This window comes from Chlamydiota bacterium, from assembly GCA_012729785.1.
GTDB lineage: Bacteria > Auribacterota > Tritonobacteria > UBA1439 > UBA1439 > UBA1439.
The window spans coordinates 1-57,671 of sequence record JAAYCL010000025.1 but is presented as its reverse complement, the minus strand read 5'-3'; the positions used below and the strand labels follow the sequence as shown (position 1 = coordinate 57,671).

The following is a 57,671-nucleotide window of genomic DNA, read 5'->3' as shown; positions in this document are numbered from 1 at the left end:
GCGGCGCTTCCACGCGGACCCGAGGGTCAGGGCGACCGAGTCGCTCCTGTACGAGCGCATCCCGGTCGCGCCCCCGCTCTACCAGGTGCCGATGCGCGAGCGGGCGGCCTCCCGCGCGATGCCCGCCGGGATCGCGCCGTCGGTCGGCAGGTTCGAGACGCCGCACACCGCCACCCCCAAGACACAGATCTTCGGCAACGGCCGCTACTCCCTGATGGTGACCGGCGCCGGCGGGGGCTACAGCCGCTGGCGTGAGTTCGATCTCACCCGCTGGCGGGCCGATCCCACCTGCGACGAATGGGGCTCCTTCTGCTACCTCCGCGATGCGCGGAGCGGGCGAATCTGGTGCAACACCTACCATCCGGTCCGCGTCGAACCGGAGTCGTACGCGGCGATCTTCGCCGTGGATCGCGCCGAGTTCCGCCGTTCAGACAACGATATCGACACCGAAACCGAGATCGCGGTGTCGCCCGAGGACGACGCGGAGATCCGCCGCATCACCCTGATCAATCGCTCCGCGCAGAGGAAGACGATCGAGCTGACCAGCTACATCGAGCTCGCCCTCGCCCCGCATGGCGCGGACCGCCAGCACCCCGCCTTCAGCTCGATCTTCGTCTGCACCGAGTCGATCGAGAAGCACGATGCGCTGCTCGCGTTCCGGCGCCCGCGGGGCCCGCAGGATCCACCGGTCTACGCGGCGCACCGCATCACGGTCGAGGGGAAGACGGCCGGCGCGCCGCAGTTCGAAACGGACCGGGAGCGTTTCGTCGGGCGTTGCCGCACCGTCCGCCTCCCGGCGGCCCTGGCCGGCGCGCTGTCGGGGACCGCCGGGCATGTCCTCGACCCGATATTCAGCCTGCGCCGCACGGTGGTGCTGGAGCCCGGGCGGCGGGTCCGTGTTTCCCTCGTCCTCTGCGCCGCGGAGACGCGCAAGGATGCCCTGGCCATGGTCGAGAAGTACGGCGATCCCAAAGCGATCGCCCGCCAGTTCGATCTCGCATGGACGTACGCCCAGGTCGAGCTCCGCCGCCTGCGCATCGAGCCGGACGAGGCCCGCCGCTTTCAGCAGCTGGCCGGCGCCATCCTGTACCCCGGCCCCGCGCTCCGCCCGGCCGGGGACCGCCTTCGGCAGAACCGGCTGGGCCAGGCGCGCCTGTGGCCGCACGGGATCTCGGGCGACCTCCCGATCGCCGCGGTCAGCATCGGGGAGCCGGAGGATATCAGCCTCGTGCGCCAGATGCTCCAGGCGCACGCCTACTGGCGCCTCCAGGGTCTGAAGGCGGACCTGGTCATACTCAACGAGGAGTCCGGCGGCTACGAGCGGCCGCTGCAGGAGCAGCTGAAGCGGCTCGTGGACGCGCATTCGATGCACACCGGCGTCGACGAGCCGGGCGGGATCTTCCTCCGCAGCGCCGAGCAGCTCGCCCCCGAGGACCTGACGCTGATCCTCTCCGTCGCGCGCGTGGCCCTGGTGGCCGCCCGCGGCCCCCTCGCCCGGCAGCTCGGCGCCCCGGTGAAGGCGGGGGAGCTCCCCGATCCGCTGCCCACGCATTCCATCCCCGAGGAGCCGTCCGCCCCGCTGCCGTTCCTGGAGCTCCCGTACTTCAACGGCCTGGGCGGGTTCACCCGCGACGGGCGGGAGTACGCGATCTACCTCGGCCCCGGCGCCTGCACGCCGGCGCCGTGGGTAAACGTGATCGCCAACCCCCGCTTCGGCGTTCTGGTCAGCGAGTCGGGCTCGGCCTTCTCCTGGTACGGCAACAGCCAGCAGAACCGGCTGACCGGCTGGTCCAACGACCCGGTCTCCGACACGCCGTCCGACGCGATCTACATCCGCGACGAGGAGACGGGGAGGTACTGGACTCCCACCCCCCTTCCGATCCGGGAGGGGGACGCCTACCGCGCGCGGCACGGGACGGGCTACACCGTTTTCGAACACAACAGCCACGCCATCCAGCAGGAGCTTCTCGTCTTCGTGCCGATGGACGACGCCGGCGGAGAGCCGATCCGCGTGCAGCGGCTCCGGCTGCGCAACGACTCGTCGCGCCCGCGCCGGCTGTCGATCACCCTGTACGTCGAATGGACCCTCGGCGAGCACAGGGAGGACAGCCAGGTGCACGTCGTCAGCCGGTGGGACGGCGAGACGCGGACGATGCTGGCCTGCAACCGGTACCATCCTGTCTACGGGGAACGGATCGCCTTCGCCACGACCGGCCCCGAGCCGCAGAGCCACACCGCCGACCGCACAGGTTTCCTCGGGCGCAACGGGACGATGGCCGCGCCCGCCGCGATGAAGCGAGTCCGCCTGGCGGGCCGGGTCTGGCCGGGGCTGGACCCGTGCGCGGTCGTGCAGACGACGGTGCATCTGCAGCCGGGGGACGGCGCGGAGGTGATCTGCCTCCTCGGGCAGGCGGAGTCGATCGAGGAGGTCGACCGGCTGGTCATGAAGTACCGCGATCCGGCCGAGGTGGAGGAAGCCCTCCGGCGCACGATCGGCTGGTGGGACCGGCTGGTGGGGGCGGTCCAGGTGCGCACCCCGGAAGGGGCGGCGGACATCCTGTTGAACCGCTGGCTGCCGTACCAGGTGCTGAGCTCGAGGATCTGGGGGCGGACGGGATTCTACCAGTCGAGCGGGGCGTTCGGCTTCCGCGACCAGCTCCAGGACGCACTGGCGCTGCTTCACGCGGACCCCTCGCTCGCCAGGCGGCACCTGCTCGTCGCGGCGGGGCGCCAGTTCGTCGAGGGGGATGTGCAGCACTGGTGGCAGCCGGCGTCCGGCGCCGGCATGCGGACACGCTGCTCCGACGACCTGCTCTGGCTCCCGTACGCGACCGCCCGTTACGTGCGCGTCACGGGGGACGCGGGAATCCTGAACGAGCGCGTCCCGTTCATCGAGGACCGGCCGCTTGCCCCGAACGAGCAGGAGATCTTCACGACCCCGCGCGAGTCGTTGGACAGCGCCACGCTCTACGAGCATTGCCGCCGCGCGATTGACCGCGCGACGACGGCGGGGCCCCACCGGCTGCCCCTGATCGGCGGCGGCGACTGGAACGACGGGATGAACCTGGTGGGGGCCGGCGGGAGCGGGGAGAGCGTCTGGCTGGCATGGTTTCTCGCGACGGTGCTGGACCGGTTCGCCGAAACGGCCGCGCTGCACGGCAGGCCGGAGGACGCCTCCGCGTACCGCGGGAGGGTCAGGGCGCTCGCGGAGGCGGTCGAGCGGCACGGCTGGGACGGCGCCTGGTACCTGAGGGCCTTCTACGACGACGGCGCGCCGCTCGGGTCGGCGGCGGACGAGGAGGCCCGCATCGACTCCTTGTCCCAGTCGTGGGCGGTGCTGAGCGGCGCGGCCGACCCGGCGCGGGCGGCGCGGGCGCTCGAGTCGGCGCTGGCGCGCCTGGTGCTCGAGAAGGAGAAGATGGTGCTGCTGCTCGCCCCGCCGTTCGACAGGACGGAGAGGAACCCGGGCTACATCAAAGGGTATCCGCCCGGCGTCCGTGAGAACGGGGGTCAGTACACGCACGCCGCCTTGTGGTTGGCGATGGCGCTCTGCCGCCGGGGGGAGGGGGGGCGCGCGGTGTCGCTGCTCAGGATGCTCAACCCGATCGAGCGGGCGCGCGATCCGGAGACGGCCGCGCGGTACAGGGTCGAGCCGTACGTGGTCGCCGCCGACGTCTCCCGCCTGCAGGGACGGGTGGGGCAGGGCGGCTGGACATGGTACACCGGCTCCGCCGCGTGGATGTATCGAATCTGGATCGAGGAGGTGCTCGGGCTGAAGGTCGCCGGCGCGTCGCTTGCCGTCGATCCGGTCATCCCCTCCGAATGGAGCGGGTTCACCGTCCAGTACCGCCGCGGCGAGGCGCTCTACGAGATCGTTGTCGAGAACCCGGACGGAACGGGGCGCGGCGTGGCGTGGGCGGAGCTGGACGGGCGGCGCCTCGACAAGCCCATCATCCCGCTGGAGGAAACTTCGGCGAAGCACAGGGTCGTGGTGCGGATGGGCGCCAGCGGAGGCGCGCAGCCCCGATGATCTGCGTCGAACACGTCCATCTGGAGCTCGGCGGGCGGCCCATCCTGCGGGGGATCGACCTCACCGTCAGGGAGGGGGAGTGCCTCGCGGTCGTGGGCCCCAACGGCTGCGGCAAGTCCACGCTGCTGAAGGTGATCGCGGGCCTCGAGCGGCCTGACGCGGGCGAGATCCGAATGCCGAAGGGGACGACGGTCGGCTACCTTCCCCAGGAGACGGAGATCGACCCCGTCTGGACGCTCCGGGAGGAGCTGCTCTCGGCGTTCACCGAGGTGCAGGCGGCGTTGAAGGAGATGGCGGCGCTCGCGGAGGAGATGGGGAAAACGGCCCCCGACTCCCCCGCGCACGATCGGGTGATGCGCCGCTACGCCGAGTGCGCCCACCTGGTCGAACACGCGGACGGCTACGCCCTCGAGTCGAAGGCGGCGCGCGTCGCCGCGGGGCTCGGCTTCCTCCCCGGGGACCTCGAACGCCCCTGCCGCGACTTCTCCGGCGGGTGGCGGATGCGCATCCTTCTCGCCAAGCTCCTCCTGCGCAGGCCCGACGTCATCCTCCTCGACGAGCCCACGAACCACCTCGATCTCGAGTCCACCCTCTGGCTCGAGGGGTGGATCGAGCGGTGCGGGAGGACGGTGGTTGTGGTCTCGCACGAGCCCGCCACGATGGACCGGCTCGCCGACCGGATCGTCTGCCTCGAAAACGGCAGGGCGGAGGTCTACGTGGGGAACTACGCGCAGTACCTCGTCCGCAGCAGGGAGCGGCGCGAGGCGCGGTGGGAGGCGTACACACGCCAGCGCCGCGAGATCGAGACGATGGAGGCGTTCATCTCGAGGTTCCGAACGAACGCCGCCCGCGCGGCGCTCGTCCAGAGCCGCGTCAAGCGGCTCGCCAAGATCACGCGCCTTGAGCCGCCGTTCCACCCGACCGCGATCCGTTTCGATTTTCCCCCCGCGCCGGACAGTCACCGCGAGATGCTCGTCCTGAGGAACGTCGGCCACGCCTACGGAACGCATCAGGTCTTCAAGGGGATCGACCTCGAGATCAGGCGCGGGGAGAAGATCGGCCTCGTCGGCGTGAACGGGGCCGGGAAGACCACCCTGCTGCGCATCCTCGCGGGCAGGGAGACGCCGCGCGAGGGGGAGTGCGTCGTCGGGAGGCGGGTCCAAAGGGTCTACTTCGCCCAGTACGACACCGACACGATCTCCTCCGAGACGACGCTCCTCGACGCGATCGGCGAGGCCGCGCCGACGGGCCAGGCGCAGCGCGCCCGCGATCTCCTCGGCGCCTTCCTGTTCGGCGGCGACGACGTCTCCAAGCCGCTGCGCGTCCTCTCCGGCGGAGAGAGGACGCGGTTCCGCATCGCCAGGATCCTCTTCAGCCCCGCCAACCTCCTCCTGCTCGACGAGCCGACGAACCACCTCGACATCACCTCGCGCGCGACCGTCGAGAGGGCGCTGGCCGCCTACACCGGGACAGTCGTGATCGTGTCGCACGACCGCGCGTTCATGGACCGCGTGACGAACAGGATCGTCGAGCTGGACCGCGGGACGTTGCGGACGTACCCCGGGAGCTACAGCGAGTACCTGGAACACGCCCGGCGTTTGATTGCGGAGAACGGCGCGGAAGAACCGGCCGCGGTCGAGAGGGGCGCGGCGGAGGGCGCGGCGGCGAAAGGGGATCCCCCGCGAGGCGCGCGCCGCATCCGTGCGCTGAAGAAAAGGATCCTCGCCGTGGAAAAGAAGATCGAGCGGCAGGAGACGCTCCTCGCGGAGGCGGATCTGCGGATGGCCGATCCCGCGATCGCCGCGTCGTACGAGGAGCTCGCCCCGATCGCGGAGGAGCGCAGCGCTCTCGCGAGCGAGCACCAGCGCCTTCTCCAGGAGTGGGAATCGCTCGGCCAGGAACTCGAGGCGTCGGGGGACCCGGCGTGAAGGCCCCCCGCGCCCCGCGCGATTCCCGCCCCCCCGGATAGTGACCGGCGTGCGGAGGCTGCTCTCCCGCGTGCCGTGAAGACCGGAGGCGCCGTGACCGCGCCCTCCCCGTGCCGGATCTGCGGCCGTGTCGCGCGCCTGCGCGGCGGCGGCGACCCGTTCCTCGTCCGCGAGTTCGCGCACTCCATCCTCGTCGTCGACGAGCACCAGTTCCACCGGGGATACCGCGTCCACATCCTGAAGCGGCACGCCCGCGAGCCGTACGAGCCGCCGGAGCGGGTCCGGACCAGGCTGTTCAGGGAGCTCGTCAAGACGGCGCGGGCGGGAGAGGCGGCGTCCCATCCGTGGAAGATGAACTGCGCCTGTCTCGGGAACGTCGCACCGCACCTCCGCCGGCACCTCATCCCGCGGTACGAAAACGACCCGGACCGGCTGCGGCACCCGTGGCTCCGCGAAGGCCGGTGTGCGGCTCGCCGAACGTCCCCGGCGGAGGCGAAGGCGGTCGCGAGGCGCGTGAGGCGGCACCTCAAGGGGGCGGCCCGTGCGCGGGTGCGGCAAAGCGGGGGGAGTCCCCGCGGATGCGGGGAGAAAGGGGGGGATGAGGAGGAGCATTCCGGCGCGTGCAGTCGCGGTGTGCGCGCTCGCCGTCGCCGCGGGCTGCGGCTCGCGCCCCGGCGCGCGACGGCAGCGGAAACCGGAGAGGCGGGATTCGACCGCCGGGTGACGTGGATATGGACGACGAGGACCGCATCAGGAAGTACATGGCGTCGGTCCGGGGGAAGTTCGCCAGGACGATGCCGGAGTGTCCGCACACGCACACGTTCCATTCGTGGGAGCCGGCATTGTGCCCGGAGTTCCTCTGGTTCGTTCGGTATCTCAGAGACCGCGGTGCGGTCGAGCCCCGGAGGAACTGTCGGCACGCCCGCTACACGCCGCGTGTGGGAAAGGAGGTGGTCCCTGATCGGTCCCTGGATCTCAGAAACCACTTCCATGCAATGGCATATTCTGCTAAGTTCAACATCAAGAGCCACAGCGCTAGTAGTGCTTCTCCTCGCACTCCCTATTCAGTATGTTCAAACGTACGTTGGATGAAGAGTGCAGTGCCAACCCGACCACACACCACACAAGGGGTTTGTGAGCACGTTCTCCGCCTGACTGATTTTCGCCTTCTATCCACGGCAGACGGATACCGATATGAGGGGTGGCACCTCCAGTGGGGGCAGGGCAGGATACGGGGGATGAGAGGGAAGGGGCTCGTCGAGAAGCTCCGGCGCGATGCGCCCGGCCGCAGGGCTGTCCAGATCTCCTGCTTCCCGCGGGAGGGGTTCCGGCGGCGCGTTGGTCGCTCCCGGCCCTCGGCTGGGGCCGTTGCGGTTACGCCTCCCCGCGGGGCGGCGCGATGCGTGGATCGTCCCGGCGGGGGAAGGTGGGAACGGTGAGAGACAGCATCGGCGTTGCGGCGGGAGCGGGGGCCGCACTGGCGGGCGCGACCGCGGGTGCCTTCGTCTGCCTCGCGACCGGAGGGGGGCGTCTGCTTCCGTGGGCCATTGCGCCCGCGGCGGGGGCCGCGGCTGCGATGGGCGCCTGGCGCCTGCTTGCACGTCGGGCGGGGAAGGGCCGCCGCCTCGCCGCCCTCCTGCCGTTCCTCGCCCTGCTGATCCCCGCGCTTTTCTTCCCCGACTACTGCATCGGCGTCGGCCCGCCCGCCGCAGTATCCGCGGCGATCGGGGGGATTGCGGCCCTCGCCTTCGCCGCCACGGCGTTCCTCACCGTATCGCCCGATGCCCCGGCGTGGGAGGAGCGGATGAATCGGCGCGCGCGCACGATCGTGGTCGTCGCCGTCATCCTCTTCGCCGGTATCACGTTCGCTCGCGCCGTCGCCGTGTACCGCGTATTCGGGTTTGCCGGGCACGACCTGTGCGTGTTCGCGCAGTCGTTCTGGACCTCCCTCCACGGCAGGCTGTTCTGGAACACGGAGGAATGCTACCCCGGCTGCTCACGCTTCGGGAAGCAACTGTGCCCGATCATGTTCCTCCTGGTGCCGTTCTTCAAATGCGCCCCGCATTGCGCAACGATCTTCGCGCTGGATGCGCTCGCGCTCGCCCTGGGGGCGGGCATGCTCTACCGTATCGCGCGGTCCGCCCTCGGCGAGTACGCGGCCGCCTGCTTTGCGCTCGCCTACCTTCTGCACCCGGGAATCAGCTACCAGGCGCTGTTCCCGTTCTACTTCATCCACTACGCACCGCTCTTTCTCCTGCTCGCGCTGTATTTCTTCGCCCGGGAGAGACTCGGTGCGTTCATGGCCGCGCTGCTCCTCTGCTGGAGTCTTCGCGAGGACATCGCGCTCACCACCTTCGTCTTCGGGGTCTATGCGCTCCTCCTGCGCCGGCGCGTCGCCTGGGTGGTGATCCCAGCGCTTGGGAGCGCGCTCTGGTTCGCCGCCGCCGTGTGGCTGGTCATTCCCGCGCTCGGCCCCGGGACGGCGCGCTATTTCTTCGAGGGGGCGGACGATGGCGTAGTGGGCATCGCGCGGTGGTTCGCGGCGGACCCCGGCGCGGCGCTGATGCGGCTCCTGTCCCCGCGGATGCTGAAGCTCGCCTATCTCGTGCTGATGCCGTTTGGCGTCGTCCTCCCCCTCTTGAGCGCCGAGATCCTTTTCGCTGCCCCCACGTTCCTTCTCCTGGGCCTCTCCTCGTCGGCTTGGATGAAGTCGATCGCCGCCTACTACTACCTGCCGGCGGTGCCGTTCCTGTTCGCGGGGGCGATCGCGGTGGTCGCACGCTGCTCCCGGAGCTCCCGCCTCCCGTTCGCGACCGGGCGCCGGGTAGGGAATGCGATCGCCACGCTCCTGCTCTTCCTCTCCTGCGCGACGTTTATCCGGGGGCCGCTCATCATGGCGGCGCAGATTGGCATCCGGCCGTTCAGGTGCCAGCCCGATGCCGCCCACATCGAGGCATTGAGGGAGGCGCTGCGGCTGATCCCCCGCGACGCGAGCGTGTATGCGCCGCGCTACCTCGCGCCGCACCTCGCGATGAGACCGGTGGTGATGTTCAAGATCCCGCGCAACGCCGACTATCTCATCATCGACGGGCGCGCGGGGGATCCGGCGACGCGCGACATCCAGAAGGGCGCGCCGATCCGTTCCCCCGCCTACCACGCTGTCTTCGAAAAGGAGGGAGTGGCCGTCTACCGGAGAGAGGGGAGATGAGACGCCCCGAGCCCATTCAGGCGTCTGGCGGCACCGAGAGCCGCCCCCCCTGGTCCCAGGTCGACCTCCTGTGCATCGCGGCTCTCGTGGCGCTCTGCTGCCTGTTCTTCCACCGGGTGCTCCTCTCCCCGGGGTCGATGTTCTACCACCCCCTCTCCGACTTCTGGCGCTTCCTCGCTCCCCAGGTGACCTTCATCGTCGACTCCTTCCATCGCGACGGGGAGCTCCCGCTCTGGGAGCCGTTCGCGTACGCGGGGAAGCCTCCGTACGGCGTCCCGCAGCTGGGCGTCTTCTACCCGTTCTTCATCGTCGTCCTGCTCACCCGGTCGCTGGGCGCGTACGGGGTGCTCTTCCTGCTCCATGCCGCGATCGCCGCCCTCGGGATGTACCTCTTCGTGCGGGAGATCGCGGGGGACCGGCGGCAGGCGTTCCTCTCGGCGGCGGTCTTCGCCTTCAGCGGCTACCTCGTCTCCCGGCTCTTCATCGGGCAGTACTGGCACTACTGTTCCATCGCGTGGATCCCGTTTGTCTTCTTCTGCGCCGAGAGGATCTTGCGGCGCCCGGGTTCCGCCGCCTCCGCGCTGCTGGGGGCGGCCTGCGCCCTGCAGTTCCTCGCCGGGCACACGCAGTATTTCTTCTACACGATGCTCGTCCTCCTCGCGTACCTCCCGTGGATCGCGCTGGACGAGACCCACGGCCTCGGGCTCCGTGCGGCCGCGAAGATCACGGCGTCGCTCGTCCTGTCGGGGGTGATCTTCGTGCTCCTGTGCGGGATCCAGCTCCTTCCCGCCCTGGAGTTCTCCGGCCTCGTCTACCGGGCCAACATGCGCAGCTACGCGGTCGCCTCGGGGCTGTCGCTCCCCCCCACGAACCTGATGACGCTGCTCTTCCCCTCCCTGAAGGGCTCGGCGGTCGACTCCTCGTATTGGGGGCCGGGCAACTTCTGGGAGCTCTGCGCGTACGCGGGACTCGTCCCGCTCGCGCTCGCCGCCGCCTCGGCCGTCCTCTGCCGGGACCGGCGCAACGCGTTCTTCCTGGTCCTCATCGGCTTTTCGCTGCTCTTCGCGATGGGGCCCGCGACGCCGCTCTTCCCCCTCCTGTACCGTTTTGTCCCGGGGATATCCCTTTTCCGCTGCCCCTCGCGGATGCTCGCGCTCCACGCCTTCGCGGTCGCGATCGCTGCCGGCTACGGCTTCTCGGCCCTCCGCCGGGGCGGGGCCGGAGCGCGGCGGGCGGCGGCGGCCGCCGCCGCGGCGTTCCTTCTGCTGCTCGGGGCGGTTGCGGTCTTCGTGGCGTTCCCCGCGCCGGCGGTGGCGGCCGGACAGGCCCTCGTGCGATTCGTCTTCGATCGCGACCCGTCGGGGCCCCACACCCGCACCCTTGCCGAGTGGCAGGCGCTCGTGCCCGGGTGCTACGAGAGGATGAGAGGGGCCCTCGCCGCTCCCCGGCAGCTCGCGAACCTCGCGGCCGCCGCGTGCGTCTTCGCCCTGTTTCGCACGCAGCGTGTCGTCCCGAGGGCGGCGTATGCCGTGCTCCTGGCGGTCGTGCTGGCCGATCTCTGGTCCCTCGGCCTGCCGATGCTCGCGGTGCGACACCCACGCGAGGTGATGGTGCGCGGCCCCGTAGCGGAGTTCCTCGCCCGGCAGCCCGGCCTCTTCCGGATACACGAGGCGGGCGGCGGCGTGCCCCTCGAGGAGTCCGAGCCGGCGGGGATCGCGAAGATCAAGGGGTTCGAATCCGTCTTCCTGGAGTACTACATCGACTATCTCGCCTGCCTCGAATTCGAGGGGACGCGGAGCCTCGGTGCGAGCGACTTCGACTACGAACTGAGGCTCTACCTGAAGGTCGCGGGGGGCGACCCGGATGCGCCCGCGCGGAGCGCCGACAACCTCAACCTCCTCAACCTCCTCAACGTGCGGTACGTGCTTTCGGGCGCGCCGCTGGCGCACCCGGCGATGGAGCTTGTGCACGAGTGGAGGCCGCCGGCGGGGTACCGCGACCCGCTGGGCAGGGTCTGGGGGCCCGTGTTCGTGTACGCCAACCGAACCTGCCTGCCGCGGGCGTTCGTGGTGCGGCGCGCCGTGGTTGCACGCGACGGTCGCGAGAGTCTGATGCTGATCAAGGCGAACGATCCGCGCACGACCGTGGTGCTCGACGCGCCGGCGGGGCGGATGGAGAACCCCGGTGGCTTCCAGGAGGCGGAGGTGACGGCCTACGCGCCCAACAGGGTGGAGGTGTCCGTTCGTCTCGACGACCCTGGGTTCCTCGTCCTGAGCGATGTCTGGTACCCCGGGTGGACGGCAACGGGCGAGCGCGGTGCCGACCTTCCGGTCCTTCGGGTGAACCGCTGCCTGCGTGGCGTGTACCTCGAGCCGGGGGAGCGGACGGTTGTCTTCCGCTACGCGCCGCGCAGCATCGCGCTCGGGCGGGGGATGTCGCTCGCGGGGATTGCGGCGGTGTGCCTCGCCTGGGCGACCCCGCTGTTCCGCGGTCGGGGGATGCGGCGCCGGGGGCCGCACGACGTCTGACGGAGGCAGCCACGGGGATGATGAACGGGAAAAGGGTGGTGATCGTCGGCGCCGGAATCGCCGGGCTGTCGGCGGGACTGCGGCTCGCGGAGGCGGGAATCCGCGTAACGGTCGTCGAGAAGGAGGGCACGGTCGGCGGGCTCGCGCGGAGCTTCACGTACGGGGACTATGTCTTCGACGTGGGGCCGCACCGGTTCCATACGGACGACCCGGAGGTGCTGGCGTTCATCAAGGAGGCGCTGGACGGCGACTTCGTGCTGATGCCGCGGAGCAGCGGCGTCTGGCTGTTCGGCCGATACCACGACTGGCCGCTCAGCATCGCCTCGCTGTTCAAGCTGCCCCCGCGGATCATCCTCCGCGTCTCCCGGGACCTCGTGGCGCGGCGGCGCGTCCCCGGCCCGAGTTTCAGGGACTACATCGTCGAGCGGTACGGCAGGACCCTCTACGAGTGCTTCTTCAGGGAGTACACGCGCAAGTTCCTCAAGCGCGACCCCGGGGAGATTCACTCCGACTGGGCGCGCACCGGCATCGACAGGGCGATCATCGACAAGAGGCTCCAGATGAACACGCTCTTCGAGGTGGCGTCGCGGGCCCTCATCCCGCGGCGCGTGAAGACGGAGTTCGTCTACCCGGGCACCGGCGGCATCGACGCGTTCAGCCGCGCGCTGGCGCGGAGGATCGAGGCGAGGGGAGGGGAGGTGCGGCGCGGCGCGCCGGTTGAGCACATCGAGATCGCGGAGGGGCGTATCCGCTCCGTCACAACGGCCGGCGGCGCGACGGTGCCCGCGGACCTCGTGGTGTGGACCGCCCCCCTCGACTTCCTCTGCCGCCTCGCGGGACTGGAGCGGCCGCGCCTCTCCTACCTCTCTGCGGTGCTCTACAACGTGATGGTGCGCGGCACCCTCCGGCTCCGCTACCAGTGGTGCTACTACGGCCAAGAGGATCTGCTTTTCAACCGGTGGAGCATCCCGCGGCACTTTCGGGAGTCCACGTGTCCCCCCGGGGGGACGGGCATCGGCGTCGAGGTCACCTGCATGAGGGGCGACGCGACCTGGAATGATCCGGAGCGCCTCGCCGGCCGGGTGGCGTCTGAGATGCGCGCCGTCGGCGCCCTGGGGCCGGACAACGCGATCGAGGGGATCCGCATCGAGCGGATCGAGAACGTGTACCCGGTCTACGGGCTCGACTACCTGGGGGAGTTGGAGGAGACCGAGCGGAGACTCGCGGACCTGCGCAACCTCGTCCTCCTGGGCAGGACGGGCACGTTCTGGTACAACAATATGGATCACTCCATACAGGCGGGGCTTGAATGCGCCCGGGACATCGTCGCGCACGGCGGGGATGGGCTCCGCCACGTCTACGCGAGGCAGGACTATGCCACCCGTCTCTGAGCGGTGTACCCTCTCGGTCATCGTCCCCGCCCGCGACAGCGAGGCGACGGTGGGCGCGTGCCTCGCGGCGGTCTTCGCCTCGGGCTATCGGGACTTCGAACTGGTCGTCGTGGACGACGGTTCCGTGGACGGCACGCTGGGGATCGTCGCGGGCTTCCCCTGCCGCCTGGTGCGGAGCGGGGAGGCGAGGGGGGCGGCGGCTGCGCGGAACGCCGGCGCGAGGGTGTCCGCGGGGAGGATCCTCGTGTTCGTCGACTCCGACATTGTCATCCCCGCGGACGCCCTCGGCCGGGTGGCGGGGGCGCTGGAGGGCGGGGAATGCGATGCCGTGGTGGGCATGCTGGGCAAGGACTCGGCGCACGGCAACTTGGCGAGCTTCTACAAGAACGCCTATATGCATTACACCTACCGAATGCTGCCGCCGGAGATCGGCGTCTTCTACTCCAGCATCGCGGCGATCACAAGGGCCGCGTTCCTCGGCGCCGGGGGGTTCAACGAGGGCTACCGGAACGCCTGCATAGAGGACACCGAATTCGGCGGGCGGATACGGGCGCGCGGATACCGAATGCTCCTGGACAAGGAGCTCGTGGTGAGGCACCTCAGGCACTATAGCCTCCGGGAACTGCTGGCGACGGGGTTCCGCCGTACCAGTGGGATCGTGAAGATCACGCTCAGGCGGCTCGCCGGGCGAAGCGATTCGCCCGCGCACCTCACGTCGCCCCGAAGTTTCACGGCGGGCATCGCGCTCTCGATGCTCGCCTGCGCCGCGGCACTGTTGTCGCTTATGGCGGGGAAGGCGTACCTCGCCGCGGCGCTCGCGCTGGCCTTGGCCTCGCTGTCCCTCAACGCCGGCTTCCTCGCATTCATCGCGCGGGAGGGCGGCCCGGCCAGGTGCGCGCTCGCGATCCCCCTGTTGCTCGCCGACCAGGTCGCCCATGGCCTCGGCGGGATCCACGGCCTCATCAGCTATGCAAGGGGGGAAAGGTACTGAGGATGCGGATCTTCGACTACATCCGCCCCGCCGCGCGCGTCCTCCGCACGGAGGGGCTCCCCCTCTACCTGGTCTTCTTTGTGACCGATAGGTGCAATGCCCGGTGCGGGCACTGCCTCTTCGGCGACGGCACCGTGTTCCCCGACGTCGCGCGGGAGCTCTCCCTCGAGGAGATCGAGAGGGCGGCGGCGACGATGGGCCGCCTCCTCTTTCTTCTTCCCACGGGCGGCGAGCCTTTCCTCCGGGAGGACCTCGCGGAGATCATCGGCATATTCTATCGCGCGACGGGCGTCCGGAATGTCGCGATACCGACGAACGGGAGCCTGACCGCGCGCGTGGTGTCCGCCGTGGAGCGCGTCCTCGCGGCGTGCCCGAAACTCACGCTCGGCGTGGACGTGTCGCTCGACGCCGTCGGGGACGCGCACGACGCGTTGCGCGGCGTTCCCGGCCTCTTCTCGAAGGCGGTCGCCACCCTGCGGGAACTCCAGCGCATCGAGCGGCGCGTCCCCCGCTTCAACGTGAACATCGAGACCACCGTCACCTCGTTCAACGACCGGCTGCTCGACGGGAACCTCGACTACTTCACGCGCGTCTTGAAACCATCCGCCGTATTCACCCTTCTCGCGCGGGGAAGGCCCCGGGATCCGGCCGCGCTCGACGTCGACATCGAGCGGTATCTCGCCTACGCCGTCCGCCTCGAAAGGGCGCTGCTCGACGGCGTTCTCCGGGGGTACCGGCATTTCCCGGGCGCCGATCTCGTCAACGCCAAGCGCATCGTCAGGCACCGGCTCATCGCGCGGATAGCGCGGGAGCGGCGGTGCCTGCTCCCGTGTTCCGCCGCGGGCAGCCTCGGGGCGGCGCTCTTCGCCAACGGCGAGGTCTATCCGTGCGAGATGCGCACCGACCTGCCGCTGGGCAATCTGAGGGATTTCGGGTACGACTTCCGGGAGATATGGCGCGGGGAAAAGGCCGCGCGGGCGCGGGGGGCGATACGCCGGGAGAGATGCTTCTGCACCTACGAGTGCTTTCTCACGCTGAATATACTGTTCAATCCCCGCTTCTGGCCCGCGGTGCTCCTTGCGTGGCTCCGGATCAAGGCCGCGCGGGCTGAAAAGGCCGCGGTCGATCTCTTCGCCCCCCGCGGCGGGTGACGCGGATATGCTCAATTAGAATGGCCGGCCCGGCTATGGTATATTCATATCAGTGAAGTTACTACTCGCCATGCTCATCGGTCTCATCGCCTTCGGCGGCGTGGCGCGTTCCGCGTGCGCCGATGTCAGGCAGCTTTTCATCTGCTTTTTTGACGCGGGGGAGCACGAGCACAACAACAGGGTATTCAGGATACCGCTGGAGGGCCCCGACGCCTACACGCTGATCGAATTCGCCGGGCCCGGCGACGGGCTCTCGGTCCCCGCGGCGATGGCCGTCCACCCGGTGAACGGGAGGCTGTACGTGGGGAACATAGATTCGTCGCAGCTTCTCGAGTTCGAGATCAACTCCGACGGGACGAAGGGGGCGTCGAGGGTGTACGGGACCCTCGTCTACTACCAGAACGGCGCCCCGCAGTATCCCAATTTCTTCAGTATGGCGGTGCGCCCCTCCACCGGCCGCATCTACGTCGGCTGCTTCTACCATTCGCAGAGGGGCATATTCGAGATGCGGGAGGGCTCCGCCGGGGCGGTGAAGGTGATCGCCGACAGGCCGTACCCGGAGCCGTCGTATTTTTACGACGAGTGCTGGATATGCTTTGACCCGGAGGATGACCGGATCGTCTACGCGGGCACCGGCTTTGAAAATCACATCCGGAAGTTTGACGTCGAAGACGGGAGCGATCTCGGCTACCTGCAGGGTTACAGCGACGTCGCCTACACGCGCGGCCCGCCGGAAGTGTCCGGGCACTTCCTCCCGCATCAGTTTTTCGTCCCGCGGGCGGGGGGAGGGCACGACCTTCTCGCCTGCACCTACATCGCCCCCGGTTCGGGCCCCCGGCGCCTCGTCAAACTGGACCCGTATGCAGACACATTCCTCGGGGAACTCCCCGCGGGGGGGCCGAGCCTGACGCTGCCGATGACCATCTTCGATTTCGTGCGCGATCGTGTGACGGGAACCCTCTACGCCGGCGGATACTATGCCTCGCTCTGGGAGATCGCCGGAGACTATCAGGCCATCGAGAAGCTCTCCGCGCGCTACGACATCCCCTCCGTCGGCCAGTCGAGGGTCGCCCTGTCGTACGGGCACAGCGCGGGCGCGGACACCGACCGGGACGGGCTGACCGATGACGAGGAGGCTGCGCACGGGACCGATCCGTACGAAGTTGACAGCGACGATGACGGCCTCCCCGACCGCGACGAGGTTCATCACGACGGGAGCGCGGCGTATGACCCGTACGACCCCATAACCAACTCCGGAGGGACGGACACGGATGCGCTGAGGTCCGACACCGACGGGGATGGATTCAGCGACGCCATCGAGGTCGCCGCGGGAAGCGATCCCCTCGCGAGCGGCTGGACGACGGTCTCCTTCAGCGCCAGGGTCAACTTCGCCGCCCCCGCCGCTTCGCGGGAGCCCGGTTTCGCGGTGGATCGGGGAAGACCCTATGCCGATGGCCGCGCCTACGGCTGGCGCTGACCTCGTGGGGACGCCCTCGGCGACACACACCCGCGCGAAACGATCGATGCGGCTAACACGTTCTTCTCGACTGCGAGGGCAGGTCTGATCCCCATTACCCCCGAAGTGCACGAGATACGAACTGCACGAGATATTGAAGCACCGGCCCAAAGATGGCATATTTGTGTTTCGCCAAGAGGGCAGTCCCTGCGATGATGTGAAGACAGGCTTCCTGAACCATGTGAGGAGATCACGGATAGGCTACTGCCGGTTTCGCGACTTGAGGCACACGTTCGTCACGCGACTGGTACTCGCCAACGTGAGTATGCCGGTGGTGAAGGTAATCCTAGGGGATGCGCCTATGGAGACGGCGATGGGATACGTGCATCCGACAGAGAGCAAGATCCGGGCGGTGGAGATGCTCAAGTGGACAGAAACATATTCTACGTGACACCAGCAGGACCCCAGCGCATTTCGCGCAATCCGAGGCAATTCTTATCTAATGGCACGTGAAGTAGTTGGGCCCATAGCTCAACGGTGGAGCAGCGGACTCATAATCCGTTGGTTGTAGGTTCGAATCCTACTGGGCCCACCATGTACGCGCTGTGCCGTCCTTTATAACGGCTTTTGTGAGGGGCCCCGGGACGCACCCTGCGCCCGGCCGCAGCGTCGAACCAGGATGCGGTTTCCGGCGTCCGTGTCACGCGCCTGGAGCACGCCCCCCGGCACCCGTTGTGTGCGGAAGTTTCCGCATCATTTCGCCCGCCGGAACCCGCCCCTCGACATCGAGACGGAAAATCGGGCTCAGCGCCCCCCGCGCGCAATCCAAAGACGGAACAGCCATCCATCCAAAGGGGATTCTCCCAAATACCCCCCCAATCGAAAAGAGCGCGCAGCAGCGACGATGAAAAGAACAATTTACGCAAGGATAGTAGATAATAGGGCAAAAAAAGTGCAAAAGAATGTACTATCATACATAAAACATTCGATCGGGACACAAACGGCATCTGGAGCTTTGACAAACGCGGCCGCGTGGCAGCGATACTGAAACAACGGTATTCCGCCGCATGCGCCGTGGCCTCTGGAGTTGCCGAGTATCCAAATCGCTATCGGGATCCGGATCGAAGACGAGAACGCGATCGGGAAGGGGATCGATCCGCTTCCCGTCTCCCCGCTGTGGGTGGCGTGCTGTTTCACTTTTCGATATTCGAATGCGTTACCCCCTTCGTTGCCGGGCATGACGCCTGAATTGCACGGTTGACGCGGGAAGAAGGCTGGTATATGATTGTCGGCGTTCGGAATCGGGGAGCGGTGTGAAGTGGTATCCTGCCGGGATTGCCCCAGCGGCGGTTGGGGAAGGCCGCCTTCCACTTGCGCTACCGTCTCTCCTGTTGTGCGTCTACATGCCGCGAAGGCCCGGGCTTTGCCGGAGAGGAGTTGTGCGCCCGGCGAGGGTGCCCGGCGCGCCCGGTGGAAGGCGCGCACGGCCGCCGCGGACGGTGATGCCGTTGCCCGGTGGTGTAATGGAAACACATCGGCCTTTGGAGCCGAGTTTCGAGGTTCGAGTCCTCGCCGGGCAGCCAGTATAGCCGTTTCTCGTCTGTGGGGAACTGGATCGCACAGGGCGGGAAAATCGTTCGGCGACGAAAGTATTCCGTAATATTTTTCCGTTTTTCGCGACTAGTACGGGTGAGAGGGCAGGATTCGCCGCCTTCTCCTCGCAGGGGAACGGCCGGGCGGGGGGTGCGGGATCGGGGAGATGAAGAGCCTTACGTGCGTCATCCTCGCCGCGGGCGAGGGGAAGCGGATGAAGAGCGCGTACGGGAAGGTGTCCCACGCGCTGGCCGGAAGGCCGATCATCAGCTACGTGGTCGAGGCCGCCCGCGCGCTCGAGCCGGAGAGGATCGCCGTCGTCGTCGGGCACGACGCGGAACGGGTGAAGAAGGCGGCCGGCGAGGGGGTGGACTTCGTCCTGCAAGAGGAGCAGCGGGGCACCGGACACGCGGTGATGCAGGCGCGGCCGCTGTTCGAACGCGCCGGGGGGGACCTTCTCCTGCTGAGCGGCGACGTGCCGCTGATCACCGCCGAAACGCTGACGATGCTGCGGGAAACGCACCGGGCCTCCGGCGCCGTCTGCACGCTCCTGACGGCGGTGCTGAAAAACCCGACCGGCTACGGCAGGGTCCTCAGGCGGGCCAACGGGAAGCCGCACAAGATCGTCGAGGAAAAGGACGCCGACAGATTCCAGAAGGCGGTGGAGGAGATCAACTCGGGGAGCTACCTCTTCGACATCCCTTCGCTGCTCGGGGTGCTCGACCGGCTGTCGCCGGAGAACCGGCAGCGGGAGTTCTACCTCACGGACGCCATCGAGCTGCTGGCGGCCGGCGGAGGAATCGTCGAGGCGGTGCGGACGGAGGATCCGGGCGAGGTGCTCGGCATCAACAGCCGCGATGACCTCGCCAGGATGGAGGGGCTGCTCCAGCGCCGCATCCAGAAGGCGCATATGCGCAACGGGGTCACGATCGTCGACCCGGGGAGCACCTACATAGAGGCCTCCGTCTCCATCGGCCGGGACACGATCATCCGCCCGTTCTCGGTGCTGTCGGGGCCCGCCAGGGTCGGCGTCGGCTGCCGGATCGGTCCGTTCAGCCACATCCGGGCGGGGACGATCCTCGAGGACGGCGCGGAGATCGGGAACTTCGTCGAGGTGAAGGCCTCGACGATCGGGAGCGGCGCGAAGGCCCTGCACCTGAGCTACCTCGGCGACGCGGCGGTGGGGAAGGGCGCCAATATCGGCGCCGGGACGGTCACCGCCAACTACGACGGCAGGGAAAAGCACCGGACCGAGATCGGGGACGGAGCGTTCATCGGGAGCGGGACGACGCTGGTCGCGCCGGTCAAGGTCGGCGACGGGGCCGTCACGGGCGCGGGCTCGGTCGTGTTGCGGGGCAGGGATGTTCCCGCCGGCGGCGTGGTGGCCGGCGTGCCGGCGAAGCCGATACGGCGAGGGAAACGCGGAAACGATTGATCGCCCGGCCCTAAGGGGCGCGGCGATCGACATCTGTACGGGGCAACGGTCGCCCGGTGACGGGCGGGGGAAGGAGACATCGGATATGGCGCGGATGCAACTGAACGCACAGGTGAGGACCCAGCACGGGACGAGGAACGTCCGGCGGATGCGCAGGAGCGGGATCATCCCCGGGGTGCTCTACGGTGACGTGAAGGAGAACATCTTGATCGGCGTGGACGGCAAGGAGTTGCACAGGATCCTGCACGGCAAGGGCGGCGACAGCTCGATCATCGACCTCCAGATCTCGGGGGAGGGGCTGGATGCGCCGTTCAAGAAGACCGTGATCGTGAAGGAGGTCCAGCGCGACAATATTAAGGACGCGGTGATCCATGTCGATTTCGCGGCGATCTCGATGACCGAGAAACTGGTCGCGCAGGTCGCCATCGTCCGCACCGGAGACCCGGTGGGGGTGACGCTGGGCGGGATCCTCGAACAGATCCTGCGCGAGGTCGAGGTCGAGTGTCTGCCCACCGACCTCCCCGAGGCGATCACCGTGGACGTGAGCGGGCTCAACATCGGCGACAGCGTCAAGATCTCCGACCTGAAGGTCCCGGCGGGGGTCGAGATCCTCGACGACGCGGATCTCACGCTCTTCACCGTCTCCGTGCCCAAGGCGGAGAAGGTCGAGGAGGCCGCCCCGGCAGAGGGCGCGGCCGCCGAGGGCGCTCCGGCGGAGGGCGAGGAGAAGAAGGCCGAGGGCGAGGAGAAGGAGGGCGCCAAGGGAGAGGCCAAGGAGGGCGCAAAGGCCGAGGAGAAGGAGGGGGGCAAGGGCAAGGAGAGGGAGGGCGGCAAGGGCAAGGGGAAGGGCAAGGAGTAGGCCGTGCCCCCGTTTCCTGCCGGGACTTCCGCGCGGCCGCGCCGGCGTGAGTGGGAGGGCGAGGATCTCCGGCGTCGGGCCGCTGCAAAGGCGGCTGCCGCCTGCCGCCCGGGCGCATTCCACACCGGCCCTCCGCCGCGGGCGGCGCGCACGCCATGAAACTGATCGTCGGCCTGGGCAATCCCGGCGCGGAGTACGAAGGGACCCGGCACAACATCGGCGCGGAGGTGGTCGAACTGCTCGCCGCGCGGGCCGGCTGCACACTCGCGAGGAAGTGGCGGCTCAAGGCCTGGGCGGGGAGGGCGGTTGTCGGCGGCGCGACGGTCACGCTCGCGCGGCCGAGGACCTACATGAACGTGAGCGGCGCGGCGGTCGCGTCGCTGGTCCGCTGGTTCGACTGCGAGGCGGACGACCTCATCGTGGTGAGCGACGACATCGCCCTCGAGCTCGGGCGGGTCCGGGTGCGTCCCGGCGGCGGCGCGGGCGGGCACAAGGGGCTCGAGTCGATCATCGCCTGTCTCGGGACGGAGGGGTTTGCGCGGGTGCGTGTCGGGATCGGCGCGCCTCCCGGGGATCAGGTGCGGCACGTGCTGGGCAGGTTCTCGGGCCCCGAACGCGCCGCGGCCGACAGCGCCCGACAGCGGGCTGCGGACGCCGTGGAGGAGATACTCCGGAGCGGCGTGCACGGGGCGATGAACCGATTCAACGCCGGCCCGGCGGGATGAGGCGCGCGGGGATCTGCGGTCCCGTGTCCTCCACGTCCCGGGGAGGACAGGGGCGCGGCCTTTCCGGATTGTCGGGCGTCCGCGCGTGTGCTACGATGATGCCCGTGTAGCGCCGGGAACGAAAAAGGAGGGGTGTGGATTGAAATTGTACGAAGGGATGTTCATACTGAAGCCGGATCTCCCCGAGGAGCAGACCGCCAAGGTCGCCGAGGGGATCTCGGGGGAGATCACGAAGGCGGGCGGAACGATCGTCGAGTGCTCCCTCTCCCCCAAACAGCGTCTCGCCTACCAGATCAAGAAGCACAACGACGGCTGCTGTCTCATCGTCCGTTTCCGGATCGAGGGGCCGGCGATGGAGGGGTTGAACAAACGGTTGCGGGTGAATCCGGGCCTGCTGCGGCACATGATCACGGTATACACGCCGCCGCCGGTCAAACCCGCCCCCCCGCCCGCCCCCGCCCCCGAGCCGGCGAAGACCGCCTGAGAGGGCGATACCGGGAGCAGAAGAGAGGCGGGGGGGAGGGGTGCGGCCCCCCCCGGTCGGCGGACCCGACCGCGGCGGCGCGGCGGGAGGAGTCGGACGCGCGGGCCACCACGGAGCGCACAGCGGGAGGCGAGGGAGGTTCCAATGGCCAGTCTGAACAGGGTATTCCTCATCGGCAATCTCACGAAGGACCCGACGCTCCGCTACACGCCGGGCGGCGCCGCCGTCGCGGACCTGCGCCTCGCGGTCACCAGCAGCTTCGCGAGCAAGACCGGCGAGAGGAAGGAAGAGACCTGCTACGTGGACGTGGTCGCCTGGGGGCGGCAGGCGGAGACCGCTTCGGAGTACCTCAAGAAGGGGTCGCCGATCTTCGTGGAGGGGCGCCTCCAGCTCGACACCTGGGAGACCGCCGAGGGGGAGAAGAGAAGCAGGCACCGGGTGCGGGCGGCCATCGTGCAGTTCCTCGGACGGGGCGAGGGGAGAGGCGGCGCCGCGGGCGGCAAGGGCGGCAGGGCGCAGGAGATGCCCGACGAGGTCCTCGACGTCGACCGTCCTCCCGTCGACGATGTGCCCGCCGCGGGCGAGGGCGCGGGGGACGTGGACGTTCCCTTCTGAGGATCGCGGGGCGCGCGGGGCGGCGTGCGGGCGCGCGACGGCGTAACGAGACGCGGACCGGAGGCCGCATCGGATGAAAAAGGTGTTCGTCAGGAAGAAGAAGTGCAGATTCTGCGTCGACAAGGTGGACGATATCAACTACCGCGACGTGGGGATGCTCAGGAAGATGATCACGGAGAAGGGCAAGATCCTGCCCAGCCGTATCACCGGCACCTGCGCGCCGCACCAGCGGCGCCTTGCGCGCGCGATCAAGCAGGCGCGCCAGATCGCCCTGCTTCCGTTCGTGGCCGAATAGGCCTGCAGCGTGGCTTACTGGAGAACCGCCGTACCATGGAAACCGAAATAGTGTTGATGCATGACGTGCCGGGCCTCGGCGCGCAGGGGGATATCAAGAAGGTTTCGCCGGGGTACGCCCGCAACTACCTGTTCCCGCGCGCACTGGCGGCGCCGGCGACGCCGCGCCATATCAAGGCGCTCGAGATCGAGAAGGCCAAGCGCGAGGCCGAGGCGCGCCGCGCGCTCGAAGAACTCCGCCGGGAGGCCGAAACCTTGAGCAAGGCCTCCTGCACGATACAGGTGCAGGCGGGTGAGGACGGCAAGCTGTTCGGCTCCGTCACCGCCGCGCATATCGCCGAGGCGCTGGAGAAGGCCGGTTTCCCCCTCGGCAAACGGCAGGTGGAGCTCGAGGAGCCGCTGAAGGAACTCGGCGTGTTCAACGTGGCCGTCCGCCTCCACAAGGAAGTCGCCGCCACGGTGAAGGTCTGGATCGTCGAGAAGTAACCGCCCGCGCGCCCGCGCGCGGAACGGTCGGGTGCATCGCGGAGGTCGGCATGGCCGCGCCGGAAACCGTTCTCGACAAGCTTCCCCCGCAGAATCTCGACGCGGAGATGGGCGTTCTCGGCGCGATGCTGCTGGACCGGGAGGCGATCGGGCACGCCATCGAGGCCATCACCGCGGACAGTTTCTACAAGGGCGCCCACGCCATGATCTTCTCGGCGGTCGTGGAGCTCTTCGACGCCAACGAGCCGGTGGATATCATCACCCTCTCCGAGCACCTGAAGAAGCGCAAGGAGCTCGAGGCGGTCGGCGGCGCCTCCTACATCAGCGCCCTCCTGGACGCGGTCCCCTCCGCGGCGAACGTCTCCCACCACCTAAAGATCGTGCGGGAGAAGGCCCTCCTCAGGCGGCTCATCGCCGCCGCCTCCGGCATCGTCAGCCGCTGCTACGACGGCGGCGAGGAGGTCAACGAGCTTCTCGACGAGGCCGAGCGGGAGATCTTCGACATCGCCCAGCGCCGCGACACCCAGGGGTTCGTCAAGGTCGGCGAACTGATCAAGCACAGCATCGAGACGGTCGAGAGCCTCTACCAGAAGAAGGAGTACGTCACCGGCGTCCCCACCGGCTACACGGACCTCGACACGCACACGGCGGGGTTCCAGCCCTCCGACCTGATCATCATCGCGGCCCGCCCCTCGATGGGGAAGACGAGTCTCGCCCTGAACATCGCCGAGCATGCCGCGATCGTCGGGAAGATCCCGACCGCGGTCTTCAGCCTCGAGATGGCGCGGGAGCAGCTCGTGCTGCGGATGCTCTGCTCCCACGCCCGCGTCAGCGCCCACAACGTCCGCACCGGCTTCATCTCGGAGAAGCATGACTTCCCGAAACTCGTCAATGCGGCGGGGAAGCTCGCCGCGGCGCCGATCTACATCGACGACAGTCCCGCCCTCTCCGTGCTTGAGATGCGCGCGAAGGCGCGGCGCCTCGCCGCGCGCGAGAAGATCGGCCTGGTGATCGTGGACTATCTGCAGCTGATGCGCTCCTACTCGAAAAAGGTGGAGAACCGGCAGCAGGAGATCTCGGAGATCTCGCGCTCGCTCAAGGCGCTCGCCCGCGAGCTCGCGGTCCCGGTGATCGTCCTCTCCCAGCTCAACCGGGAGGCCGAGGCGAGGCCGGATCACCGCCCGCGCCTCTCGGATCTGCGTGAGTCGGGCGCCATCGAGCAGGACGCGGACGTCGTGCTGCTCCTTTTCCGGGAGGAGTACTACGAGCCGGACAACGAGGAGGCCAAGGGGAGGGCGGAGGTGATCATCGCCAAGCAGCGGAACGGGCCGGTCGGAAACGTCAAGCTTACCTTCCTCGAGGAGTGCACGCATTTCGAGAACTACACCCCGCGCGGAGACGAGGAGGGCACCCCCGTTGACGGCTGATCGCCGCTGGACGACTCAAACCGGGCGCGGGCGAAACCGTCGGGGGCCGCGCGGGCTCGGACCGCTGGGGCGCCTCGCCGCCGCCGCGTCTCTGGCCGTTTCCCTCCTCGGCGCCGGGCGCGCCGCCGCCCTGCAGTGCGAGGGGGAGAAGGTGACGGCCGTCGCCGTGATGGGGAACCGCACGGTGAGCGACACGCTGATCTTCAACAAGCTCGAGACGCGGGAGGAGGGGCTCTTCAGCGAGGAGACGGTCAGGGCGGACGTCACCCGCCTCTACGAGCTGGGCTACTTCGCCAACATCAGCGTCGACGTCGAGCGCGCCGAGGGGGGGGTCAAGGTCGCCTACGTCGTGAAGGAGAAGCCCGAACTGAGGGAGATAGGGTTCAAGGGCAACGCGGCGCTGTCGACCGAGCGGCTCCGGCGCGAGATGAAGTCCAAACCCGGCGAGGCGCTGAACGAGAGGCTCCTCGTGGAGGATCAGGACGCCCTCTCGAAACTGTACGCGGCGGAGGGGTTCCCGGCGGCGGAGGTGCGGTACGAAATCGTGACCCACACGGAACGGCCCGAGGCGATCGCGGTCTTCACGGTGCGCGAGGGGGAGCGGCAGGCGATCAGCCGCATCGTCTTCTCCGGGAACGACCATGTCCCGGCGAAACGCCTCGTGACGCTGATGCAGACGAAGCGCCGCGCCCCCTGGCCGCTCTTCAAGTGGCCGCTGAGCTACCTGTACTCGACCGGCCTGCTGGACGAGGACGCGTTCTCCGACGACCTCGAGCGGATCAGGGCCTACTACGCCTCGCTCGGCTACGTGGACATGAAGTACGGCGCGGTGGAGAAGAAGCTCTCCCCCGACGGCCGCTTCATCGACATCGAGATCGCGGTCGAGGAGGGGGGCACCTACCAGGTGGGCGAGGTCACGATCTCGGGCAACAAAATCTACGACACGGACGAGCTCCGGCGCGCGCTCACCATGGGGCCCGACAGCGTCTTCTCCCCCAATGCCCTGCAGGCGGACATCAACGCGGTCCGGGCGCTCTACTTCGCCAAGGGGCACACGGACGCCGAGATCGCCAGCGAGAAGCGGCTGAATCCCGAGACCGGCCGGATCGACATCGCCTACGCGGTAAAGGAGTACGACCCGTACTACGTAGGGAGGATCGACATCCGCGGCAACACCCGGACCAAGGACCACGTCATCCGGCGCGAGATCGGCGTGATGCCCGGAGACGTCTTCAACGCCCTCAAGATCCAGCGGAGCCGGGAGCGGCTGGAGAACACCGGCTACTTCGACTCGGTGAAGGTCGCGTCGTCGCCGGGTGAGGAGGGGCGGACGCAAAACCTGTCGGTGGATCTGGAGGAGGGGAAGACCGGGCAGCTCAGCTTCGGGGCCGGCTTCAGCTCGATCGACGGGTTCATCGGATTCGCGGAGATCGCCCAGAGCAACTTCGACGCGTTGAATCTCCCGTACTTCACCGGCGGCGGGCAGAAGCTCAGGGTGCGGGCGGAGCTCGGATTCGAGCGGCAGGACTTCCTCTTCAGTTTCACCGAGCCGTACTTCATGGGGCGGAAACTCGCCGCGGGCTTCGACCTGTACTCCCGCAACAGCCAGTACCTGAGCGACTACTTCAACGAGGACCGCCTCGGAGGCGATCTCCGCCTCGGCAAGGCGTTCGGGGAGTTCTACCGCGGGGACGTCGTCTACAAGATGGAGAACGTCCGCATGGACGTCGACGACGACGCCTCGGCCGAGATGCGGGCCGAGGACGGCGACAGCCTCATCAGCTCCGTCAGCTTCGGGCTCTCCCGCGACACCCGCGACTCGATCGTCTTCCCGCACCGCGGCGACGTCTCGAGCGTGACGGCGGAGTTCGCGGGCCTCGGCGGCGACGCGGAGTTCGTCAAGATCGAGGCGATGGCAAGCCAGTATTTCGTCCCGATCGAAAGCTTCCCCGACCACGTGGTCAGGGTCGCCGGGACGGCGGGCCTCGGGCGGGCGTACGGCGACTCCTCGGATATCCCGATGTCGGAGCGGTTCTTCCTCGGCGGCGGCGACAGCATCCGCGGTTTCGAGTACCGCGACGTGGGCCCGCGCGACTCCAACGACGAGCCGATCGGGGGCGAGGCGATGATCGCCGGGAGCCTGGAGTACACCTTTCCGCTCGTCTCCAAGATCCGGGGCGCCGCCTTCTTCGACATGGGGAACGTCTACTCGACGCCCAGCGATTTCATGGACGGCATCGTGGCGTCGGTCGGGATGGGCGTGCGTCTGAACCTCCCCGTCGGCCCGATCAAGCTCGACTACGGCATCCCGATCATCACCGACGATTGGACCGAGGGGGAGAACGGCGCGTTCAGCTTCAACGTGGGGACGATCTTCTAGGGGGGAGACCGGGATGGGCGTGAGGCCAAGACGGGCTGCCGCGGCGCTGCTCGCGGCGGGGTGTGCGTGCGCGGCGGCCGTGGCGGGGGCCGCCGGCGTCAAGATCGGCTACATCGAGGTGGAGCGGGTGTTCGAGAAGTACCAGAAGACCCTCGATCTGAACGAGAAGCTCCAGCAGGAGCGCAAGGAGAAGATCGCCGCGCGGAAGACGATGGTGGAGGAGATCAACGCGCTGAAGGACGAGGCGGATCTCCTGCGCGATGAGCCGAAAAAGAAGAAGGAGGCGGTCGTTGACGAGAAGGTCAAGGCGCTCTATCAGTTCGAGGAGAAGGTGAAGCGCGAGGCGGTGCAGAAGCAGGCGCGCCTCCAGGAGGAGATCCTCGGCGACATACGCGCCGCGCTGGCCGAAATCGGGAGGGCGGACGGGTACGCCCTGATCCTCTCCTTCACCGCCGAGGAGATCGGGTACCGCGCCGATGCGCTGGATCTCACCGAGGGGATCGTCAAGGCGCTCAACAAGAAGTACGCCGACGCGAGGAGATAGCGGGCAACAAGCGGCGTCAACGAGGGGTGCACCATGAAGATCACATTGAAGGAGATCGCCTCCCTGATCGGCGGGGAGATAGAGGGGGACCCGAAAGCCGTGATCACCGGCGCATCGGGGATCAAGGAGGCGCGGGAGGGGCATCTCACCTTCCTCGCCAATCCGAAATACGCGCCGCTGCTCGAGACGACGCGGGCCGCGGCGGTGGTGGTCCAGAAAGGGCTCAAGGTCGCCTCGGCGTGCGCCCTGGTCCGGGTCGACAACCCGTCGTTCGCCTTCTCGAAACTGATCGAGCTCTTCGGCCCGAAGAAGCCCGAGTTCCCGAAGGGGGTCGACGCGCGGGCCGCGGTCGGGAAGAAGGCGGTGCTCGGCGCGGATGTCTCAATCGGTCCGTTCGCGGTGGTGGAGGACGGGGCCGTCATCGGCGACCGCACCGTCATCCGGAGCGGCGTCTACATCGGCCACGAAACCTCCATCGGCGAGGATTGCCACATCTACCCGAACGTCATCATCCGGGAGCGCTGCGTCGTCGGCCGGCGGGTGAGCATCCACAGCGGCAGCGTGATCGGGAGCGACGGCTTCGGCTACGTCGCGGTCAAGGGGGTCCACCAGAAGATCCCCCAGATCGGCACCGTGGAGATCGAGGACGACGTGGAGATCGGCTCGAACGTGACGATCGACCGCGCCCGCTTCGAGAAGACGATCATCCGGAAGGGGACGAAGATCGACAACCTCGTCCAGATCGCCCACAACTGCGACATTGGGGAGAACTCGATCATCGTGGCGCAGGTGGGGATCTCGGGGAGCACCACGGTCGGGAGGAACGTGATCCTGGCCGGGCAGGTCGGCGTCGTCGGGCACGTGACGATCGGCGACAACACGATCATCGGCGCCAAGGGCGGCGTCTCCAAGAACGTGCCCCCGAACTCGTTCTACATCGGCATCCCGGCGATGGAGGGGAAGGGGTTCAAGAAGGTGCACGCCGCGCTCCTGCGCCTGCCGCAGCTTATCCGGAAGGTCCGCCGGATCGAACAGCGTCTCGAAAAGGGCGGGAGGCCCGGGCGGAACGATGCCGAACCAGCGCACGATTAAGACCCCCGTCTGCCTGACGGGCGTCGGGGTGCACACGGGCAGCAAGACCCGCCTGGTCTTCACGCCCGCCCCCCCGGACACCGGCGTGCGGTTCGTGCGCACGGACCTCCCCGGCGCGCCCGCGGTCCCCGCGCTCGCCTGCAACGTCTCCGACGTCCGCCGCGGCACGACGATCTCCCTCGACGGGGCGGAGGTCCACACGGTGGAGCACGTCCTCGCGGCGATCCGCGGCTGCGGGCTCGACAACGTGGTCGTCGAACTCGACGCCAACGAGCCCCCCGTGGGCGACGGGAGCGCCGTGGCGTACGTGCGGATGATCAGATCGGCCGGGATCGAGGAGCAGGACGCCCCGCGGCGGGAGCTCGTCCTCTCCGAGCCGGTCTGGGTGGCCAAGGACAACGCCGCCATCGCCGTCATACCCGCCCCCGAGTTCAGGATCTCCTACACGATGGATTTCAGGCACCCGACGCTCCCCGCCCAGTTCGTGAGCTTCTTGTTGAACGAGGAGACGTTCGAGCGCGAGATCGCGCCGGGGCGCACCTTCTGCTTCTACCACGAGATCGAGTACCTGGTCTCCCAGGGGCTGATCAAGGGCGGGAGCCTCGAGTGCGCCGTGGTGATCGGCGACGGGGTGATCTACAGCAAGGAGCGGCTCCGGTTCCCCGACGAGTTTGCCCGCCACAAGGTCCTGGATATCATCGGCGACCTGTGCCTCGTGGGCACGCACCTGCGCGCCCACGTGATCGCGATGCGCTCGGGGCACGAACTGAACGTGGAGGTCGCCCGCAAGCTCGCGGCGCTCGCCGTTCGCGGCAAGGCGCCCGTTCGAACGCATGCACAGGAGGGAACCGTGATGGACATCCAGGAGATCAGGCGCATCCTCCCCCACCGATTCCCCTTCCTGCTGGTGGACCGGATCGTGGAGGTCAGCGGGAGGGAGAGGATCGTGGGGATAAAGAACGTCACCGCGAACGAGCCGTTCTTCACCGGGCACTTCCCGCAGCGGCCGGTGATGCCCGGCGTCCTCATCATTGAGGCGCTCGCGCAGACCGCCGGGGTTCTGATGCTCGGCACCCAGGAGAACCTCGGCAAGCTCGCCTTCTTCATGGGGATCGAGAACGCGAAGTTCCGGAAACCGGTGATCCCCGGCGACCAGCTTCGCCTCGAGGTGGAGGTCATCCGCTGGAAGACCAAGACCGGCAGGGTGCGGGGCATCGCCCGGGTGGACGGGAAGGTCGCCGCGGAGGCGGAGCTGACGTTCAGCTTTATCTAGGCACGCAACAGGCGGGGAAGCCGATGGCGAGGATCCACCCTACGGCGGTCGTACACCCGAAGGCGGAGCTGGCGGAGGGCGTCGAGATCGGCGCCTACAGCATCGTCGGGGAGCATGTGCGCATCGGCTGCGGCACGACGGTCGGGCCGCACACGGTGATCACCGGGCGGACGCGCATCGGCGCGCGGAACCGGATATTCCAGTTCGCCTCGATCGGAGAGGTAAACCAGGATCTCAAGTATCGGGGGGAGGAGACGCGCCTCGTCATCGGGGACGATAACACGATCCGGGAGTTCGTGACGATGCAGATCGGCACGGTGACGGGGCGCTCCGAGACCGTCGTCGGCAGCCGCAACCTGTTCATGGTCTACTGCCATGTCGCGCACGACTGCGAGATCGGCGACGACTGCATCCTCGCCAACGCCGCGACCCTCGCCGGCCACATCCGCGTCGAGAACGCGGCGATCATCGGGGGGCTCGTCGGCATCCACCAGTTCTGCAGGGTCGGGACGATGGCGATCATCGGGGGCTGCTCGAAGGTGGTGCAGGATATCCCCCCGTACATGATGGCCGACGGGCATCCCGCGCGCGTCTGCGGCGTGAACCTGGAGGGGCTCAGGAGGAGGAACCTCCCCCGCAAGGCGGTCGCCGAGATCAAGGCGGCGCACAAGACGCTCTTTCACTCCTCCCTCAACGTGACCCAGGCGGTCGCCAGCCTGAGGTCGGAGTACCCGGCCTCGGCGTACGTCGGATCGATCGTCGGGTTCATCGAGAGCTCCTCGCGCGGCATCGCCCGTTGACGGCCACGGGGGGCGCCGCGTCGCCGCGGCGGAGACCATTCCGGATGAAGACGCTGGGCATCATCGCCGGATGCGGGGGCCTCCCGTTCGCCACGGCGCGGGAGGCCCGCCACAAGGGGGTGGAGCGTCTCGTGGCCGTGGCCTTCCCGGGCCAGACCTCGCCGGAATTTGAGGAACTGGTCGACGAGATCCACTGGGTCGGCCTGGGCCAGCTGGGGAAGCTGCTGCGCGCCTTCCGCGGCGCCGGGGTGCGCGAGGCGGTGATGGTGGGGGGACTCGAGCCGAAGTCGGTCATCAGCGTCCGTGCGCTCGACCTCCGGATGCTCGCCCTCGCGGCCCGCGTGCCGGATCGGCGCCCGGGCACGGTCCTGAAGGCGATCGCGGGGGAGCTGGAGAAGGAGGGTGTCACGCTTCTCGACTCGACGACCTACCTCTCCTCGTGCGTCGCGGGGAAGGGGGTCATGACCCGCGCCGCGCCGGGGAAGGCGGTTCTGGATGAGATCGCGTTCGGCTCCCCCCTCGCCCGCGAGCTGGCGCGGCTCGACATAGGCCAGACGGTGGTGGTCAGGAAGAAGGCGGTCGTCGCCGTCGAGGCGATGGAGGGGACCGACGAGACGCTGCGGCGCGCCGCCGCCCTCTGCCCCGAGGGGATGGTGGCGGTGAAGGTGAGCCGTCCGAGACAGGATATGCGCTTCGACGTGCCCGTGGTGGGGGAGACGACGATCAGGCTCCTCCTCGACGCGCGGGCGGCCGCGCTCGCGCTGGAGGCCGGGCGCACCATCATCCTGGATCGCGGGGAGGTGTTGCGGAAAGCCGACGCGGCCGGGATGGCGGTGGTGGGGATATAGGAAGGGGCGCGCGGGCGCGTGCGCCCGGAGCGGGCCCGAAGAGGCGGGACGGCGACCCGGGAAGCGACAGGAGAGGTTAATGGAGAGGATGCGCGTGGCGGTGGTGGGGGTGGGCAACCTCGGAAGGCACCATGCCCGGATCTACGCCGGTCTGCCGGGCGTGGAGCTCGTCGGGGTGGTGGATATCGACGACCGGGCGGCGTACAAGATCGCCCGAAAGTTCGGCACGACCCCGTACCGGAGCCTCGGCGAGATCCCCGGGACGCTGGACGCGGTGAGCGTGGTGGTCCCGACGCAGGCGCACCGCCCGGTGTCGATCGAGGCGCTCAAGCTCGGCGCGCACGTGCTCCTGGAGAAGCCGATCGCCCTGGACATGCAGGAGGCGAACGAGATCATCGACGCCGCCCACTCGAGGAACCTGGTGCTCCAGATCGGGCACATCGAGCGCTTCAACCCCGCCATCGTCGCCCTGCGGAAGATACTCACGCGGGTCGGGTTCATCGAGGTCCACCGCCTCTCCCCGTACAAGCACGAGGGGACGGAGGTCGGGGTGGTGCTCGACCTGATGATCCACGATATCGACATCATCCTCACCATCGTGGCGTCGCCGCTGGTGGAGATCCAGGCGGTCGGAATCCCCGTGCTGAGCCGGAGCGAGGATATCGCCAATGCCCGCCTCCGGTTTGAGAACGGCTGCATCGCCAACGTCACCGCGAGCCGGATCAGCTTCGAGAAGGTGCGCAAGATCAGGGTGTTCCAGAGCAACGCCTACCTCTCCCTGGACTACCAGAACCAGGAGGGGATGATCTACCGGAAGGACGGCGGGGGCATCGTCCGGGAGAAGCTGCCGCTCGAGAAAGACGAGCCGCTCAAGCTCGAGATCGTGTCGTTCCTCGACTGCGTGCGCGCCTCGCGGGAGCCGCTTGTCCCCGGGGAGCAGGGGCGGCAGGCGCTCCGGGTCGCCTCGGAGATCACCCGGCTCTGCCGGGAGAACCCGCTCTACAAGGCCGCGATCGAGGAGCAGCGGACGTCGCCGCCGATCGACCTGGGGAAATTGCGCTGACCGGCGCGCGCGCCTACACGGGTACGCCGCCGGGCGGACGGTTCCCGCCTGTTTCGCGTGGGCCGTCGGTTGCGGCAAACGGCGGCCGCGGAGATGATCGTATGTCCAGGATACTCATTGTGGCCGGCGAGGAGTCGGGCGACAAGCACGCCGCGAAGCTCGCCGCGGAGATTTTGGCGCGCGATCCGTCGTGCGAGATCCGGGCGGCCGGAGGGGAACGGTTGGCGGGCGCGGGGGCGACGCTGCTCTACAACCTCGTGGAGCTGGCCGTCCTCGGGTCGGTGGAGGTGCTGCGGAACTACGCCCGCCTGCGGGCGATCTTCCACGGCCTCCTCTCCGTCGTGGAGGAGTGGAAGCCCGACGCGGTCGTGCTTGTCGATTACCCCGGGTTCAACATCCGGCTCGCCAAGAGGATCAAGAGGCGCCGCCTTCCCTCCCGGATCGTCTACTACATCTCGCCGCAGGTGTGGGCCTGGGGGACGCGGCGGAAGAAGACCATCGCGCGGATCGTGGACCGGATGCTCGTCATCCTTCCGTTCGAGAAGGGGTTCTACGCCGATACCGCCATGTCGGTGGATTTCGTCGGGCACCCGGCGCTCGACGACCTGATCTTCTCCAGGGGAGACGCGGAGTTCCGCGCGGCCGCGGGCTTCCCGCGGGACGCGCGGCTGGTCGCCCTCCTCCCCGGGAGCCGCTGGAACGAGGTGCGGCGCCACCTCCCGGCGATGCTGGAGGCGGCGGCGATGATGAAGCGGGAGCTCCCCGCGATCGAGTTCGTCACGCCGCCCCCGAAGGAACGGTTCCGTCAGTTCACCGAGGCGGCGCTCGCCGCCTCCCCGGTGCCGGTGCGCGTCGCGCCCGGGACCGTCTACGAGACGACGCGCGCGTCGGAGCTGGTCCTGGTCGCCTCGGGGACGGCGACGCTGGAGACGGCGTGCCTTTTGAAGCCGATGTTGATCGTCTACCGGGTGTCCTGGCCGACCTACTGCATCGGCCGCCTCCTGGTGAAGCTGCCGTACATCGGGCTCGTGAACGTGATCGCGGGGGAGCGGATCGTGCCCGAGTTCATCCAGCGCGATGCCTCGCCCGCGCGGATCGCCGCGGCCGGCCTCGCCCTGCTGCGCGACCGCGCCGCGTACGGGGCCGCGGTGGAGAAGCTCCGCGCGGTCCGGGCGCGCGTGGGGGGACCCGGGGCGAGCAGCCGCGCGGCCGCGGCGGTGCTCGCGGAACTGAACCGGCGCCCGGCGGCAGACCGGGGCGAGGTGCGATGAAAACCTATCTCCGGCTGCTCTCCTACCTGAAGCCGTACCGCTGGAAGCTCATCGTGGCGGTGCTCGCGATGGTGGTCTTCACGGTGCTCCAGAGCGTGAGCATCATGGCCCTCATCCCCGCCGTGGATATCGTCTTCAACGGCAAGGAGCTCGCCATACCCTCCACGGTCCACTTCCCCCTCCGCGATCGGGCGGAGCGGCTCGTCGCCTCCCTCAACGACGTTCCGCGCTACCCCAACATGCTGAACATGATCATCCTCTTCCTCCTTGTCTGCAGCGTCCTGAAGGGCGTCGCCGAGTATCTGCACGAGGTGATGCTCGAGTACGTGGGGCAGGGGGTGGTGAAGGACCTCCGCAACCACCTCTACCGCCACATCCAGAGCCTCTCGATGGACTACTTCGACCGCAAGCGGACGGGCGAGCTCGTCTCCCGGGTCAACTACGACGTCAGCTTCGTCCTCGAGGCGGTCTCCGGGCGCTTCGCCAAGACGCTGATGGACTGCATCCAGCTCCCCGCCTACGCGGCCATCGCTCTCTGCATCGAGTGGAAGCTCGCCCTCATCACGATGTTCATCTTCCCGATCATCCTCTCCCCGATCGGGATCGTGGGCCGCAAGGTCCGTCGCCTCACCAAGCGCGCACAGGAGAAGGTGGCGGACATCTCGTCAATCCTCTTCGAGACGATCTCGGGGATCGCGGTCGTCAAGGCGTTCTGCATGGAGCGGTACGAGGGACGGAAGTTCAAGCAGGAGAACCGGACCCTGTTCAGGGTGATGGTGGCCGCCGCGAAGAAGTCCGCCATCCTGAGCCCGCTCACCGAGTGGGGCGCGATGCTCGCCATCTGCTTCCTCTGCTACTACGGGGCCCGGCTCGTCATCAAGGAGGATCTGACCACCGGTTACTTCGTCGTCTTCATCGCCGCGATGGCGTCGATGGTGAAGCCGCTGAAGAACATCGGCAAGCTGAACGTCGGGTTCCAGAAGGCGATCTCGGCAGCCGACAGGATCTTCCATCTGCTGGACACCCGTCCCACCCTCACCGAGAGACCGGACGCGGTTGAGCTCCCGCGCGTGAAAGGGGAGATCATCTTCGAGCATGTGGACTTCGAGTACAGCCACGACGAGGGCGGGGTGCTGCGGGACATCAACCTCCGGGTGCGGGTCGGCGAGATCGTCGCGATCGTCGGGCCGAGCGGGTCCGGGAAGACCTCCCTCGTGAGTCTCCTCCCGCGCTTCTACGACCCGACCGCCGGGCGGATACTCATCGACGGCGTCGACCTGCGGGACGCGACGCTCCCGAGCCTCCGCGGACAGCTCGGCATCGTGACGCAGGAGACGATCCTGTTCAACGACACCGTGCGCAACAACATCGCCTACGGCCAGCAGGACGCCCCGTTCGAGAAGATCGTCGAGGCTGCGAGGATGGCCAACGCGCATGACTTCATCTCGCCGCTCCACCGCGGGTACGAGACCGTGATCGGGGAGAAGGGGGAGATGCTCTCCGGCGGGGAGCGCCAGCGTCTCGCCATCGCGCGGGCGATCCTCAAGGACCCGGCGATACTGATCCTCGACGAGGCGACCTCGGCGCTCGACACCGAATCCGAGCGCCTCGTCCAGGACGCGATCGATACCCTGATGCGCGGCAGGACCGTCTTCGTGATCGCGCACCGCCTCTCCACCGTCACGCACGCCGACCGCATCATCGTGCTCGACGACGGGCGGATCGCGCAGGAGGGGAGGCACGAGGAGCTCCTCGCCCGCGAGGGCAACTACAAGAAGCTCTACGAGATGCAGTTCAAGCCCTGACCGCGTCCCGCGTCCGGGCGAAAGGGTGCGGCCGATGGTTCGGCCTGAACGGTCCGTGGGATCGGGCGCCCGGGCGCTGCGTTTCGCCGCCCGGGTCGTCGCCGCGCCTCTGATCGCGCTGCTCGGGCGGAGCATCCGGACGGGCCTGCACCACGACCGCTTCGTCCAGGAACGGGCGCGCCGCGGCGAGGCGTGCATCTACTCCTTCTGGCACAACCGGCTCCTCCTGATGCCGAATCTCTACCGGAGGATACGGGGGACGAAGCGGATGTGCGCCCTGGTGAGCCGCAGCAGGGACGGGCAGTACATCAGCGAGGTGCTGGAGGGGTTCGGCATCTCCGCGGTGCGCGGATCGACGGCGAAGGGGGGCGAGGCCGCGATCCTGGAGATGGTGGATCGGCTCCAGGCGGGCAACGACGCGGCCGTGACCCCGGACGGGCCCCGCGGCCCCCGCTACCGCGCCCAGCCGGGCGTCATCCTCATCGCCCAGATGAGCGGCCTCCCGATCATCCCCGTCTCGGCCGACGTGAGCCGCAAGAAGCGGCTGAAGAGCTGGGACCGTTTCATCGTGCCGCTGCCCTTCGCCCGGGGGGCGCTCGTCTTCGGCGATCCGATCTGGGTGCCGCGGGAGCTCGATCCGGAGAAGCGCGATCGGCTGCGGGCCGCCCTCGAGGAGACGATGCGCGAGCTCGACCGGAAGGCGGCGGCGGCGGTGGGGGCGGAACCGGATTGACGGCGCCGGCGCGCCGCTTGGCTGGAGACGGATCGTCGATCGGTCCGGCGGATTCAGCAGCGGGCGGCGACGCGGGCGGCGCCGCGGAGCATCCTGTCCCGGATCTTCTTGCCGAGCGCTTCCCGGTGCCGCGCGCTGAGGCTGAGGAACTGCACACCCGCGAGTATGCGGGCGCCTGGGGTCTCGCGCAGATAGACGACCCGGCCGCGGGCCCGGAGCGGGCTCCCGGCCGGCGTGAGCGGAATGGTGAGGTCCAGCACGTCGCCCTGCCGCACGTCCCCCGAGACGAGCATCAGCAGGCCGCCGTCGCTCAGGTCGCGCGTCTCCGTGGGGCGGGAGGATTGGCCCGCGAGGCGATAGGCGCCCTTGAAGGCGCATCGGACCCGCGTGGTGCTTCTCCTCTCCCCAGTGCGTGGCCGTGCCATATCCCCTCCGCAGCGTACCGTCATCCTAGCGCACCCGCAGCAAGTCCGGCAAGAGGAATCGCGCGGCAGAAAGGTTGCGCCGCCCCCTCCCCGCGCGGGGACGGAGCGCCGCCTGCGCCCAAAAAACAACGCCCCCCGTGCAGGGGGGCGTTGCAGCATCCGTGCCGCCTGGCGCGGTCAGCGCGACTTCGGCCGCATCGAGAGGTCGACCCTGATGTTGCGCAAGCCGATCCGCTTCGCGACCGTTATGATGCAGGTCTGCCCCTCCTTGTCGTAGTAGCGGGTGCTGCTGCGGGAGTCGACATAGCTCATCTCCTGCCAGCCGTGGAGCGGCATCTGCTGCTGGAAGAAGGCGAGGACGTTGTTGATGTCGCTGCGCCCCTTGTAGACGAGGTGTCCGACGCGGGTGACGTCGTTCTGGAACGAGTACGATTCCTTGCGCACGAGGGAGAAACCTGCGGGGACCGGTATATCCTCGAACGACACGTCGTTGCTGAACTGGGTGTGCGCCGAAGCCCCCTGCGGTGCGCCCGACTTGCAGCCGCCGACCAGGGCAACCGACGCCGCAGCGATCCCGACGACGAACCACGTCGACCATCTCTTCATGCCTGACCTCCCCCTGCGCAACCGTGGATATACGACCGCCCAATGCCGCGCCGTCCTCCCGGGCGCGGGATCCAACCCTTGCGCTGCATCATACCCCCCTGCCGCGAGGGGTGTCAACAGTATTTTGGCCCGCCGAGTGCAACGGTTCCAGGTGCGTGGTGCTCTCGACGTCGAGGCGGCGCTTCAACGCCTGCTTGACCCTCCCCGAGATGGCGTGCGCCTCCTCGATGCTCATCCGCGGGGGGAAGCCGAGGTGGAGGGTCAGCTCGAGGTGGTCCCCGTAGGCGTGTGCGTGGAGGTGGTGCGCGTGGGCGACCTCGGGCGCGGCGTCGGCGACGATCTCCATGACGCGGCGCTCGAGGTCGGGGGCGGGCGCCTCGCCCATGGAGAGGCTGGAGGCGGACCTGAGCACGTCGTACGCGGCGTAGCCGATGAGAAGGGAGACGGCGGCGCCCATCGCCCCGTCGATCCAGCCGAGGCGTCCGCCGAAGAGGCCGCCCGCCAGGATCAGGGCGGAGGCCACGGCGTCGCTGCGGTGGTGCCAGCCGTCCGCGACGAGGGCGGCCGAGGCGGTCTTTCCGCCCGCCCAGATGGAGAAGCGCGCCATCGCCTCCTTCACGACGACCGAAACGAGGAACAGGGCGGCCGCGGCCGTGCCGAACCGGGCGGCGGGATACCGTTCCGGGTGGCGCAGCTTGAGGATCGACTCGTGGAGGAAGAAGAAGGCGACCACGGCGAGGAGGGTGCCGATGACGATCGCCGCCACCAGCTCGGCGCGCCCGTGGCCGAACGGGTGTTTGTCGTCCGCCGGGCGTCCGGAGACCCAGAATCCGAGGATCACGACCGCCGAGGTGAGCGAATCGGAGAGCGTGTGCCATGCGTCCGCGACGATCGCCAACGAACCGCAGGCCGCCCCCAGCCAGAGCTTCGCGGCGAAGAGCGCCGTGTTCAGGACGATGGAGACGCTTCCCTCGAGGTAGCCCCACGCCCGCCTGGTCATCGCGCGGCTCCTTCTCCTCTTCCGCGTCCAGTATAGGGAATCGCCGCCCACGCGGCCAGCGGAAAGCGCCACACACGCGTCCGCCGGGGGGGAATGGCGCGGGGGAGATCTCGTGCCCGGAGGCGGTCACACGGCTTTGGGATTGACGCTGTCGAAGCGCGTGTGGTAGCGTAGTCCGCGTGCGCGCGGGCCGGGGCCCGGCGCACCGCGGGGAGGGACGGCGGGTGGCGGACAGAGATCGGATCGCGCGGATCGTCCGGGAGGTCGCGGGCCGGTACCCGTCCGCGGCGTCCGCGGAGGCGCCGGAGGCGAAGCCGGCCGCGCGTCCGCGCAGCGTCGCCCTCGGGGCCGATCACGGCGGGCTCGCCCTCAAAAACCTTTTGCGCGGCTACCTCGAGGACCTCGGCTACGCGGTGAAGGATTTTGGCACCTACACGAAGGACGCCGTCGACTATCCCGATTACGCCGCGGCGGTGGCGCGCGCGGTCGCCTCGGGCGGCTACGATCGCGGGATCGTCGTCGACGGGGCCGGCATCGGCTCGTGCATGGCGGCGAACAAGGTGCGGGGAGCGCGGGCCGCGATGTGCTACGACGTCAGGACCGCTGTCAACAGCCGCGAACACAACTGCGCCAACGTGCTGACGCTCGGCGGCCCGCTGCTGGACCCCGCGGCGGCGAAGGAGATCGTGAAGGTGTGGATGGAGACGCCGTTCGGCGGCGGGCGGCACCAGCGGCGCGTGGACAAGATCATGGCGCTGGAAAAAGAGTAGAGGGCGGCGCGGCGGAGAGCGCGGAGGAAACGAGGATGAAGCTCTGGCACGCGCACTCTTTTCTCTGTGTCCTTTGTGGCGCCGCTGAAGCATGCAACCCCGGGGGAGGGATATGGACTCAGGCGAACTTGCGCGGCTGGTGACGAGGGAGGTGCTCGCGAGGCTGAAGGGGCTGCCGGCGGGCGGACAGGGCCCCACCTGCACCCTCGCCGACCTCTGTTCGGCGTGCGGGCGGTGCGCCACCGCGCGGGAGGATACGGTCCGCCGGTTCAAGACGGACGGCGCGGCGCGCATCTCGGCTTCGAGCGGCATCGGCAAGGTGGCGAACGACCTGGCGGGGATGATCGACCACACCCTCCTGAAGGCCGACGCCACCGCCACGCAGGTGGAGAACCTCTGCCGGGAGGCGGCCGAGTACCGGTTCTGCTCGGTCTGCGTGAACCCGTGGTTCGTGCCGCTCTGCGCGAAGCTGTTGCGCCGCACCGGGGTCAAGGTCTGCACGGTGATCGGTTTTCCGCTCGGGGCCACGACGCCGGAGACCAAGGCGTTCGAGGCGCGGAACGCGATCGGAGAGGGCGCCGGGGAGGTCGACATGGTGCTGAACATCGGCGCGATGAAGTCGGGCGACTACCGGCTGGTCGAGAAGGATATCCGGGGCGTCGTGCGCGCCGCGCAGGGGGAGACGGTCGTCAAGGTGATCCTCGAGACCTGCCTGCTCACCAACCCCGAGAAGGTGAAGGCCTGCGAGATCGCCAAGACGGCGGGGGCGGATTTCGTGAAGACCTCCACCGGATTCAGCACCGGCGGGGCCACCGCCGAGGATATCGCCCTGATGCGCAAAACGGTCGGGGCGGAGATGGGGGTCAAGGCCTCGGGCGGCGTCCGCTCCAAGGAGGATGCGGAGAAGCTGGTCAAGGCGGGGGCGAGCCGCCTCGGGGCCAGCGCCAGCATCAAGATCGTCTCCGGGAAGGGCGCGGGGGGGGCGGCGTACTGAACGGGGAGGGGGCGATGCACGCGGAGAGGCGAGGGAGAGGCGTCCGGGCGGCGGCGTTCGCGGCCGTCCTGGCCGGCGCGTCGGCGCTTGCGACATCGTGCGCCGGGCCGGGCGGGGTGCAGGGCCGGGAAGAAGGGGGTGCGGCGGTGAAGAGGCAGGGCACTCCCCACGCGGTCATCGAGACCTCGCGGGGAACGATCACGTGCAGGCTGTTCCCCGACAAGGCCCCGAAGGCATGCGAGAACTTCACGCTCCTCGCCGGCAGGGGCTACTACAACGGCGTCATCTTCCACCGTGTCATCCCCGGCTTCATGATCCAGGGCGGCGACCCGACCGGCACCGGCCGGGGGGGCGCCAGCGCCTGGGGGGCGGCGTTCGAGGACGAGTTCGATCCCGCCGTCTCGCACGACCGCCCCGGGGTGCTCTCGATGGCCAACGCCGGGCCCGGCACCAACGGGAGCCAGTTCTTCATCACGCTCGCTCCGACGCCGTGGCTCGACAACCGCCACACCATCTTCGGCGAGGTCGTCGAGGGGATGGAGACGGTGCGGACGATCGGCGCGGTGGAGACGCGTCCGGGGGACAGGCCGGTGACGGACGTCGTGATGGAGCGCGTCTCCGTCGACTATCGGTAGCGGGGCGCGGCCGATGAACGCACGGATCGCCCTGGTGTGCGCGGGGATTGTCATCTTCCTGCTGATGCTCGCGGTCGTCTTCCTGGCGATCTTCTCCGTCCTCAGGGTGAGCGCCTGACCCCGCGCCGGGACCGGGCGTTGCCCCGGGCTTTTCGGCGCAGGGACCTAAGCCGATGAGAAGATATCCTTTCGTCCTGTTCCTGGCGTGCTGCCTTCTCTCCCTCGCCGCCGTCTGCGAGGCGGGCGTTCCCCGGGGACAGGTGCGGGTGACGTTCCTCGACGTGGCCCGGAAAGGGGACGGGGGCGGGTCGGGCGCGCAGGCCGACGAGTACCTCCGCAGCCTCGAGCGGCGCTGGGGGCGCGGCGGCATCGGCGATGCGATCGTCGTGGAGACGGCGGAGCGGTGCGTGCTCATCGACGGGGGCCTCTGGACGAAGGGCAGGGCGGTCGTGCTCCCCTACCTGGAACGGCGCGGGGTGGCGCATCTCGACGCCGTGATCCTGACCCACCAGCACGGCGACCATTACGGCGGTCTCGCCGAAATCCTCGAAACGGTGCCGGCGAACGAGTTCATCGCCAACGGTCTCGCGCATCCCGCGAAGGCGTACCGGAAACTTCTCGAGACGGTGAAATCCTCGGGCGCGCGCCTCCGTGTCGTCCGCGGCGGGGAGACGTTCGATTGGGGCGGGGGCGCCTCGGCGACGGTGGTGCAGGGCGCGGGGGCGCGCGGGGTCTCCCCCGACGACTACAACAACAACTCGCTCGTGATCCGCATGACCTTCGGGAAGACCTCGTTCCTCTTCACCGGGGACTGCGAGGACGAGGAGGAGAAGGCGATCCTCGCCACCCGCCGCGATCTGCGGAGCCAGGTGCTCAAGGTCGGGCACCACGGCAGTAGCTCCTCCTGCACCTACCCGTTCCTCCGGGCGGTGCGGCCGGAGATCGCGGTCGTCAGCATCGGCGAGGGGAACCGCTTCGGTCTTCCGCACCGGGAGGTGCTGGATCGGCTCGTGTCGCTCGACTGCACGGTCTACCGGACGGACCTGGACGGGAGCGTGACCGTCGTCAGCGACGGGACGCGGCTCTCGGTCGAGACGGAGCGGAGGCGGCCGGTCTCCGCCGTGACAGGGAAGCCGCTGAAGGAGGAGTACTACCGGCTCGAGAGCGAGGCGAAGGGGCTGTTGCGCAGGAAGGACTACGCCGGGGCCGCCGCGCGGTACCGGAAGGCGCTCCTCGTCGAGCCGGGCGCCGCGTCGGCGCACAGCGCGCTCGGCTACTGCCTGAAGAAGCAGGGGAGGGAGACGGAGGCGATCAAGGAGTTCTCCGCCGCCCTCGCGGGCGACCCGTGCGATTCGTACGCGAACCTGCATCTGGGCCTCATCCTGATGAGAAGGGACAGGCCGCGCGCACTCGGCTGTTTCGAGAAGTACCTCGACTGCCACGCCGACACGCACTGGGCGGGGCTCGCGCGCGAGAAGGCGGGCTTCCTGCGCGCGCGGAACGGCTGGGAGCTTCGGGAGGAGGGGAGGGAGGAGGAGGCGATCCAGGAGCTGGAGAAGGCCGTCGCCCTCGCCCCCGGCAACGCCTTCGCCCATTTCCAGCTTGGGCTCCTCTATCCCCCGCGCGACCTCGAGAAGGCGCGCAGGGCGATCGCGAGATGTCTCGAGCTCGAGCCGGAGGGGAGGCACGCCGCGGAGGCGCGCCTCCTGGCGGCCGAACTCGAGGCGGACCGGTAATGCGCTTAAACCGCCCGGGCCCGTGCATCGCCCTCCTGCCGGCGATCCTCCTCGCCGCATCCCCCCCCGTGCCGCCGGGCCGGGGAGGCACCCGGCTCTCCATCACCTACCCCCCCGCCTCCCTGAAGACGCCGTTCACCCGGGTCAGGGTCGCGGGGTCGTGCGAACCGTCATGCCGGGTCACCATCGCCGGGAGGCCGGCGAGGGTCTACCCGACCGGGGCGTTCGTGGGCCTCGTGCCGCTGGAGCCGGGGGAGACGACGATCGAGGTGGCCGCCGAGCGCGCGGGGGCGAAGGACCGCCTGGCGCTCGCGGTCGTCTGCGAGGATCCCCTCGTGACCTCCCCGGCGTCTCCGCCGGTCGCGGAGCAAAGGATGCTGATGCCCGCCGCCGACACCGTCCTCCAGCCCGGCGACGAGCTGCGCGTGCAGTGCAAGGGGAGCCCGGGGATGCGGGCCTCCTGGTCCCTGGGGAAGGTCGTACGCGAAGCGGCGATGGAGGAGGCCCCGCCGCTGGCGACGGACGACGGAAACGAAATCCGCGGCATCTACCGCGGCGCGTACCGCGTGCAGGAGGGGGACCGCGTCTCGGGCGGGCGGGTGCGTTTCGCGCTCCGCGACGCGTTGGGACGCACCGCGCGCGTCCGGTCCTCCGGGCGCGTCACCCTGCTCCCCCGCGCACGGCTCAGGCGGGGCGTTGTCGGCCCGGACGGCGCCCCCGCGAGCGCCGAGCCGGGGGGCGCGCAGGAGTGGCGCCTCGATGCCGGGACGCAGATCAACCTGTGCGGCGAGTCAGGCGGTAACCTCCGCGTACTGCTCGCCTCGGGGATGCGCTGCTGGGTCCCCGAACGCAGCGTCACCCTGTCGAAGGGGGAGGGGGGATGGCCGCCGTCGGCCGTCGGGGCCCCGGCGGTCGAGCGGACCCCCCGCGGCGCCACGGTGCGGATCCCCGCCAGCGGGGCGCCGCCGGCACGGGTCTCGCCCGGGAAGGCGCCCGGCGAGCTGGCGGTGGAGATCTTCGGCGCCGCCGCGTTCCCCCGGCGGGCGGAGGCGGCGGGCGCCGGCCCCGTCGAAACGGCCCGGATCCCGGCGACGGAAACTGATATACTCGTCGCCGTCGTCCAACTGCGCAATCCGGCGGGGTGGGGATACGCGCTCCGGCGTACGGAGGAGGGGATCGCGCTCGACGTGAAGGCGCCGCCGGGACAGAGGCCCGGGGGGGTGCGGGTGGTCATCGACCCGGGGCACGGGGGCGCCCATCCGGGCGCGGTCAGCCCGACCGGCCTGCGGGAGAAGGACGTGAACCTCCAGGTCGCCCGGGCGGCGGCGGCCTTCCTCCGGCGGCGGGGGGTGCGCGCGGTGCTCACCCGCGACGACGACCGCACGCTTTCCCTCCCCGCGCGCGTCGAACGGGCCCGCCGCGAGGAGGCGGATATCTTCGTGAGCGTGCACCACGATTCGTGTCCCGGTCACTGCGACCCGCTCGCCCGCCGCGGCGCGGCGACGTACTACGGGGCGCCGCAGTCGAGGGGGCTCGCGACCGCGCTCCTCGACCGGCTCGGGACGGTGATGGCCCCTCCCCGCGGGGCGCGCCAGGCGGGGTTCGCGGTGGTTGTCCCCGCCGACTATCTCGCCGTCCTCGTCGAGTGCGGCTACCTCTCGCACCCGGAGGAGGAGGAACGGATCCTCGGGGAGGGGTACGCGCGCCGGGCGGGGAGGGCGATCGCGGAGGGCGTGCTGGGGTTCGCCGAAACGGCGGGGTGAGCGGCGGCGCGGTGCAGACGAATCGTTTACAGCGGCATGTTCCACGGGGCCTGCGCGATCCGCAGGCGCGCTGTTCCTGACGGGGGGTATCGATGAGACGGCACGGCGAGCGGTTCATGTTCGGATTCGAAGGGAAGGCGTCCAGCGCCTCCCTCGAGGATATGATCGCCGGGCGGCGCGTGAGCGGGATCGTCCTCTTCTCCAGGAACATCCGCGACGCGCGCCAGCTCGCGGCGCTCTGCGCCGAGATGCAGGCGATGCGGAAAAAGGTGAGCGAGCTTCCCCTGCTGATCGCGATCGACCACGAAGGCGGCGCCGTTCACCGCATCCCCCGGGGGGCGACGCGCTTTCCGTCCGCGATGGCGATCGCCGCCACCGGCCGCGTCGAGTTCGCCGAACGCGTCGGGCGCTGCGCGGCGTGCGAGCTGCGGGCGCTCGGGGTGAACATGATCTTTGCGCCGGTGCTCGACGTGAACACCAACAAGAACAACCCGATCATCGGGGTCAGGGCGTTCGGCGACGACCCGGAGATTGTCGCCTCCTTTGGCACGGCGATGATCAGGGGGATGGAGGGGGCGGGGATCGCCGCCGTCGCGAAGCATTTCCCCGGCCTCGGGTTCGCGGAGCAGGACCCGCACCTGGAGATGCCGGTCATCTCCAGGGATGCCGAGGAGCTGCAGCGGCAGGATTTCATTCCGTTCATGCGCGCCGCGGAGGCGGGCGTCTCCGGGATGATGGTCAGCCACGCCCGCTACCCGTCCCTCTCGGCGCGCCCGGCGAGCCTCTCGCAAGCGGTGATCAGGGACCTGCTGCGCCGGCGGATCGGCTTCGAGGGGGTCGTGATCACCGATGACCTCGGGATGGAGGCGATACAGGAGCACCGCGACGCCGGCTCCGCGGCCGTCAAGGCCTGCGGGGCCGGGGCCGACCTCCTCCTCCTCTGCCACTCCGGCACCGAACAGATCAACGCGATGGCGGATCTCGCCAACGCGATCAGCACCTCGAAACTCCGCTCCGACCAGATCAAGGGGAGTCTCAAGCGGCTCCGCGACTTCAAGGAGAAGCTCCGCGCGCGTCTCACCGGTCCGCCTCCCGCGGCGGGCGAGGAGGGGGAGGCGCTGGCCCGGGAGATCGCGGAGTCGGCCCTGACGCTCGTCGGGGACCGCGAGAAGGTGCTGCCGCTGCGTCTGGAGACGGGACGGAGACTGCTCGTCTTCTTCCCCCAGGCCGGGCCGCTCACCCCCGTTGAGGACGAGGTCCCCGCGCTCGACCGGCTGGCGGAGATCATCCGCCTCCGCCACCCGTCCGCCGAGATGGTCACGTTCCCCCTCTCCCCCTCCCGCCGGGATCTCGACGCGGCCCGGCAGGCCCTCGGGGATGCCGACGCGGCGGTCGTCTGCACCCTCAACGCCCACCTCCACCGCGCGCAGACGGAACTGGTCGACGAGATCGCGGCCTCCGGGAAGCCCGCCGCGTTCATCGCGGTCCGCAACCCGTATGACGCCGAACTCTATCCCCCGCACGCCGCCCGCCTCGCGGCATACGGGACGGACCGTCACACGCTGGAGGCGGTCGGGAAGGCGCTCTTCGGCGAACTCGCCCCCCGCGGGAAATGCCCGGTGGCGCTGAGGGTATAGCGCATGGACCCGTACATCGGTCCCGCCGGCTGGGACTACGCGGACTGGCGCGGCGCCGTCTACCCCTCGCCCGCGCCGCGTGGATTCGACCCGCTCGCCTACCTGTCCCGCTATTTCGACTGCATTGAGGTGAACTCCACCTTCTACCGGATCCCTTCGCCCCGGGCGGCAGCGGACTGGGCGAGGAGGACGCAGGGGCGGGGGCGCTTCCTGTTCACCGCCAAGCTGCACCGCGCCGTCACGCACGAGGAAGGCGCCTTCCCCGTTGCCGAGGCGGAGAGGTTCCGTCTAGGGATAACCCCGCTCCTCGAGGCCGGCGCGCTCGGCTGTCTCCTCGCCCAGTTTCCCTGGTCGTTCAGGGACACCGCCGCTGCCCGGGCTCGTCTGTCGCGGATCGCCGACGCGTTCCCCGGCGCGCCGCTTGCGGTGGAGGTGCGGCACAAATCCTGGGACACGCCCGCGGCGCGCCGCTTCTTCGCGGAACGGGGGATGGGCCTCTGCGCGATCGACCAGCCGCGGTTCCCCTCGTCGATGCCCCCGGTCGCCCACCGCACCGCGCGCGTCGGCTACGTCCGCCTCCACGGCCGTAACCGCGAGAACTGGTTCCGCGAGGGGGCGGGGCGGGACGCCCGGTACGACTACCTGTACGCTCCGGAGGAGCTCGATCCGTGGGCGGCGCGCATACGGGGTTACGCGGCGGGAGAGGGGCGGGTCTTCGTCATACTGAACAACCATTACCGGGGGAAGGCGGTCTGCAACGCGCTGGAGTTTGCGGCGCGCCTTCGGGGGGGGCGCGTCGCCGTCCCCCCGCCGCTGCTGGAGGCGTTCCCGCGGCTGCGGGCGATCGCCTCCTGCGCGCCGCCCGAGGCGCTGCCCGGGCTCGGCCGCGAAGAAATAATTTGCCGTTGACCCCGCGGGGGGGGCGTGGTAGAGTGCAAACGCTGGAAACGCAACGGCGGCAAGCAGTTTTAACCGCACTCGCCCGCGTGAACCGTCCGTTGACCGCCCGCAGAGAAGGGAGCGGCGCTCCACGAGCATGAAGGATCCTGTCCTTGCGCAGCAGATCGAGGCCGCCGGCGCGTTCATCGCGGACTGGAACGCCCTCTTCGAGCGGGCCGCGGGAGCGCGGCAGGCGGGTCCGGCGGCGCCGGGGGACGCGGCGGCCGAGTTCCTCGCGGTGCGCAACGCCCTCGTCCAGCGCTACCCGGAGTTGATGACCGCGCTCGAGATACCGGTGCACTCCGATGACGAGGTGATGCAGCTTCTCGGCAGACTGAACTCGCTCGCCGCAGCGGTGCAGATGCCGGAGCCGCACTGGAAGAAGCTGATCGAGGTGCAGGGGCACGCCGAGGTCCAGCTCAGGGGGATGCTCGGGGCGCTCGAGGGCCGCAGGCGCAGCCTCGAGACGCTGCACAGGCCGCGCATCCTCCTGCTCCGGGCGCTGGGATCGTGGCCGCTCAAACTGCTTGCCCTCGTGGCGGCCATAGTGGCCCTGTTCATCGCGTTGAAGGCGGCGGGGGTGTGAGCGCAGGGGGGGAACCGGGCCTTTCGCGCACAAGGCCCGGCGCACGGCAAGGAGGGGCCGCAATGACGAAGAGGGAGTTGGCGATCCGGATCTCCACGGAGACCGGCCTGACCCAGCTTGCGGTCAGGGAGGTGATCCAGAAGCTGCTCGACTACATCGTCGAGAGCATGGAGAAGGGCGAGGCGGTGGAGCTGAGGAACTTCGGCGTGTTCCGGGTCCGCACCCGGAAGGCGCGGCTCGGGCGCAACCCCAACAAGCCGGATCAGGAGGTCCGCATCCCCGCCAAGCGGGTGCCGGACTTCAAACCGGGCCGGATCATGAAGGCCAGGGTGGAGAAGCCCGCCTAGCGCACGCGTCGCGCGCGATGGAGCGGAGGGGATGAACCTGCTCAAACCGAGGGGAACCTTCGACGTGCTGCCCGACGAGGCGGCGCGATGGCGCGGCGTCGAGGAGGCGGCGCGCCGCGTCGCGGGGCTCTACGGGTTCGGCGAGATCCGGACCCCGATCTTCGAGAGCACCGACCTGTTCGTGAGGGGCGTCGGGGAAGCCACGGATATCGTGCGGAAGGAGATGTACACCTTCAAGGACGGCTCGGGCCGCAGCCTCACCCTCCGGCCCGAGGGGACCGCCCCGGTGATACGGGCCTATCTCGAGAACTCGCTCGGCCGCGCCGATACGCCCGCCCGGCTCTATTACCTCGGCCCCGTCTTCCGCTACGAAAAACCGCAGGCGGGGAGGTACCGGCAGCACCATCAGTTCGGGGCGGAGACGATCGGCGCCGCCGCGCCGGCAGCCGACGCCGAGACGATCCAGATGCTGCTGCAGTTCTACGCGATGCTCGGCATCGAGCGGGTCGCCACGATGATCAACAGCGTCGGCTGCCGGCAGTGCCGCCCCGGGTACGGCGCGGCCCTCGCCGCCCACCTCGCGGAGAGAAAGGCGGCGCTCTGCGGGGACTGCCGCCGGCGCGCCGAGACGAACCCGCTCAGGGTCTTCGACTGCAAGCAGCCCGGCTGCGCGGAGATCATCGCCGCGGCCCCGCGGGTGAAGGAGCACGTCTGCGCCCGGTGCCGCGGCCATTTCGACGCGGTGCTCGGCCTCCTCGACGAGGCCGGCGTCCGCTACACCGTGAAACCGGAGCTCGTGCGGGGGCTGGACTACTACACGCGCACGACCTTTGAGATCGTCGCCGGGGAGCTCGGCGCGCAGAACGCGGTGGGGGGCGGGGGGCGCTACGACGACCTCGTGGAACTGCTCGGAGGACCCCCGACGCCGGCGGTGGGGTTCGGCACCGGGATCGAGCGGGTGCTGATGGTGATGAAGGAGCAGGGGGCCGCCTCCCGGGACGCGGGCGGCGTCACGGTCGCCGTGGTGGCGTGGGAACCCGACGCGATGCCCGTCGCGCGCCGGATGCTCAGGGAGCTCAGGGCGGCGGGCGTCGGGGCCGAGATGGACGGGGAGGGGGGGAGCCTGAAGAGCCAGATGCGCCGCGCCGGGCGGCGCGGGATCCCGTTCGCGCTCCTTCTCGGCGCGCGGGAGCGGGCGCGCGGCGCCGCGACGCTGAAGGAGATGCGGACCGGGCAGGAGCGGGAGATGCCGCTCGACCGCGTCCCCGCGGAGCTCGCGGGGCTGTGCGGCGGCGGGGGCGGCGGGCGATGACGATGCGGACGCACTGGTGCGGGGCGCTGAACGCCGGGCACGCGGGGGAGCGCGTCTCCCTCTGCGGCTGGGTCCATCGGCGGCGGGATCATGGCGGCCTCATCTTCGCGGATCTGCGCGATCGGAGCGGTCTCGCGCAGGTCGTCTTCAACCCGGAGGCGTCGGCGGAGATCCACGCCCGCGCGGAGTCGCTGCGCGGGGAGTACGTGATCGCCGTCTCGGGCGCGGTCCGCCGCCGCCCGCCCGGGACCGAGAACCCGAAACTCCCCTCCGGCGAGGTGGAACTGCTCGCGGACACGCTGACGGTGCTCGCCCGGGCGCAGACGCCCCCCTTTTCCGTGGAGGACGAGGGGGAGGTGGGCGAGGATCTGCGGCTCGCCTACCGCTATCTGGACCTCCGCCGGCCCGGGCTCCAGAAAGCGCTCGAGACGCGGCATCGCGCCGCGCTCGAGGCGAGGAACTACCTCGACGCGCGCGGGTTCCTCGAGATCGAGACCCCGATACTCACCAAGAGCACCCCCGAGGGCGCGCGCGACTACCTCGTCCCGAGCCGGACGCAGCCGGGAACGTTCTTCGCCCTCCCCCAGTCGCCCCAGCTCCTGAAACAGCTCCTCATGGTCGGGGGGATGGAGCGCTACTTCCAGATCTGCAAATGCTTCCGGGATGAGGATCTGCGGGCGGACCGCCAGCCCGAGTTCACGCAGGTGGATTTGGAGATGAGCTTCGCGGGGGAGGAGGACGTCTTCGAGGTGGTGGAGGGGATGCTCGCCCGCGTCTTCTCGAAAACGCTCGGCGTCGAGCTGCCCGTTCCGTTTCCGCGCATCGCCCACCTGGACGCGATGGAACGGTTCGGGACCGACAAGCCCGATCTCCGATTCGGCCTCGAACTCAAGGACGTCACCGGGATCATGGGGGGCTCCGCGTTCCGCGGCTTCGAGTCGGCGCTGGCGGAGGGCGGGTGCGTGAAGGGGCTCGCGGCCCCGGGCTGCGGAAGCTGGTCGCGCTCCGCGCTCGACGGGCTGACCGCCTTCGCGACGGCGCAGGGGGCCGGGGGACTGGCCTGGTTCAGGGTGGGGGCGGAGTCTCTCGAGTCGCCGATCGCGAAGTTTTTCGGGGCCGAGAAGCTCGCCGGGCTCCGCGGCGCTCTCGCCGCCGCCGCGGGCGACCTCATCCTCCTCGTCGCCGCCGCCCCGCCGGTCGCCCGCGCGACGCTCTCCGCGATAAGGAACCGTCTCGGCCGCGAGCTCACGCTCGCCGCCGCCGGGGAGTTCAGGTTCGCCTGGATCACGGAGTTCCCGCTCTTCACCTGGAACGAGGAGGAGAAGCGCCTCGACAGCGAGCACCATCCGTTCACCGCACCGAAGGCCGGGGAGGAGGCGCTCCTCGATACCGAACCGCTCCGGGTCCGGTCCTCCTCGTACGACCTCGTGCTGAACGGGTGCGAGTTGGGCAGCGGGAGCGTGCGGATCCACGACGAGGGGCTCCAGCGCCGGATCTTCGCGTTGCTCCGGCTCGACGACAAGGTCGTCGAGGACCGTTTCGGCTTCTTCCTCGCCGCGCTTCGACACGGCGCCCCGCCCCACGCGGGGATCGCGCTCGGGCTCGACCGGCTGGTGATGCTGATGGCGGGGCGGGAGACCATCCGGGACGTGATCGCCTTCCCGAAGACGCAGAAGGCCTCGTGCCCGATGACCGGCTCGCCCTCCCCGGTGAGCCCCGCGCAGCTGAAGGAGCTTCATATCCGGATCGGGGGCTGAGAGGCGCTCCGGGGGGATCGACGCGCGATGGCCGAGTTTCGCCTCGATTTCGACACGCCGCAGCAGGCGGGCGCGGTCTGCGGCGGCCGCGAGGAGCATCTGCGGGCCTTCGAGAAGGCGTTCGGCGTGACCGTTGTCGCGCGGGGCACCTCCGTCAAGATATGCGGCGACGGCCCCGGGGTCGGGAGGTGCCGGACGGTCCTCGGCGAACTCTCCGAGGCCGCGCGCCTGGGCAGGGAGATCCGCAGGGACGACATCGCCTACGCGATCCGCGCCGTCGCCCGCCGCCGGGAGGGGGAGATGCAGGCGTTTCTCTCCGACAGGATACGCGTCCCGTCGAAGAAGATCTTCGTGACGCCCAGGACGGAGGGGCAGAAGGCGTACGTCGATGCGATCCGCGGGAACGACATCGTCTTCGGCATCGGGCCCGCCGGCACCGGGAAGACCTACCTCGCCATGGCGATGGCGGTGGAGGCCCTCGTCGACGAACGGGCGGGGCGGATCATCCTGACGCGTCCCGCGGTCGAGGCGGGGGAGTCGCTCGGTTTTCTCCCTGGCGACCTGCACGAGAAGATCACGCCGTACCTCAGGCCGCTCTACGACATGATGGATCCGGCGCAGGTCGCGCGGCATATCGAGCGCGGCCTCATCGAGGTCGCGCCGCTCGCCTACATGCGGGGGCGGACGCTGAACGACTCGTTCATCATCCTCGACGAAGCCCAGAACAGCACGGCGGAGCAGATGAAGATGTTCCTCACGCGGCTCGGCCCGGGATCGAAGGCGGTCGTCACCGGGGACATCACGCAGGTCGATCTCCCCGGCCACCGCGCCTCGGGCCTCGTGCAGGTGCAGTCGGTGCTCCGGGCGGTCGACGGGATACGCTTCGCCTACCTCACCGAGCGGGACGTGGTGCGGCACGAGCTGGTGCAGAGGATCGTCAAGGCGTACGCGCGCGCCGGGAACGGGAAGGGGCGCGGCGGGAGGGGGGCGTGACCGGATGAAGCTCCTGACCTGGTATCGGCTGCGCCGGCAGGGGGTGGCCGGCGGGCGGCTCCGGAAGAAGTTCCGTGCGGGGCCGCTCCGCACCGCGTTCGAGAAGGGGCCGCTCGTCAAGACGCTGATCGCGGCGGCGAGCTTCGCCGGGTGCGTCTGGATCGTTTCGATGGGACAGGCCCCCTCGCGCGAGACCATCGACCTGTTCGTCGGGCAGCCGGCCCCCAAGGACGTCTTCGCCGACAGCGGCTTCGTCTACGAAAACCGGGAGCAGACGGAGCGGCTGCGGCGCGAGGCCGCCCAGAAGGTGCTCCCGTTCTACAGCTTCTCCGCCGTGCAGCTCCGGGAGTGCGCGCAGGGCCTCGCCGAGTCGATCAGGGCCGCCGACGCGGCGCGCAAGAACCGCACCCCCGTTGCGAAGCCCCCCGGGGCGGCGGTGACGGAGGCGGAGGCCGGCTTCGACGCGCACGCGGTCGAGCTTCTCGGCACGGCGGCCGAACCGGAGCGGATCGCGACGCAGATGGAGGAGCTGCTCGCCACCTTCGGCGGGCCCGAGGCCACGATCGTCGCCGACGCGGCGCGCATCGCCGCGGCGGGCGGGGAGGCGCCGGAGCGCGAGCGGCACCGCGAGGCCCTCCGCGAGGCCGCCCGCGCCGCCGCGGAGCGATGGGCGGCGGTGGTCTTCCCGCGCGACCGGCGCAGCCGGGATGCCGCCGTCGGGCTCCTCTACGCCTGCTGCGAGCGGAGCATCACCTACGACGAGACGCTGACGCAGCGCGAGCGCGATCGCGCCGCCGAACGCATCGCCCCCGTGATCAGCAGGGTCCAGGCGGGCAGCAAGATCATCGAGCGCGGGTACGAGGTGACCGCCGGGCAGATGGAGCTGTACGCCGCCTACCTGCAGAGCCGGGCGGAGGCCGAACCCGGCCCGACGAAGATGCGGCAGCAGCTCTACGACATCCTCGGCCTCGCCCTCCTCGTCGTGATGCTGCTCATCCTCTCTCGGCGCTACCTGATGAACTACCAGCCGGTCCTCTACGACAGCAACTCGTCCCTGCTGCTGCTCTCCCTGATCATGCTCGGGGCGCTCCTCATATCCCGCGGCATCTCGCTGATCCCGTTCGGCGCGATACAATCCTCCTGGAACAACCTGTTCCACTACTTCGCCGCGGTGTCCGTCCCGATGGCGGGGATCCTCCTCACCCTCCTCCTCAGCCACACCCTCGCGCTCTTCTTCGTCGCGCTCCTCGCCCTCCTCGTCGGGATCATGAAGGGATTCAGCCTCCCGTACACCCTCGTGAGCACCGTGGGCGGCATCCTGGCGATCTACGCCTCCCTCGGGGTGCGCCGGCGGAGCGATCTCGTCAGGGCGGGGGCGACGGTTGCGCTCGGGAACATCATCACCATCGGCGCCCTCGACGCGATCTCCGATCTCAATATCGTGTCGGCCACGTCGGGATTCCGCGCGGCGGGCGGGCTCGTCTCGGGGATGCTGTCGGCGTTTCTCGCGGGCAGCGTTCTGCCGATCCTCGAGTACGCCTTCAACCTGGCGACGAACTTTCGGCTGCTGGAGCTGGCGGATCTGAACCACCCGCTCCTCAAGGAGATGTTCATCAAGGCGCCCGGCACCTACCACCACAGCCTTATCGTGGGCACCCTCGCGGAGGCGGCCGCGGAGGCGGTGGGTGCCAACCCGCTCCAGGTCCGGGTCGGGGCCTACTTCCACGACATCGGGAAGATCCTGAAGCCGGAGTATTACGTCGAAAACGCCCTGTTCGAGGAGAGCAAGCACGACGAGCTGAATCCGAGCATGAGCAACCTGATCATCCTCTCGCACGTCAAGGACGGGGTCGACATCGCCCTCACCTGGAAGCTCAACCCGATGATCGTCAGGGCGATCCAGGAGCACCACGGGACCGGGCTCGTCTACTTCTTCTACCACCGCGCCGAGCAGAAGTCGCGGGCCGAGGGGGAGGAGGTGGCGCAGGAGGATTTCCGCTACCCCGGCCCGAAGCCGCGGAGCAAGGAGACCGCGCTCATCCTGCTCGCGGACGCGGTCGAGGCGGCGTCGCGGTGCCTGAGCCGCCCCACGCCGGGGCGGATCGGCAACTTCGTCAGGGAGATCGTCTATACGCGCATCTCCGACGGCCAGCTCGACGAGTGCGACCTCACCTTCAACGAGGTCCGGCTGATCATCCAGAGGTTCGAACACGTGCTCACGAGCACGTTCCACGCGCGGGTGAAGTACCCGACGCCGGGGGGCGGGGACGATGAGGATCAGGGTGGAGAGCAGGGTCAGGGCGACCCTGATTGACGCGCCCGCGGTCAGGCGGGCCGCGGCGTACGTGCTGCGCCGGGAGCGGCGCCCGGAGGGGTGCGAGCTCGGCGTCCTCTTCGCGGGGGAGCGCCTCATGCGCAGTCTCAACCGGCGGTACCGCGGGGTCGACCGCGGCACCGACGTGCTCGCATTCCCGCTCGAGGGGGCCGGTCTCCGCGGGCGTCCGCGGCTCATCGGGGACGTGGTGATCTCGCCGCGGCGGGCGCAGGCCTTCGCGCGCGCCGCCGGGACCTCGAGCGGGAAGGAGCTGCTGCTCTACCTCGTGCACGGGATCCTGCACCTGTGCGGCTACGACGACGAAACCGCGGGGGCGCGGAAGCGGATGGAGCGGCGGCAGCGGGTGCTCGTCGAGGAGATCGTGCGGAAGGGACTATGGAGCGCAACCGGCTGATCGACAGCTTCAACTGCGCCATCGAGGGGATCGTCTACGTCCTCAAGACGCAGCGCAACATGCGCATCCACTTCACCGCCGGCGCCCTGGTGCTGGTGCTGGCCCTCGTCCTCGACCTGCCGAGGATCGACTTCCTCTTCGTCTGCCTCGCCATCTTCTTGATGCTCTTCGCGGAGATGGTCAACACCGCGGCGGAGCTCACCATCGACCTGATCAGCGAGACCTACCACCCGCTCGCGCGGCTGGTGAAGGATATCGGCGCCGGGGCGGCGCTGCTCGCGGCCGTCAACGCGACGATCATCGGCTACCTCGTCTTCGCCCGGCGCGTCGAACCGTCGATCCTCGCGGGCGCCGAGGCGGTCAGGAGCCTGTCGCTCCACGCCGTGTTCCTCGCCTTGCTGGTCGTCATGATGGCGGCGGTGGGGATCAAGATCGCGTCCCGCCGCGGGACGCCGCTCCGCGGCGGGATGCCGAGCGCGCACGCCGCCGTGGCCTTCGCCGCGGCGACCCTCGTCGCGATCCTCGTCCCGTCGTCGTTCCCGGCGCTGTTCCTGGCCTACCTGCTGGCGTTGATGGTCGCGCAGGGCAGGGTGGCGTCCGGCATCCACACGGTCTCCGAGGCCGTTCTCGGGGCGCTCCTCGGCGCCGTCGTCACGCTGCTGCTCTACCGGCTCTACTGCCGGGTCGGGTAAAGGAAAGGGGCCGAATGCTCACCTGGCTTTCCGCCGCCGCGTTCCTGTCGGTGGTCTTCTTCTGCACCCTGGGCAGCGCCGCGCTCCAGGGGATATCGATCGAGCGCCTCTGGAAGATCAGACAGGGCGGCGGGAGGGCCGCCGCGGGGGTGGAGTACTGGATCACGCACTCCCAGCAGATCATCTGGTCGTTCCGCGTGATCAGCCGGATCTCCTGCGTGGCGCTCGCCCTGCTGGTCGCCTCCCTCATCCAGGAGCGCTCGCTCCCGCCGTACGTCTTCATCATCGCCCTCGTCGCCTCGACGGTGCTCATCGCCTTCCCGGGTAGCCTCATCCCCTCGGCGTGGGCGCAGCTCGCGGGGGAGAAGATCGGCCTCAACCTGATGCCCCTCATCCGGACGATCGGCGCCGTTCTCAGCCCCCTCTCGACCGGATCCCAGGCGCTGATGAACCTCGCCTTGAAGATGCTCGGGCGCCCCCCGCTCCGTTTCTCAGCCCTGCCCCTGCGGAGCGAGCTCGAACAGTGCATGGGCGGCGTCGAACGGGCGGGGATGCTCTCCGAGGAGGAGAAGAAGATGGTGCGGCGCATCTTCGCGTTCCACGAGATCGAGGCGCGCGAGATCATGACGCCGCGGGTCGCGATGCGGTGCCTCTCGGAACAGGAGACGCTCGCCAGGGCGATCGAACTCGTCCGGGCAGAGCATCTGTCGCGGATCCCGATCTACCGCGAGAGCCCCGACAACATCGTGGGGGTGCTCCTGTCGAAGGACCTCCTCGTGCGGTTGGCGGAGCCCGGCGGGGCGGAGACGAAGGTGGGGGTTCTCGCCCGCGAGCCGCTCTTCGTCCCGGAGACGAACGGGGCCCGCGCCCTGCTGGCGGAGATGCGGAAGCGCCAGACGCACATGGCGATCGTCGTGGACGAGTACGGGGTCACGACCGGCCTCGTGACGATGGAGAACATCCTCGAGGCGATCGTCGGGGAGATCAAGGACGAGTACGATCCGCTCGACGAGCGCCACTACGAGAAGGTCGGCGACGGCGTCTACCGGGTCGACGCGCAGCTCTCGGTCAACGACGCGCGCGTGGAGCTGGGCATCGACGTGCCCGAACGACAGGAGTACGACACGCTCGCCGGCTTCGTCTGCGCCTTCTGCGGCCGCGTGCCCGCCGCCGGGGAACTGATGGAGTGGGGGGGGTATTCGTTCAAGGTTCTCGACGCCACGAAGCGGAGCGTGCGCACGCTGGAGATCAGGGGGGTGAGGAAATAGCTCTACGCTCCAAGCCGTAAGCTCCAGGCACAATCCCGGCTTTCCTCTTGCCGCGTGCATCCGATCACCATGATCCATTCCGTCCGGGGTATCATCCTGCATCGTCGGGATTTCACCGAGTCGAGCATCATCCTCACCGCCTTCACGGACCGTGCGGGCCGGCTCAGCCTTCTGGCGAAGGGCGCCCGCCGCAGGAGGAGCCCGTTCCTCGGGCGGCTCGAGCTGTTCACGCGCTGCGCCCTGACCTACTACGACAACCCGCGCCGCGGGCTGAATATCCTCGGGGAGTGCGACATCCTCGACTCCTTCGAGCCGCTGCGGACCGACCTCTCGCGCTTCGCCCTCGCCTGTTCCCTGGCGGGACTCGTCGATGCGGGGACGGGGCTCGCCGCGAAATCCCCCGCGGTCTTTCGGCTCCTCGGGGAGGCGCTGGAGGCCTCCTGCACCGACGCCGACCCTGGGCTCGTCAGGGCCTGCTTCGAGCTCCGCCTCCTCACCATCCTCGGCTACTCCCTGCGCCTCGACCGGTGCGTCTCCTGCCATTCGACCGCGGGCGTGCGGCGGGTCTTCTCCGCCGCGGCGGGGGGGACGATCTGCGGCCGCTGCGCGCCCCGGTTCCGCGACGCCCTCGGCGTCACCCCCGGCACCGTGGCGTTTCTCCGCCGCCTGCGCCGGACGCGCCCGACCGCGGGGTTCCGCGTCAGGCCCGACCGGCGGCAGGCGGCGGAGGCCGCCGAGATGCTCCGCCGGGCGATCCTCTTCCACCTCGACATTCGGCCGCGCGCCGCGGTTCTGCTCGCCCCCGCGGCCCCGCCCGCAACAGGCGGATCCCCCGCTCCTCCCCGTCGTTGAAGCGGGGCGGCGGCGGGGGGAGACGGCGCATCGCGCCTGCGGGTCGTCTGAACGCGCGATTGGCCGCGCGAATATCATGGCCGCGCGAATATCTGTAATCGCAATACGATAATGTCCTATTCGTGCAAAGTTAAAATGTCCTATTCGGGAGTTGGTAAACTGCCCGCTTTCCGTGACGGGGAAGGGGGGCAAAGTGACCTGGAAGGGCATGCTGGTTATG

General features: G+C 69.3%; 47 protein-coding genes and 2 tRNA genes (1 of these 49 running past the window's edge). 46 read left to right on the top strand and 3 right to left on the bottom strand.

The window, feature by feature from the left end:
- From GXY35_05945 to GXY35_05805, 29 genes are all read left to right on the top strand, one after another.
- Positions 1-4,030 carry the 3' end of a glycosyl transferase gene (locus GXY35_05945; protein ID NLW94117.1) on the top strand. It extends 5,144 nt beyond the left edge of the window, so 4,030 of the gene's 9,174 nt are visible here — the last part of the coding sequence; its start codon lies beyond the left edge, outside the window; its stop codon occupies positions 4,028-4,030.
- Positions 4,027-5,958: an ABC-F family ATP-binding cassette domain-containing protein gene (locus tag GXY35_05940; protein ID NLW94116.1), complete on the top strand. Its 1,932-nt coding sequence runs from the start codon at positions 4,027-4,029 to the stop codon at positions 5,956-5,958. The genes GXY35_05945 and GXY35_05940 overlap by 4 nt, the downstream gene beginning before the upstream one ends.
- A gap of 1,435 nt (positions 5,959-7,393) precedes the next feature.
- Positions 7,394-9,166, top strand: coding sequence for a DUF2079 domain-containing protein (locus GXY35_05935; GenBank protein ID NLW94115.1), 1,773 nt, complete (start codon positions 7,394-7,396; stop codon positions 9,164-9,166).
- Complete coding sequence (locus tag GXY35_05930) at positions 9,163-11,694, top strand: hypothetical protein (GenBank protein ID NLW94114.1); 2,532 nt, start codon at positions 9,163-9,165, stop codon at positions 11,692-11,694. Before GXY35_05935 ends, GXY35_05930 begins: the two co-directional genes overlap by 4 nt.
- Before the next feature lie 17 nt (positions 11,695-11,711).
- The gene (locus GXY35_05925; protein ID NLW94113.1) at positions 11,712-13,085 is read left to right on the top strand and encodes an FAD-dependent oxidoreductase; all 1,374 of its coding nucleotides are present in this window, start codon (positions 11,712-11,714) and stop codon (positions 13,083-13,085) included.
- Complete coding sequence (locus GXY35_05920) at positions 13,069-14,076, top strand: glycosyltransferase (protein NLW94112.1); 1,008 nt, start codon at positions 13,069-13,071, stop codon at positions 14,074-14,076. The genes GXY35_05925 and GXY35_05920 overlap by 17 nt, the downstream gene beginning before the upstream one ends.
- A gap of 2 nt (positions 14,077-14,078) precedes the next feature.
- Positions 14,079-15,227: a radical SAM protein gene (locus tag GXY35_05915; protein ID NLW94111.1), complete on the top strand. Its 1,149-nt coding sequence runs from the start codon at positions 14,079-14,081 to the stop codon at positions 15,225-15,227.
- A gap of 52 nt (positions 15,228-15,279) precedes the next feature.
- Positions 15,280-16,704, top strand: coding sequence for a hypothetical protein (locus tag GXY35_05910; protein NLW94110.1), 1,425 nt, complete (start codon positions 15,280-15,282; stop codon positions 16,702-16,704).
- Between the two features lie 196 nt (positions 16,705-16,900).
- Positions 16,901-17,134 (top strand): hypothetical protein, encoded by a 234-nt coding sequence (locus GXY35_05905; GenBank protein ID NLW94109.1) that lies wholly within the window; start codon positions 16,901-16,903, stop codon positions 17,132-17,134.
- Positions 17,135-17,203: 69 nt separating this feature from the next.
- Positions 17,204-17,278: transfer RNA gene (locus tag GXY35_05900), tRNA-Ile, on the top strand.
- Between the two features lie 914 nt (positions 17,279-18,192).
- Positions 18,193-18,266, top strand: a tRNA-Gln gene (locus tag GXY35_05895).
- Positions 18,267-18,442: 176 nt separating this feature from the next.
- The gene (locus GXY35_05890) at positions 18,443-19,711 is read left to right on the top strand and encodes an NTP transferase domain-containing protein (protein NLW94108.1); all 1,269 of its coding nucleotides are present in this window, start codon (positions 18,443-18,445) and stop codon (positions 19,709-19,711) included.
- A gap of 85 nt (positions 19,712-19,796) precedes the next feature.
- The gene (locus GXY35_05885) at positions 19,797-20,570 is read left to right on the top strand and encodes a 50S ribosomal protein L25 (protein NLW94107.1); all 774 of its coding nucleotides are present in this window, start codon (positions 19,797-19,799) and stop codon (positions 20,568-20,570) included.
- A 155-nt stretch (positions 20,571-20,725) separates the two neighbouring features.
- Positions 20,726-21,295, top strand: coding sequence for an aminoacyl-tRNA hydrolase (locus GXY35_05880; protein NLW94106.1), 570 nt, complete (start codon positions 20,726-20,728; stop codon positions 21,293-21,295).
- 139 nt (positions 21,296-21,434) lie between these two features.
- Entirely contained in the window at positions 21,435-21,779 is a 345-nt protein-coding gene (gene rpsF, locus GXY35_05875; protein ID NLW94105.1) for a 30S ribosomal protein S6, read from the top strand.
- A gap of 144 nt (positions 21,780-21,923) precedes the next feature.
- Positions 21,924-22,394 carry a single-stranded DNA-binding protein gene (gene ssb / locus GXY35_05870; GenBank protein NLW94104.1) on the top strand — a complete coding sequence of 157 codons (471 nt, stop codon included), beginning with the start codon at positions 21,924-21,926 and terminating at the stop codon, positions 22,392-22,394.
- Between the two features lie 73 nt (positions 22,395-22,467).
- Entirely contained in the window at positions 22,468-22,689 is a 222-nt protein-coding gene (locus GXY35_05865) for a 30S ribosomal protein S18 (protein NLW94103.1), read from the top strand.
- 35 nt (positions 22,690-22,724) lie between these two features.
- Positions 22,725-23,174: a 50S ribosomal protein L9 gene (locus GXY35_05860; protein ID NLW94102.1), complete on the top strand. Its 450-nt coding sequence runs from the start codon at positions 22,725-22,727 to the stop codon at positions 23,172-23,174.
- Positions 23,175-23,224: 50 nt separating this feature from the next.
- Positions 23,225-24,601 (top strand): replicative DNA helicase, encoded by a 1,377-nt coding sequence (gene dnaB, locus GXY35_05855; protein NLW94101.1) that lies wholly within the window; start codon positions 23,225-23,227, stop codon positions 24,599-24,601.
- Positions 24,591-26,981 (top strand): outer membrane protein assembly factor BamA, encoded by a 2,391-nt coding sequence (gene bamA / locus GXY35_05850; protein NLW94100.1) that lies wholly within the window; start codon positions 24,591-24,593, stop codon positions 26,979-26,981. Before dnaB ends, bamA begins: the two co-directional genes overlap by 11 nt.
- A gap of 13 nt (positions 26,982-26,994) precedes the next feature.
- Positions 26,995-27,525, top strand: coding sequence for an OmpH family outer membrane protein (locus GXY35_05845; GenBank protein ID NLW94099.1), 531 nt, complete (start codon positions 26,995-26,997; stop codon positions 27,523-27,525).
- 33 nt (positions 27,526-27,558) lie between these two features.
- Complete coding sequence (lpxD, locus tag GXY35_05840; GenBank protein NLW94098.1) at positions 27,559-28,617, top strand: UDP-3-O-(3-hydroxymyristoyl)glucosamine N-acyltransferase; 1,059 nt, start codon at positions 27,559-27,561, stop codon at positions 28,615-28,617.
- Complete coding sequence (locus GXY35_05835; protein NLW94097.1) at positions 28,595-29,890, top strand: bifunctional UDP-3-O-[3-hydroxymyristoyl] N-acetylglucosamine deacetylase/3-hydroxyacyl-ACP dehydratase; 1,296 nt, start codon at positions 28,595-28,597, stop codon at positions 29,888-29,890. The genes lpxD and GXY35_05835 overlap by 23 nt, the downstream gene beginning before the upstream one ends.
- A 23-nt stretch (positions 29,891-29,913) precedes the next feature.
- The gene (gene lpxA, locus GXY35_05830; protein ID NLW94096.1) at positions 29,914-30,690 is read left to right on the top strand and encodes an acyl-ACP--UDP-N-acetylglucosamine O-acyltransferase; all 777 of its coding nucleotides are present in this window, start codon (positions 29,914-29,916) and stop codon (positions 30,688-30,690) included.
- 44 nt (positions 30,691-30,734) lie between these two features.
- Entirely contained in the window at positions 30,735-31,538 is an 804-nt protein-coding gene (locus GXY35_05825; GenBank protein ID NLW94095.1) for an LpxI family protein, read from the top strand.
- Between the two features lie 79 nt (positions 31,539-31,617).
- Complete coding sequence (locus tag GXY35_05820) at positions 31,618-32,601, top strand: Gfo/Idh/MocA family oxidoreductase (protein ID NLW94094.1); 984 nt, start codon at positions 31,618-31,620, stop codon at positions 32,599-32,601.
- A gap of 101 nt (positions 32,602-32,702) precedes the next feature.
- A complete protein-coding gene (lpxB, locus tag GXY35_05815) occupies positions 32,703-33,872 on the top strand; it encodes a lipid-A-disaccharide synthase (protein NLW94093.1) in 1,170 nt (389 codons plus the stop codon).
- Positions 33,869-35,677 carry an ABC transporter ATP-binding protein gene (locus tag GXY35_05810; GenBank protein ID NLW94092.1) on the top strand — a complete coding sequence of 603 codons (1,809 nt, stop codon included), beginning with the start codon at positions 33,869-33,871 and terminating at the stop codon, positions 35,675-35,677. Before lpxB ends, GXY35_05810 begins: the two co-directional genes overlap by 4 nt.
- 34 nt (positions 35,678-35,711) lie before the next feature.
- On the top strand, positions 35,712-36,410 hold the full coding sequence (locus tag GXY35_05805) for a lysophospholipid acyltransferase family protein (protein ID NLW94091.1): 699 nt from the start codon (positions 35,712-35,714) through the stop codon (positions 36,408-36,410).
- Between the two features lie 53 nt (positions 36,411-36,463).
- Here GXY35_05805 and GXY35_05800 read toward each other — a convergent pair whose 3' ends face one another.
- The 3 genes from GXY35_05800 to GXY35_05790 form a co-directional block, all read right to left on the bottom strand.
- Entirely contained in the window at positions 36,464-36,835 is a 372-nt protein-coding gene (locus GXY35_05800) for a PilZ domain-containing protein (protein NLW94090.1), read from the bottom strand.
- A gap of 177 nt (positions 36,836-37,012) precedes the next feature.
- Positions 37,013-37,441: a hypothetical protein gene (locus GXY35_05795; GenBank protein NLW94089.1), complete on the bottom strand. Its 429-nt coding sequence runs from the start codon at positions 37,439-37,441 to the stop codon at positions 37,013-37,015.
- Positions 37,442-37,529: 88 nt separating this feature from the next.
- Complete coding sequence (locus GXY35_05790; GenBank protein ID NLW94088.1) at positions 37,530-38,441, bottom strand: cation transporter; 912 nt, start codon at positions 38,439-38,441, stop codon at positions 37,530-37,532.
- Between the two features lie 251 nt (positions 38,442-38,692).
- On the opposite strand from GXY35_05790, the gene rpiB reads away from it, so the two are divergent.
- The 17 genes from rpiB to recO all read left to right on the top strand — a co-directional run bounded on the left by rpiB (position 38,693) and on the right by recO (position 57,451).
- Positions 38,693-39,211: a ribose 5-phosphate isomerase B gene (gene rpiB / locus GXY35_05785; protein ID NLW94087.1), complete on the top strand. Its 519-nt coding sequence runs from the start codon at positions 38,693-38,695 to the stop codon at positions 39,209-39,211.
- 112 nt (positions 39,212-39,323) lie between these two features.
- Positions 39,324-40,205 carry a deoxyribose-phosphate aldolase gene (gene deoC, locus GXY35_05780; protein NLW94086.1) on the top strand — a complete coding sequence of 294 codons (882 nt, stop codon included), beginning with the start codon at positions 39,324-39,326 and terminating at the stop codon, positions 40,203-40,205.
- A gap of 14 nt (positions 40,206-40,219) precedes the next feature.
- Positions 40,220-40,840, top strand: coding sequence for a peptidylprolyl isomerase (locus tag GXY35_05775; GenBank protein ID NLW94085.1), 621 nt, complete (start codon positions 40,220-40,222; stop codon positions 40,838-40,840).
- Between the two features lie 173 nt (positions 40,841-41,013).
- Positions 41,014-42,576: an MBL fold metallo-hydrolase gene (locus GXY35_05770; protein NLW94084.1), complete on the top strand. Its 1,563-nt coding sequence runs from the start codon at positions 41,014-41,016 to the stop codon at positions 42,574-42,576.
- Positions 42,576-44,339, top strand: a complete 1,764-nt coding sequence (locus GXY35_05765; GenBank protein NLW94083.1) for an N-acetylmuramoyl-L-alanine amidase — start codon at positions 42,576-42,578, stop codon at positions 44,337-44,339. Before GXY35_05770 ends, GXY35_05765 begins: the two co-directional genes overlap by 1 nt.
- Positions 44,340-44,431: 92 nt before the next feature.
- Positions 44,432-45,976, top strand: a complete 1,545-nt coding sequence (gene nagZ / locus GXY35_05760; GenBank protein ID NLW94082.1) for a beta-N-acetylhexosaminidase — start codon at positions 44,432-44,434, stop codon at positions 45,974-45,976.
- Positions 45,977-45,979: 3 nt separating this feature from the next.
- Positions 45,980-46,885, top strand: a complete 906-nt coding sequence (locus tag GXY35_05755; GenBank protein NLW94081.1) for a DUF72 domain-containing protein — start codon at positions 45,980-45,982, stop codon at positions 46,883-46,885.
- Between the two features lie 127 nt (positions 46,886-47,012).
- Entirely contained in the window at positions 47,013-47,501 is a 489-nt protein-coding gene (locus GXY35_05750; GenBank protein ID NLW94080.1) for a hypothetical protein, read from the top strand.
- A 62-nt stretch (positions 47,502-47,563) separates the two neighbouring features.
- Positions 47,564-47,848, top strand: a complete 285-nt coding sequence (locus GXY35_05745) for an integration host factor subunit beta (GenBank protein ID NLW94079.1) — start codon at positions 47,564-47,566, stop codon at positions 47,846-47,848.
- 31 nt (positions 47,849-47,879) lie between these two features.
- Complete coding sequence (locus GXY35_05740) at positions 47,880-49,160, top strand: histidine--tRNA ligase (GenBank protein ID NLW94078.1); 1,281 nt, start codon at positions 47,880-47,882, stop codon at positions 49,158-49,160.
- Entirely contained in the window at positions 49,157-50,917 is a 1,761-nt protein-coding gene (gene aspS / locus GXY35_05735) for an aspartate--tRNA ligase (GenBank protein ID NLW94077.1), read from the top strand. The genes GXY35_05740 and aspS overlap by 4 nt, the downstream gene beginning before the upstream one ends.
- Positions 50,918-50,944: 27 nt before the next feature.
- A complete protein-coding gene (locus tag GXY35_05730; protein ID NLW94076.1) occupies positions 50,945-51,910 on the top strand; it encodes a PhoH family protein in 966 nt (321 codons plus the stop codon).
- Positions 51,911-51,914: 4 nt separating this feature from the next.
- The gene (locus GXY35_05725) at positions 51,915-54,224 is read left to right on the top strand and encodes an HDIG domain-containing protein (protein NLW94075.1); all 2,310 of its coding nucleotides are present in this window, start codon (positions 51,915-51,917) and stop codon (positions 54,222-54,224) included.
- Positions 54,181-54,639 (top strand): rRNA maturation RNase YbeY, encoded by a 459-nt coding sequence (gene ybeY / locus GXY35_05720; protein ID NLW94074.1) that lies wholly within the window; start codon positions 54,181-54,183, stop codon positions 54,637-54,639. Before GXY35_05725 ends, ybeY begins: the two co-directional genes overlap by 44 nt.
- Positions 54,621-55,331: a phosphatase PAP2 family protein gene (locus GXY35_05715; protein ID NLW94073.1), complete on the top strand. Its 711-nt coding sequence runs from the start codon at positions 54,621-54,623 to the stop codon at positions 55,329-55,331. Before ybeY ends, GXY35_05715 begins: the two co-directional genes overlap by 19 nt.
- A gap of 14 nt (positions 55,332-55,345) precedes the next feature.
- Positions 55,346-56,599 carry an HlyC/CorC family transporter gene (locus GXY35_05710; GenBank protein ID NLW94072.1) on the top strand — a complete coding sequence of 418 codons (1,254 nt, stop codon included), beginning with the start codon at positions 55,346-55,348 and terminating at the stop codon, positions 56,597-56,599.
- 69 nt (positions 56,600-56,668) lie between these two features.
- Positions 56,669-57,451, top strand: a complete 783-nt coding sequence (gene recO, locus GXY35_05705) for a DNA repair protein RecO (GenBank protein NLW94071.1) — start codon at positions 56,669-56,671, stop codon at positions 57,449-57,451.
- Positions 57,452-57,671 lie beyond the last annotated feature (220 nt).

Excerpts from the sequence above, each read along its gene's own strand:
- GXY35_05940 (NLW94116.1), top strand. The coding sequence starts at position 4,027 with ATGATCTGCGTCGAACACGTCCATCTGGAGCTCGGCGGGCGGCCCATC.
- GXY35_05930 (NLW94114.1), top strand. The coding sequence starts at position 9,163 with ATGAGACGCCCCGAGCCCATTCAGGCGTCTGGCGGCACCGAGAGCCGC.
- GXY35_05925 (NLW94113.1), top strand. The coding sequence starts at position 11,712 with ATGATGAACGGGAAAAGGGTGGTGATCGTCGGCGCCGGAATCGCCGGG.
- GXY35_05920 (NLW94112.1), top strand. The coding sequence starts at position 13,069 with ATGCCACCCGTCTCTGAGCGGTGTACCCTCTCGGTCATCGTCCCCGCC.
- GXY35_05915 (NLW94111.1), top strand. The coding sequence starts at position 14,079 with ATGCGGATCTTCGACTACATCCGCCCCGCCGCGCGCGTCCTCCGCACG.
- GXY35_05890 (NLW94108.1), top strand. The coding sequence starts at position 18,443 with ATGAAGAGCCTTACGTGCGTCATCCTCGCCGCGGGCGAGGGGAAGCGG.
- GXY35_05885 (NLW94107.1), top strand. The coding sequence starts at position 19,797 with ATGGCGCGGATGCAACTGAACGCACAGGTGAGGACCCAGCACGGGACG.
- GXY35_05880 (NLW94106.1), top strand. The coding sequence starts at position 20,726 with ATGAAACTGATCGTCGGCCTGGGCAATCCCGGCGCGGAGTACGAAGGG.
- ssb (NLW94104.1), top strand. The coding sequence starts at position 21,924 with ATGGCCAGTCTGAACAGGGTATTCCTCATCGGCAATCTCACGAAGGAC.
- GXY35_05865 (NLW94103.1), top strand. The coding sequence starts at position 22,468 with ATGAAAAAGGTGTTCGTCAGGAAGAAGAAGTGCAGATTCTGCGTCGAC.
- GXY35_05860 (NLW94102.1), top strand. The coding sequence starts at position 22,725 with ATGGAAACCGAAATAGTGTTGATGCATGACGTGCCGGGCCTCGGCGCG.
- dnaB (NLW94101.1), top strand. The coding sequence starts at position 23,225 with ATGGCCGCGCCGGAAACCGTTCTCGACAAGCTTCCCCCGCAGAATCTC.
- GXY35_05845 (NLW94099.1), top strand. The coding sequence starts at position 26,995 with ATGGGCGTGAGGCCAAGACGGGCTGCCGCGGCGCTGCTCGCGGCGGGG.
- lpxD (NLW94098.1), top strand. The coding sequence starts at position 27,559 with ATGAAGATCACATTGAAGGAGATCGCCTCCCTGATCGGCGGGGAGATA.
- GXY35_05835 (NLW94097.1), top strand. The coding sequence starts at position 28,595 with ATGCCGAACCAGCGCACGATTAAGACCCCCGTCTGCCTGACGGGCGTC.
- lpxA (NLW94096.1), top strand. The coding sequence starts at position 29,914 with ATGGCGAGGATCCACCCTACGGCGGTCGTACACCCGAAGGCGGAGCTG.
- GXY35_05825 (NLW94095.1), top strand. The coding sequence starts at position 30,735 with ATGAAGACGCTGGGCATCATCGCCGGATGCGGGGGCCTCCCGTTCGCC.
- GXY35_05820 (NLW94094.1), top strand. The coding sequence starts at position 31,618 with ATGGAGAGGATGCGCGTGGCGGTGGTGGGGGTGGGCAACCTCGGAAGG.
- lpxB (NLW94093.1), top strand. The coding sequence starts at position 32,703 with ATGTCCAGGATACTCATTGTGGCCGGCGAGGAGTCGGGCGACAAGCAC.
- GXY35_05810 (NLW94092.1), top strand. The coding sequence starts at position 33,869 with ATGAAAACCTATCTCCGGCTGCTCTCCTACCTGAAGCCGTACCGCTGG.
- GXY35_05805 (NLW94091.1), top strand. The coding sequence starts at position 35,712 with ATGGTTCGGCCTGAACGGTCCGTGGGATCGGGCGCCCGGGCGCTGCGT.
- GXY35_05800 (NLW94090.1), bottom strand. The coding sequence starts at position 36,835 with ATGGCACGGCCACGCACTGGGGAGAGGAGAAGCACCACGCGGGTCCGA.
- GXY35_05795 (NLW94089.1), bottom strand. The coding sequence starts at position 37,441 with ATGAAGAGATGGTCGACGTGGTTCGTCGTCGGGATCGCTGCGGCGTCG.
- GXY35_05790 (NLW94088.1), bottom strand. The coding sequence starts at position 38,441 with ATGACCAGGCGGGCGTGGGGCTACCTCGAGGGAAGCGTCTCCATCGTC.
- deoC (NLW94086.1), top strand. The coding sequence starts at position 39,324 with ATGGACTCAGGCGAACTTGCGCGGCTGGTGACGAGGGAGGTGCTCGCG.
- GXY35_05775 (NLW94085.1), top strand. The coding sequence starts at position 40,220 with ATGCACGCGGAGAGGCGAGGGAGAGGCGTCCGGGCGGCGGCGTTCGCG.
- GXY35_05770 (NLW94084.1), top strand. The coding sequence starts at position 41,014 with ATGAGAAGATATCCTTTCGTCCTGTTCCTGGCGTGCTGCCTTCTCTCC.
- GXY35_05765 (NLW94083.1), top strand. The coding sequence starts at position 42,576 with ATGCGCTTAAACCGCCCGGGCCCGTGCATCGCCCTCCTGCCGGCGATC.
- nagZ (NLW94082.1), top strand. The coding sequence starts at position 44,432 with ATGAGACGGCACGGCGAGCGGTTCATGTTCGGATTCGAAGGGAAGGCG.
- GXY35_05755 (NLW94081.1), top strand. The coding sequence starts at position 45,980 with ATGGACCCGTACATCGGTCCCGCCGGCTGGGACTACGCGGACTGGCGC.
- GXY35_05750 (NLW94080.1), top strand. The coding sequence starts at position 47,013 with ATGAAGGATCCTGTCCTTGCGCAGCAGATCGAGGCCGCCGGCGCGTTC.
- GXY35_05745 (NLW94079.1), top strand. The coding sequence starts at position 47,564 with ATGACGAAGAGGGAGTTGGCGATCCGGATCTCCACGGAGACCGGCCTG.
- GXY35_05740 (NLW94078.1), top strand. The coding sequence starts at position 47,880 with ATGAACCTGCTCAAACCGAGGGGAACCTTCGACGTGCTGCCCGACGAG.
- aspS (NLW94077.1), top strand. The coding sequence starts at position 49,157 with ATGACGATGCGGACGCACTGGTGCGGGGCGCTGAACGCCGGGCACGCG.
- GXY35_05730 (NLW94076.1), top strand. The coding sequence starts at position 50,945 with ATGGCCGAGTTTCGCCTCGATTTCGACACGCCGCAGCAGGCGGGCGCG.
- GXY35_05725 (NLW94075.1), top strand. The coding sequence starts at position 51,915 with ATGAAGCTCCTGACCTGGTATCGGCTGCGCCGGCAGGGGGTGGCCGGC.
- ybeY (NLW94074.1), top strand. The coding sequence starts at position 54,181 with ATGAGGATCAGGGTGGAGAGCAGGGTCAGGGCGACCCTGATTGACGCG.
- GXY35_05715 (NLW94073.1), top strand. The coding sequence starts at position 54,621 with ATGGAGCGCAACCGGCTGATCGACAGCTTCAACTGCGCCATCGAGGGG.
- GXY35_05710 (NLW94072.1), top strand. The coding sequence starts at position 55,346 with ATGCTCACCTGGCTTTCCGCCGCCGCGTTCCTGTCGGTGGTCTTCTTC.
- recO (NLW94071.1), top strand. The coding sequence starts at position 56,669 with ATGATCCATTCCGTCCGGGGTATCATCCTGCATCGTCGGGATTTCACC.